48 protein-coding genes, 1 tRNA gene and 1 other RNA gene (2 of these 50 running past the window's edge) are annotated in these 57,671 nt (G+C 72.8%); 37 read left to right on the top strand and 13 right to left on the bottom strand.

Annotation, left to right across the window (positions count from 1 at the left end):
- Positions 1 to 1,694: the 3' portion of a serine/threonine-protein kinase gene (locus ACZ501_RS05000; protein WP_468792577.1), read on the top strand. Its footprint begins 85 nt before the window's first position; only the last 1,694 of its 1,779 coding nucleotides appear in the window; its start codon lies off the left edge, out of view; the stop codon is at positions 1,692 to 1,694.
- Positions 1,695 to 1,853: 159 nt separating this feature from the next.
- Positions 1,854 to 3,110, top strand: a complete 1,257-nt coding sequence (locus ACZ501_RS04995; protein ID WP_362461163.1) for a serine/threonine-protein kinase — start codon at positions 1,854 to 1,856, stop codon at positions 3,108 to 3,110.
- A 45-nt stretch (positions 3,111 to 3,155) separates the two neighbouring features.
- On the opposite strand, the gene ACZ501_RS04990 is transcribed toward ACZ501_RS04995, so the two are convergent.
- Positions 3,156 to 4,199 carry an isopenicillin N synthase family dioxygenase gene (locus tag ACZ501_RS04990; protein ID WP_468792574.1) on the bottom strand — a complete coding sequence of 348 codons (1,044 nt, stop codon included), beginning with the start codon at positions 4,197 to 4,199 and terminating at the stop codon, positions 3,156 to 3,158.
- A gap of 313 nt (positions 4,200 to 4,512) precedes the next feature.
- On the opposite strand from ACZ501_RS04990, the gene prfB reads away from it, so the two are divergent.
- Positions 4,513 to 5,622, top strand: coding sequence for a peptide chain release factor 2 (prfB, locus tag ACZ501_RS04985; protein ID WP_361611429.1), 1,110 nt, complete (start codon positions 4,513 to 4,515; stop codon positions 5,620 to 5,622).
- 131 nt (positions 5,623 to 5,753) lie between these two features.
- On the opposite strand, the gene ACZ501_RS04980 is transcribed toward prfB, so the two are convergent.
- Positions 5,754 to 5,942, bottom strand: a complete 189-nt coding sequence (locus ACZ501_RS04980) for a hypothetical protein (RefSeq protein WP_361607818.1) — start codon at positions 5,940 to 5,942, stop codon at positions 5,754 to 5,756.
- Positions 5,943 to 6,169: 227 nt separating this feature from the next.
- Between ACZ501_RS04980 and ftsE the strand changes: the two genes are divergently transcribed.
- The 5 genes from ftsE to ssrA all read left to right on the top strand — a co-directional run bounded on the left by ftsE (position 6,170) and on the right by ssrA (position 10,139).
- Complete coding sequence (gene ftsE / locus ACZ501_RS04975; protein WP_361607815.1) at positions 6,170 to 6,859, top strand: cell division ATP-binding protein FtsE; 690 nt, start codon at positions 6,170 to 6,172, stop codon at positions 6,857 to 6,859.
- Between the two features lie 17 nt (positions 6,860 to 6,876).
- A complete protein-coding gene (ftsX, locus tag ACZ501_RS04970) occupies positions 6,877 to 7,860 on the top strand; it encodes a permease-like cell division protein FtsX (RefSeq protein WP_361607812.1) in 984 nt (327 codons plus the stop codon).
- A 67-nt stretch (positions 7,861 to 7,927) separates the two neighbouring features.
- Positions 7,928 to 9,145 (top strand): S41 family peptidase, encoded by a 1,218-nt coding sequence (locus tag ACZ501_RS04965; RefSeq protein WP_468792572.1) that lies wholly within the window; start codon positions 7,928 to 7,930, stop codon positions 9,143 to 9,145.
- Positions 9,146 to 9,163: 18 nt separating this feature from the next.
- Positions 9,164 to 9,649 carry an SsrA-binding protein SmpB gene (smpB, locus tag ACZ501_RS04960; protein ID WP_361607806.1) on the top strand — a complete coding sequence of 162 codons (486 nt, stop codon included), beginning with the start codon at positions 9,164 to 9,166 and terminating at the stop codon, positions 9,647 to 9,649.
- Between the two features lie 101 nt (positions 9,650 to 9,750).
- Positions 9,751 to 10,139, top strand: a transfer-messenger RNA (tmRNA) gene (gene ssrA, locus ACZ501_RS04955).
- A gap of 72 nt (positions 10,140 to 10,211) precedes the next feature.
- On the opposite strand, the gene ACZ501_RS04950 is transcribed toward ssrA, so the two are convergent.
- Positions 10,212 to 11,573 (bottom strand): SH3 domain-containing protein, encoded by a 1,362-nt coding sequence (locus ACZ501_RS04950; RefSeq protein WP_468792569.1) that lies wholly within the window; start codon positions 11,571 to 11,573, stop codon positions 10,212 to 10,214.
- Positions 11,574 to 11,666: 93 nt separating this feature from the next.
- A complete protein-coding gene (locus ACZ501_RS04945; RefSeq protein WP_468792567.1) occupies positions 11,667 to 12,959 on the bottom strand; it encodes an MFS transporter in 1,293 nt (430 codons plus the stop codon).
- An 84-nt stretch (positions 12,960 to 13,043) separates the two neighbouring features.
- Here ACZ501_RS04945 and ACZ501_RS04940 point away from each other — a divergent pair, with 84 nt between their 5' ends.
- The 9 genes from ACZ501_RS04940 to ACZ501_RS04900 all read left to right on the top strand — a co-directional run bounded on the left by ACZ501_RS04940 (position 13,044) and on the right by ACZ501_RS04900 (position 24,169).
- The gene (locus ACZ501_RS04940; RefSeq protein WP_361607797.1) at positions 13,044 to 14,012 is read left to right on the top strand and encodes a LysR family transcriptional regulator; all 969 of its coding nucleotides are present in this window, start codon (positions 13,044 to 13,046) and stop codon (positions 14,010 to 14,012) included.
- A gap of 97 nt (positions 14,013 to 14,109) precedes the next feature.
- Positions 14,110 to 15,483, top strand: a complete 1,374-nt coding sequence (locus ACZ501_RS04935) for a nitrate/nitrite transporter (protein ID WP_361607794.1) — start codon at positions 14,110 to 14,112, stop codon at positions 15,481 to 15,483.
- A gap of 220 nt (positions 15,484 to 15,703) precedes the next feature.
- Positions 15,704 to 16,855 carry a uroporphyrinogen-III synthase gene (locus ACZ501_RS04930; RefSeq protein WP_361607791.1) on the top strand — a complete coding sequence of 384 codons (1,152 nt, stop codon included), beginning with the start codon at positions 15,704 to 15,706 and terminating at the stop codon, positions 16,853 to 16,855.
- 9 nt (positions 16,856 to 16,864) lie between these two features.
- A complete protein-coding gene (locus tag ACZ501_RS04925; RefSeq protein ID WP_361607788.1) occupies positions 16,865 to 17,413 on the top strand; it encodes a GNAT family N-acetyltransferase in 549 nt (182 codons plus the stop codon).
- 95 nt (positions 17,414 to 17,508) lie between these two features.
- Positions 17,509 to 18,105: a CGNR zinc finger domain-containing protein gene (locus ACZ501_RS04920; protein WP_361607785.1), complete on the top strand. Its 597-nt coding sequence runs from the start codon at positions 17,509 to 17,511 to the stop codon at positions 18,103 to 18,105.
- Between the two features lie 108 nt (positions 18,106 to 18,213).
- Complete coding sequence (locus ACZ501_RS04915; protein WP_468792564.1) at positions 18,214 to 18,741, top strand: GNAT family N-acetyltransferase; 528 nt, start codon at positions 18,214 to 18,216, stop codon at positions 18,739 to 18,741.
- Positions 18,742 to 19,393: 652 nt separating this feature from the next.
- Positions 19,394 to 21,700: a HelD family protein gene (locus tag ACZ501_RS04910; protein WP_468792561.1), complete on the top strand. Its 2,307-nt coding sequence runs from the start codon at positions 19,394 to 19,396 to the stop codon at positions 21,698 to 21,700.
- A 454-nt stretch (positions 21,701 to 22,154) separates the two neighbouring features.
- The gene (locus ACZ501_RS04905) at positions 22,155 to 23,579 is read left to right on the top strand and encodes an NAD-dependent malic enzyme (protein ID WP_361610744.1); all 1,425 of its coding nucleotides are present in this window, start codon (positions 22,155 to 22,157) and stop codon (positions 23,577 to 23,579) included.
- A gap of 308 nt (positions 23,580 to 23,887) precedes the next feature.
- Positions 23,888 to 24,169 (top strand): HU family DNA-binding protein, encoded by a 282-nt coding sequence (locus tag ACZ501_RS04900; protein WP_007264399.1) that lies wholly within the window; start codon positions 23,888 to 23,890, stop codon positions 24,167 to 24,169.
- A 136-nt stretch (positions 24,170 to 24,305) separates the two neighbouring features.
- On the opposite strand, the gene murA is transcribed toward ACZ501_RS04900, so the two are convergent.
- Positions 24,306 to 25,643: a UDP-N-acetylglucosamine 1-carboxyvinyltransferase gene (gene murA / locus ACZ501_RS04895; RefSeq protein WP_361611435.1), complete on the bottom strand. Its 1,338-nt coding sequence runs from the start codon at positions 25,641 to 25,643 to the stop codon at positions 24,306 to 24,308.
- A 262-nt stretch (positions 25,644 to 25,905) separates the two neighbouring features.
- Here murA and ACZ501_RS04890 point away from each other — a divergent pair, with 262 nt between their 5' ends.
- The 12 genes from ACZ501_RS04890 (at position 25,906) to ACZ501_RS04835 (ending at position 41,086) form a co-directional block, all read left to right on the top strand.
- Positions 25,906 to 26,466 (top strand): YqgE/AlgH family protein, encoded by a 561-nt coding sequence (locus tag ACZ501_RS04890; protein ID WP_361611437.1) that lies wholly within the window; start codon positions 25,906 to 25,908, stop codon positions 26,464 to 26,466.
- A gap of 29 nt (positions 26,467 to 26,495) precedes the next feature.
- On the top strand, positions 26,496 to 26,780 hold the full coding sequence (locus tag ACZ501_RS04885) for a DUF3039 domain-containing protein (protein ID WP_361611439.1): 285 nt from the start codon (positions 26,496 to 26,498) through the stop codon (positions 26,778 to 26,780).
- Between the two features lie 162 nt (positions 26,781 to 26,942).
- Entirely contained in the window at positions 26,943 to 28,619 is a 1,677-nt protein-coding gene (locus ACZ501_RS04880; protein ID WP_468792559.1) for a beta-N-acetylhexosaminidase, read from the top strand.
- A 380-nt stretch (positions 28,620 to 28,999) separates the two neighbouring features.
- On the top strand, positions 29,000 to 29,905 hold the full coding sequence (locus ACZ501_RS04875; RefSeq protein WP_361611227.1) for an FAD binding domain-containing protein: 906 nt from the start codon (positions 29,000 to 29,002) through the stop codon (positions 29,903 to 29,905).
- The gene (locus ACZ501_RS04870) at positions 29,902 to 32,091 is read left to right on the top strand and encodes a (2Fe-2S)-binding protein (protein WP_468792556.1); all 2,190 of its coding nucleotides are present in this window, start codon (positions 29,902 to 29,904) and stop codon (positions 32,089 to 32,091) included. Before ACZ501_RS04875 ends, ACZ501_RS04870 begins: the two co-directional genes overlap by 4 nt.
- Positions 32,092 to 32,141: 50 nt before the next feature.
- Positions 32,142 to 34,445 (top strand): xanthine dehydrogenase family protein molybdopterin-binding subunit, encoded by a 2,304-nt coding sequence (locus ACZ501_RS04865; protein ID WP_361599834.1) that lies wholly within the window; start codon positions 32,142 to 32,144, stop codon positions 34,443 to 34,445.
- 69 nt (positions 34,446 to 34,514) lie between these two features.
- Complete coding sequence (locus ACZ501_RS04860) at positions 34,515 to 34,982, top strand: DUF2563 family protein (RefSeq protein ID WP_468792554.1); 468 nt, start codon at positions 34,515 to 34,517, stop codon at positions 34,980 to 34,982.
- A complete protein-coding gene (locus tag ACZ501_RS04855; protein WP_468792552.1) occupies positions 34,982 to 36,394 on the top strand; it encodes a WXG100 family type VII secretion target in 1,413 nt (470 codons plus the stop codon). The genes ACZ501_RS04860 and ACZ501_RS04855 overlap by 1 nt, the downstream gene beginning before the upstream one ends.
- Positions 36,395 to 36,444: 50 nt before the next feature.
- Positions 36,445 to 37,596, top strand: coding sequence for a type VII secretion-associated serine protease mycosin (gene mycP, locus ACZ501_RS04850; RefSeq protein WP_468792549.1), 1,152 nt, complete (start codon positions 36,445 to 36,447; stop codon positions 37,594 to 37,596).
- Positions 37,597 to 37,637: 41 nt separating this feature from the next.
- Positions 37,638 to 38,057, top strand: coding sequence for a hypothetical protein (locus tag ACZ501_RS04845; protein ID WP_468792546.1), 420 nt, complete (start codon positions 37,638 to 37,640; stop codon positions 38,055 to 38,057).
- Positions 38,058 to 40,394, top strand: coding sequence for a hypothetical protein (locus ACZ501_RS04840; RefSeq protein ID WP_468792543.1), 2,337 nt, complete (start codon positions 38,058 to 38,060; stop codon positions 40,392 to 40,394).
- Positions 40,395 to 40,579: 185 nt separating this feature from the next.
- Positions 40,580 to 41,086, top strand: coding sequence for a hypothetical protein (locus ACZ501_RS04835; RefSeq protein WP_468792541.1), 507 nt, complete (start codon positions 40,580 to 40,582; stop codon positions 41,084 to 41,086).
- Positions 41,087 to 41,156: 70 nt separating this feature from the next.
- Here the strand turns inward: ACZ501_RS04835 and ACZ501_RS04830 are convergent, their stop codons facing one another.
- Both ACZ501_RS04830 and ACZ501_RS04825 read right to left on the bottom strand, forming a co-directional pair.
- Complete coding sequence (locus ACZ501_RS04830) at positions 41,157 to 41,831, bottom strand: IPT/TIG domain-containing protein (RefSeq protein ID WP_468792538.1); 675 nt, start codon at positions 41,829 to 41,831, stop codon at positions 41,157 to 41,159.
- Between the two features lie 372 nt (positions 41,832 to 42,203).
- Positions 42,204 to 42,278, bottom strand: a tRNA-Cys gene (locus ACZ501_RS04825).
- Positions 42,279 to 42,450: 172 nt separating this feature from the next.
- On the opposite strand from ACZ501_RS04825, the gene ACZ501_RS04820 reads away from it, so the two are divergent.
- The 4 genes from ACZ501_RS04820 to ACZ501_RS04805 all read left to right on the top strand — a co-directional run bounded on the left by ACZ501_RS04820 (position 42,451) and on the right by ACZ501_RS04805 (position 47,682).
- A complete protein-coding gene (locus ACZ501_RS04820) occupies positions 42,451 to 43,938 on the top strand; it encodes an MFS transporter (protein ID WP_468792536.1) in 1,488 nt (495 codons plus the stop codon).
- 1,187 nt (positions 43,939 to 45,125) lie between these two features.
- Complete coding sequence (locus ACZ501_RS04815) at positions 45,126 to 45,338, top strand: hypothetical protein (protein WP_468792533.1); 213 nt, start codon at positions 45,126 to 45,128, stop codon at positions 45,336 to 45,338.
- Complete coding sequence (locus ACZ501_RS04810) at positions 45,335 to 45,739, top strand: type II toxin-antitoxin system death-on-curing family toxin (protein WP_468792531.1); 405 nt, start codon at positions 45,335 to 45,337, stop codon at positions 45,737 to 45,739. Before ACZ501_RS04815 ends, ACZ501_RS04810 begins: the two co-directional genes overlap by 4 nt.
- A gap of 155 nt (positions 45,740 to 45,894) precedes the next feature.
- Positions 45,895 to 47,682, top strand: a complete 1,788-nt coding sequence (locus ACZ501_RS04805; RefSeq protein ID WP_361599803.1) for a DEAD/DEAH box helicase — start codon at positions 45,895 to 45,897, stop codon at positions 47,680 to 47,682.
- 70 nt (positions 47,683 to 47,752) lie between these two features.
- Here ACZ501_RS04805 and ACZ501_RS04800 read toward each other — a convergent pair whose 3' ends face one another.
- Positions 47,753 to 48,757, bottom strand: coding sequence for a hypothetical protein (locus ACZ501_RS04800; RefSeq protein ID WP_361599800.1), 1,005 nt, complete (start codon positions 48,755 to 48,757; stop codon positions 47,753 to 47,755).
- Between the two features lie 370 nt (positions 48,758 to 49,127).
- Here ACZ501_RS04800 and ACZ501_RS04795 point away from each other — a divergent pair, with 370 nt between their 5' ends.
- Together ACZ501_RS04795 and ACZ501_RS04790 are read left to right on the top strand one after the other, a co-directional pair.
- Positions 49,128 to 49,769 (top strand): IclR family transcriptional regulator, encoded by a 642-nt coding sequence (locus ACZ501_RS04795; RefSeq protein ID WP_190182650.1) that lies wholly within the window; start codon positions 49,128 to 49,130, stop codon positions 49,767 to 49,769.
- Positions 49,770 to 49,838: 69 nt separating this feature from the next.
- Complete coding sequence (locus ACZ501_RS04790) at positions 49,839 to 50,639, top strand: S16 family serine protease (RefSeq protein ID WP_468792528.1); 801 nt, start codon at positions 49,839 to 49,841, stop codon at positions 50,637 to 50,639.
- Here ACZ501_RS04790 and ACZ501_RS04785 read toward each other — a convergent pair.
- The 4 genes from ACZ501_RS04785 to ACZ501_RS04770 form a co-directional block, all read right to left on the bottom strand.
- Complete coding sequence (locus tag ACZ501_RS04785) at positions 50,566 to 51,864, bottom strand: MFS transporter (RefSeq protein ID WP_468792525.1); 1,299 nt, start codon at positions 51,862 to 51,864, stop codon at positions 50,566 to 50,568. The two genes, ACZ501_RS04790 and ACZ501_RS04785, sit on opposite strands and share 74 nt — an antisense overlap.
- Positions 51,861 to 52,073, bottom strand: a complete 213-nt coding sequence (locus ACZ501_RS04780) for a hypothetical protein (RefSeq protein ID WP_468792523.1) — start codon at positions 52,071 to 52,073, stop codon at positions 51,861 to 51,863. The genes ACZ501_RS04785 and ACZ501_RS04780 overlap by 4 nt, the downstream gene beginning before the upstream one ends.
- Positions 52,074 to 52,143: 70 nt before the next feature.
- Complete coding sequence (locus tag ACZ501_RS04775) at positions 52,144 to 52,758, bottom strand: ArsR/SmtB family transcription factor (RefSeq protein WP_468792520.1); 615 nt, start codon at positions 52,756 to 52,758, stop codon at positions 52,144 to 52,146.
- 80 nt (positions 52,759 to 52,838) lie between these two features.
- Complete coding sequence (locus ACZ501_RS04770; RefSeq protein ID WP_468792518.1) at positions 52,839 to 53,309, bottom strand: Lrp/AsnC family transcriptional regulator; 471 nt, start codon at positions 53,307 to 53,309, stop codon at positions 52,839 to 52,841.
- 129 nt (positions 53,310 to 53,438) lie between these two features.
- Here ACZ501_RS04770 and hppD point away from each other — a divergent pair, with 129 nt between their 5' ends.
- A complete protein-coding gene (hppD, locus tag ACZ501_RS04765; protein WP_468792516.1) occupies positions 53,439 to 54,584 on the top strand; it encodes a 4-hydroxyphenylpyruvate dioxygenase in 1,146 nt (381 codons plus the stop codon).
- A gap of 258 nt (positions 54,585 to 54,842) precedes the next feature.
- Here hppD and ACZ501_RS04760 read toward each other — a convergent pair whose 3' ends face one another.
- Positions 54,843 to 56,354, bottom strand: a complete 1,512-nt coding sequence (locus tag ACZ501_RS04760) for a tetratricopeptide repeat protein (RefSeq protein WP_361603562.1) — start codon at positions 56,352 to 56,354, stop codon at positions 54,843 to 54,845.
- A 96-nt stretch (positions 56,355 to 56,450) separates the two neighbouring features.
- On the opposite strand from ACZ501_RS04760, the gene ACZ501_RS04755 reads away from it, so the two are divergent.
- Positions 56,451 to 57,671, top strand: the 5' portion of a protein-coding gene (locus ACZ501_RS04755) for an FAD-binding oxidoreductase (RefSeq protein ID WP_468792513.1). Its footprint extends 150 nt past the window's final position; 1,221 of the gene's 1,371 nt are visible here — the first part of the coding sequence; it begins with the start codon at positions 56,451 to 56,453; its stop codon lies off the right edge, out of view.

The raw sequence follows: 57,671 nt of genomic DNA, 5'->3' as shown, positions 1-57,671 counted from the left end.
AGACCGCCGGCGCGGAGGCCGCCGTCGCCGGCCAGCCCGGCGAGACCGTGGCCATCAAGGTCCTCAAGGAGGAACTGGCCCAGGACGCGGACATCGTCATGCGCTTCCTGCGCGAGCGCTCGGTCCTGCTGCGCCTGACGCACCCCAACATCGTGCGCACCCGCGACCTCGTCGTCGAGGGCGACCTGCTGGCCCTGGTCATGGACCTCGTCGACGGCCCGGACCTGCACAAGTACATCCGCCAGAACGGCCCCTTCAGCGCCGTCGCCGCGAGCCTGCTGACCGCCCAGATCGCGGACGCGCTCGCCGCCAGCCACGCCGACGGCGTGGTCCACCGCGACCTGAAGCCCGCCAACGTGCTGCTCGACGAGAGCCACGGCCAGATGAAGCCGATGCTCACCGACTTCGGCATCGCGCGCCTGGCCGACTCCCCGGGCCTGACCCGCACCCACGAGTTCGTCGGCACCCCCGCCTACGTGGCACCCGAGTCCGCCGAGGGCCGTCCGCAGACCTCCGCCGTCGACATCTACGGCGCCGGCATCCTCCTCTACGAGCTGGTCACCGGCCGGCCGCCCTTCGCCGGCGGCACCGCGCTCGAAGTGCTCCACCGCCACCTCAGCGAGGAGCCGCAGCGGCCCCCGGCCGTGCCCGAGGCGCTGTGGATCGTCATCGAGCACTGCCTGCGCAAGGAGCCGGACGAGCGGCCCAGCGCCGAGAGCCTCGCGCGCGGCCTGCGCGTGGTCGCCGCCGGCATCCGCGTGCACTCCTCGCCCGACGAGGTCGAGGCCGCCCTCGGCGTCGCCGCCCTGCTCGCGCCCGACCCCTCGCCGGCCCCGGTCCCGGCCGCCCCCGGCGCCACCGGCAACGCCGACCCGACGCAGGTGCTGCCCGGCCGCGCCGGCGCCGCGCCGGCGGACGCGTACGACCCGAACGCCATGACGAGCGTGCTCCCGCCGGTCGGCGGGGCCGACGCCACCACCGTGCTGCCGGCCACCGGCGCACCGGGTGCGCCGGACCCGACCTCCGTCATGCCCCCGGTGCAGCAGCCCGACGCCGCGCACCCGTGGCAGTCGCAGATGCGGGCCGCGCGCGACCGCAACGAGCAGACGCAGATGCACTACCTCGACCCGGCCGAGGACCCGCTGCGCCGGCGCCCGCAGCGCCAGGCGCCGCCCGTGCCGCCGCATCCCCAGCAGCCGCCCCGCCAGCACCGCCAGGGCCCGCCGCAGCAGCAGTACCAGCAGCAGCCGTACCCGCAGCAGCAGTACCAGCCGCAGCCTCCGCCGCAGCAGTACGCGCAGCAGCCGCCGCAGCACTACCAGCCGCAGCCGTACCAGCAGCCGCAGCCGCCCCAGCAGCCGCAGTACCGCCAGCCGCAGCCGCCGCCCCAGCAGCAGCCGCAGCCGCGCCGGCAGCCCCCGCCGCAGCAGCCCCCGCGCGAGCCCCGCCCGCCGCGCGAGCCGCGCCGCCGCAGCGCCAACCCGATCCGCATCCCGGGCCTCGGCTGCCTCAAGGGCTGCCTGGTCCTCGTCCTGATGCTCTTCGTCGGCGGCTGGCTCTTCTGGGAGCTCGCGCTCCAGGAGTGGGTGGGCACCGGCAGGGGCTGGTGGGACCAGGTGTGGAGCTGGGGCACCGACGTCGTCGACTTCATCGGGTCCATCGGCGATGCGACGGGCGGCAGCGGGACCTCTTGAGGGCCCGCCGGGCCGCCCCGTAGCGCCGACTTCGTGGATTTGTCGACATCCGGGACGTGATTTCGCCCGCAGAAGTGAAGGTCGCCGCGATCCGGCGGCCTCAACCCCCATTCGGCCGCGTAGCTTTGGTCCGTTACGCCAGCCGCTGAGGGAGCAGTCGTGGCACGGAAGATCGGCAGCCGGTACACCGCGCACCAGATCCTGGGGCGCGGCAGCGCGGGCACGGTGTGGCTCGGCGAAGGCCCGGACGGGCCCGTCGCCGTCAAACTGCTGCGCGAGGACCTCGCCTCCGACCAGGAACTGGTCGGCCGCTTCGTCCAGGAGCGCAGCGCGCTCCTGGGACTGGAGCACCCGCACGTGGTCTCCGTACGCGACCTGGTCGTCGACGGCAACGACCTCGCCCTCGTCATGGACCTCGTACGCGGAACGGACCTGCGCACGCGCCTCGACCGCGAGCGGCGGCTCGCCCCCGAGGCGGCCGTGGCCATCGTCGCGGACGTCGCGGACGCTCTGGCCGCCGCCCACGCGGCGGGCGTCGTCCACCGGGACGTCAAGCCGGAGAACGTCCTGCTCGACATGCAGGGACCCCTCGGCCCCGGCGGCGCCCACCCTGCGCTGCTGACCGACTTCGGCGTGGCCAAGCTCATCGACTCGCCGCGCCGGGCCACGGGGGGCCGCAGCGCCGCCCCCACCACCCGGATCATCGGGACGCCCGACTACCTGGCCCCGGAGATAGTCGAGGGCCTGCCGCCGAGGGCGGCCGTCGACATATACGCCCTGGCCACGGTGCTGTACGAGCTGCTGGCCGGCTTCACCCCCTTCGGCGGCGGCCACCCGGGCGCGGTGCTGCGCCGGCACGTGACGGAGACCGTGGTCCCGCTGCCGGGCATCCCCGACGAGCTGTGGCAGCTCATGGTCCAGTGCCTGGCCAAGGCCCCCGCCTCGCGGCTGCGCGCCTCGGAGCTGTCGGTCCGGCTGCGGGACCTGCTGCCGCTGCTCGCCGGGATGCCGCCGCTGGACGTGGACGAGCCGGACGACGCCGACCCGGAGCCCGAGCCCGCGCAAGAGCCCGACGCGGCCGCCGACCCGGTGCGCAGGCGGGGCGTCGTCCCCCTGGTGCCCGGCTCCGCCACCGACTCCAACCGGGACACCCACACCTCGATGCGGGTGCCGGGCCCCGAGGAGCTGGCCGGCGGGGCGCTGGGCACCGCCCGCGTCCCGCGCCCGGCCGGCGGGCACCGCCCCGGCTCCGCCCGGCACCGCGCCGAGGCCGCCCGCAAGCGGCGCCTGCTGCTCTCCGCGTCGGCGCTGGCGCTGGCCACCGCGGTCGGCGTGGGCAGCTGGCTGGCCGCCTCCGAGGACGACCCCGCCCCCCGCCCGCCGGGCACCGGGCACTCCGCCCCCTCCCGGCCGTAGCCCCGGCGTGGCTACGGCCCGATCCGGACCCGCCCGCGGAGGCGGCTACGCCGAGACCAGCTCCGGGTGCCAGCGCCGGGCCACGGCCGGGTGCGCCCGTACCCACCCCTTCAGCTCGTTGCGCCCGTACTCGGCGTGCAGCGGGTTCGACGCGTCGTGCGCCACCCCCGGCGCCGACCGCAGGTAGTCCCCGGGGACGGTCTCCACCACCGCGTCCAGCCGCGGGTTGTAGAAGAACGGCACGGAGAACCGCTCCACCGACCCCGGCGGGCTCACCACCCGGTGGTCGGTGGCCCGCAGATACCCCTCGGTGGCGATCTCCAGCAGCTCGCCCAGGTTGACGACGAACGCCCCCGGCCGCGGCTCGATGTCGACGTAGCCGCCGTCCCGGACGACCTGGAGCCCGCCCACCGAGTCCTGCAGGAGCAGCGTCAGGAAGCCGTAGTCCTTGTGCGCGCCTACGCCCTGGTCGGCGCCCGACGGGGCGGACCCGGGGTAGCGGATCAGCTTCGTGTGCAGGTGGGGGCGGTCCGCGAAGGCCGCGTCGAAGAAGTCCGAGGGGGCGCCGATCGAGGCCAGCAGCTCCTGGAGCAGCCGGTGCGCCACCCCCGCCAGGCGCTCCTGCCAGCCCAGGACCGCCTCCCGCAGCTCCGGCAGCGCCGCCGGCCACTGGTTGGGCCCCTCCAGCCACAGGTACGCCGGGTCCTGCGGCCCCAGCACCCGCGCCGGCCGCTCCGCGCCGACGTCCAGCTGGTCGCGCCAGTCGGAGGCCCCGCCGGTCAGCTCGTGCCCGATGCGGGTGTAGCCCCGGAAGTGCGGGGAGTTCAGATTGCTCACCGCCAGCCGGTCGGCCTCGGGGAGCGCGAAGAAGGCCCTGGTCAGCTCCAGGATCCGGGTGGTCTCCGCCTCGGTTATGCCGTGCCCGGTCAGGTACAGGAAGCCGGTGTCCCGGGCCGCGGCGTGCAGCTGCTTCAGGAAGTCGGCCCGGTCGGCGGGGTCGTCCGCCCGCGACAGGTCGATCACGGCGAGGGCGGGCGCGGACGGGGCGGCGGTGGAGGAGGCGGAAGAAGAGGGGTGCGCGGACGGCATGACGGCTCCGTTTCGGATGTCACAGGGTCCTGTGCCCCGGAGATGGCGGGGCAGGCGGGTGTGGCGCGCCGCCGGCAGGGATGGCGCCGGGGCGGTGGCCGCGTACAGGACCGAAGTCGGATCGGGGTGGATCAGGCTTGTGCGGGGTCCGGCGGCAGACAGCTCGTCGTGGTCACACGCATGTGGTCCACATGGCGTCGCTTCACGAGGGGAACGGTCATACGAGGAGCGTACGCCCGTCCCCTCGCTCCTCTGTACGGCCCGATCCGGCCTGGCCGGACAGCGCCGCCCGAGGACCGGCTAGGCTTGACCCGTGGCAGTCGTCGATGTTTCCGAAGAGCTGAAGTCCCTCTCCTCGACCATGGGGTCGATCGAGGCCGTCCTGGACCTCGACAAGCTGAGGGCAGAAATCGCCGTGCTCGAGGAGCAGGCCGCCGCGCCGTCCCTCTGGGACGACCCGGAAGCCGCCCAGAAGATCACGAGCAAGCTTTCGCACCTCCAGGCGGAGGTCCGCAAGACCGAGACCCTGCGCGGCCGTATCGACGACCTCGCGGTCCTCTTCGACCTCGCGCAGGAGATGGACGACGCGGAAACCCTGGCCGAGGCCGAGGTCGAGCTGATCGCCGTCCGCAAGGCGCTGGACGAGATGGAGGTCCGGACCCTGCTCTCCGGCGAGTACGCCGAGCGCGAGGCCCTGGTCAACATCCGCGCCGAGGCCGGCGGCGTCGACGCCTCCGACTTCGCCGAGCGCCTCCAGCGCATGTACCTGCGCTGGGCGGAGCGCCACGGCTACCCGACGGAGATCTACGAGACCTCGTACGCGGAAGAGGCCGGCATCAAGTCGACCACCTTCGTCGTCAAGGCCCCGTACGCCTACGGCACCCTCTCCGTCGAGCAGGGCACGCACCGCCTCGTGCGCATCTCCCCCTTCGACAACCAGGGCCGGCGCCAGACCTCCTTCGCGGGCGTCGAGGTGCTGCCGGTCGTCGAGTCCAGCGACCACGTCGAGATCGACGAGGGCGAGCTGCGCATCGACGTGTACCGCGCTTCCGGCCCCGGCGGCCAGGGCGTCAACACGACCGACTCGGCGGTGCGCATCACGCACCTGCCGACCGGCATCGTGGTCTCCTGCCAGAACGAGCGCTCGCAGATCCAGAACAAGGCCAGCGCGATGAACGTCCTCCAGGCCAAGCTGCTGGAGCGGCGCCGCCAGGAGGAGCAGGCCAGGATGGACGCCCTCAAGGACGGCGGCAGCTCCTGGGGCAACCAGATGCGGTCCTATGTCCTGCACCCGTACCAGATGGTCAAGGACCTGCGGACGGAGTTCGAGGTGGGCAACCCGCAGGCGGTCCTCGACGGCGAGATCGACGGCTTCCTGGAGGCCGGGATCCGCTGGCGCAAGCAGCAGGAGCAGAGCGCGTAGCACTGCCTGCCCCGACAGCACGGAAGGGCCCGGACACCAGCTGGTGTCCGGGCCCTTCCGCATGACGTGTGATCCGCTGATCCGTGATCGCCGTGATTGCCGTGATCGCCTTGATCGGGACGCGACGCGGCCTACGCGGTCCGTGCCACCAGCGCCAGCGCGGCCACCAGCACCACCAGAAGCGCGATGAGCGCTGCCGGGTTCAGCCCGGCGAAGGGGCCCTCCTGCTGGAGGCGCTCCCGGTTCGCCCGGCACACCGGACAGCGGCCCTGGCTGACGGGTGCGGCGCAGTTCGCGCACACGAGCCGGTCATATGTCATGCGCTCCTCCTCTCGTCCCCTCGTCATGCCCAACGGCCCGGGGACGGAGTCCGTTCCCCCTACCACTGTGCCAGCTCCTGCGGCATTCGGCGCGGCCCGTCCGTGCAATCACGGTCCGGCTCCCCCCGCACGCTGGATAAAACGGGCAACTCCGGTTGCCGGGTCCCCACCCACCGTCCGGTCGCGTATGGTCACGCACACCTACTCCCGGCGACCGTGGTGCACCCGTGATCCGATTCGACAACGTCTCCAAGTCCTACCCGAAGCAGAACCGGCCCGCACTCAGAGATGTCTCCCTCGACATCGCCAAGGGCGAGTTCGTCTTCCTGGTCGGCTCCTCCGGCTCCGGCAAGTCCACCTTCCTGCGGCTGGTCCTGCGTGAGGAACGGGCGACCCACGGCCAGGTGCACGTCCTGGGCAAAGACCTCGCGAAGCTCTCCAACTGGAAGGTCCCGCACATGCGGCGCCAGCTGGGGACCGTCTTCCAGGACTTCCGCCTCCTGCCCAACAAGACGGTCGCCGAGAACGTCGCCTTCGCCCAGGAGGTCATCGGCAAGCCGCGCGGCGAGATCCGCAAGGCCGTCCCGCAGGTCCTGGACCTGGTGGGACTGGGCGGCAAGGAGGGCCGGATGCCGGGCGAGCTGTCCGGCGGCGAGCAGCAGCGCGTGGCCATCGCCCGCGCCTTCGTCAACCGCCCCGCCCTGCTGATCGCCGACGAGCCGACGGGCAACCTCGACCCGCAGACCTCCGTCGGCATCATGAAGCTCCTGGACCGGATCAACCGGACCGGCACCACCGTCATCATGGCGACGCACGACCAGCAGATCGTGGACCAGATGCGCAAGCGCGTCATCGAACTAGAACAGGGCCGGCTCGTGCGCGACCAGTCGCGCGGCGTCTACGGCTACCAGCACTGAAAGGCCCCTGAGACGTCATGCGCGCCCAGTTCGTCATGTCGGAGATCGGCGTCGGCCTCCGCCGCAATCTCACCATGACCTTCGCGGTCATCATCTCCGTGGCCCTCTCCCTGGCCCTGTTCGGCGGTTCCCTCCTCATGCGCGACCAGGTGAGCGCCATGAAGGGCTACTGGTACGACAAGGTCAACGTCACCGTCTACCTCTGCACCAAGAACGACGCCCTCGACGCCGCCGGCGGCGCCGCCCCGGGCGCGGCCGCCGGGGCGCCGAACACCGCCGCCGCGGCCGGCAGCGGCCGCCCCTGCTCCAAGGGGGCGGTCACCCCCGAGCAGAAACAGGGCATCGAGACCGAGCTCAAGAAGATGGACCTCGTCCAGAACGTCATGTACGAGTCCTCGGACGAGGCCTACAAGCACTACAAGGAGCGCTTCGGCCACACCGCCCTGGCCTCCGTCGTCACCCCCGACCAGATGCCCGACTCCTTCCGGGTCAAGCTGAAGAACCCGGAGAAGTACGAGGTCATCACCTCCGCCTTCGCCGGGCGCGACGGCGTCCAGTCGGTCGCCGACCAGAGCACCGAGCTGGACAACCTCTTCGCCCTCCTCGGCACCCTGAACTGGGCGGCCCTCGGCATCATGCTCGTCATGCTGATCGTGGCGCTGCTGCTGATCGTCAACACGGTGCGCGTCTCGGCGTTCAGCCGTCGGCGGGAGACCGGCATCATGCGGCTGGTGGGCGCCTCCGGCTTCTACATCCAGGTGCCGTTCATCATGGAGGCGGCCGTGGCCGGCCTCATCGGTGCCGTCTTCGCCTGCGTGATGCTCGGCACGGGGCAGTACTTCGTGATCGACCACGGCATCGCGCTCCGCGAGAAGCTCCAGCTGATCAACTTCATCGGCTGGGACGCCGTTCTCACCAAGCTGCCGCTGGTGCTGGTCATCGGCCTGCTGATGCCCTCGCTGGCCGCCTTCGTCGCACTGCGCAAGTACCTGAAGGTATGACGAGCGCCTCCTGAGCTATGCCGCCAACGCGGCCTGCCGCAGCGGGGCTTGTCCTAGACTCGGCGGCATGCCGGGTCTGCCCGTCCCCTGTCTCCGGCCCCGCGACCGGCGTCGCGGGGCCGCCCTGACGCTGGTCTTCCTCGTGTCCGTCGCCGCCGCCGGGGCCACGGGGTGCTGGGGCCCGGGCGAGGGGGACGACACGCCCGCGGCCGCCGCCCTCGCGGCCACCGCCGGCCCGGACCCCGCTCCCGGCACGGAGTCCGGCACCGGGCCGGGCACCGGGTCCGGCACCGCCGACCGGGAGGCCGTCGCCCGCGCCGCCGCCGAGGCCGTCGCCGAGGGCAAGTCGGGCAAGAAGGCCGCCGAGGAAGTGGTCAGCCGCAGCGGCGACCGCTGGGGCACCGTCTACGACCGGGGCGAATACGCCGAGTTCGCCGAGGCCCTCGACGGCCGCTGGACCGGCGTCGGGCTGTGGGTGGGCCGCCGCCGCGACGGCCGCATCGAGGTGGACCGCGTCCAGCCCGACAGCCCCGCCGACCGGGCCGGCCTGCGCGCCGGGGACCGGCTGCTGAGCGTGGACGGGCGGAGCGTGACGGGCCTGGCCGTGCCCGACGCGGTGGCGCTGCTGCGCGGGGAGGCCGGCACTCCGGTGGTGCTCGGCCTCAGCCGGGACGGAGCCGGCCTCACCGTGACCGTCCGGCGCGCGCAGCTGCGTACGGAGCCGGTCACCGTACGCCGCCTCGCGGGCGGCATCACCGTGATCAAGGTGGCCTCCTTCACCCGGGGTTCGGGGGAGCGGGTCAGGGCGGCCGTCCGCGAGGCCCCGCCCGGCGGCGGGGTGATGCTGGACCTGCGCGGCAACCCGGGCGGGCTGGTGACCGAGGCGGTGACCGCGGCCTCCGCGTTCCTGGACGGCGGCCTCGTGGCGACGTACGACGTACGGGGCTCCGAGCACGCCCTGTACGCCGCCCCGGGCGGGGACACCGCCCGGCCCCTGGTGGCCCTGGTGGACGGCGGCACGATGAGCGCGGCCGAGCTGGTGACGGGCGCCCTCCAGGACCGCGGCCGCGCGGTGACGGTGGGCACCCGCACCTTCGGCAAGGCCTCGGTGCAGATGCCGACCGAGCTGCCGGGCGGCGCGGTGGCGGAGCTGACGGTGGGCACGTACCGCACTCCGGCGGGCCGCAGCCTCGACGGGGGCGGGATCACCCCGGACCTGGCGGCCGGTGACGGGGCGGAGGAGCGGGCGCGCAGGGTATTGGGTGGCCTCGGGGTGGGTCCGTAGTGCGAAAATGACCGCACTATGGCTAAGGAAAAAGGGCGCAAGCTGATCGCCCAGAACAAGAAGGCGCGGCACGACTACGCGATCATCGACACCTACGAGTGCGGGATCGTGCTGACCGGCACCGAGGTCAAGTCCCTGCGCCAGGGGCGGGCCTCGCTGGTGGACGGCTTCGTGTCGGTGGAGGGCCGCGAGGTCTGGATGTACAACGTGCACGTGCCGGAGTACAGCCAGGGCACCTGGACCAACCACAGCGCCCGCCGCAAGCGCAAGCTCCTCCTGCACCGGGAGGAGATCGACAAGCTGGCGCGGAAGGCGGACGAGTCGGGGCACACGGTGGTGCCGCTGTCCCTGTACTTCAAGGACGGCCGCGCGAAGGTGGAGATCGCGCTGGCGCGGGGCAAGAAGGAGTACGACAAGCGGCAGACCCTGCGGGAGAAGCAGGACACGCGCGAGACGCAGCGGGCGATCTCGGCGGTCCGCCGCAAGCAGCGGGGTACGGTCTAATCTCCTGGCACGCGGTGGTCGACTTCGCGTACCATGGCGTCAGCACCACCCCCTCGGGGGCGGCGCTGCCTGAGCAGGACCAACTCAATAGCGGTTTACATGGGGATGATCGGTTTCGACAGCGGCTGTCGATGCAGGGGAAGCGAGCCGAGGAAGCGGCAATGATCTCGCTAACCACATGTCGCAAAAAATAATCGCCAACTCCAAGAGCGATAACTCCCGCTTCACCCTCGCTGCCTAATAACAGTGAGCTGAAGCCTCTGTGAGGAGCGTCAGCCCGGAAGTGGTCCCGGTCCGGATCCTGGCGTCAACTAGGGATCTAAACCTCTAGCCCCGGTCACGGGGGTTGGAGGGAAACCAAACAGTGACTGAGCCCGTCGGAGACTCGTCCGTGTGATCTCCGGGGCCGAGAAAAGCGCAGCGGACTGCGCTCGGAGAAGCCCTGCTTCTGCACCGTTGGACGCGGGTTCGATTCCCGCCATCTCCACTCATCCCATGTGGGCGAAGGCCCCGCAGCCTCCAGGCTGCGGGGCCTTCGTCATGTCCGCGGGCGGTGGGACCGTCAGCAGTACGGGATCTTGTTGAGGTTCAGCGCGTAGCGGGCGGGAATCCAGCCGCGGCCGTCGGCGAGCTTGTACCAGACCGCGTTGTCGCCGACGGTTTCGCCGTTGACCTTGCACTGGAGCTGGACCACCGCGCCGGCCGGCAGCGTGCCGGTCTTCTGGTGGCCCGTGCCCGGGCCGGAGCGGATGCCGAGGCCCTTGACGGAGCCGACGACGCGGGCCTTCGGGCCGTGGCCGCCCTGGTCGCCCTTGCCGTGGTGGTCGTCCTTGCCGTGGTGGTCCGGCTTGCCGTGGTGGCCGCCGCACTTCTTGCAGGTGCCGGGCTTGCCGGTGTCGCCCTTGGGGCCCTGGGGACCGGCCGGTCCCTGCGGACCCTGCGGTCCCTGCGGTCCCTGGGGTCCGGGCGGGCCGCCCGCCGGGCCGGTGTCGCCCTGCGGACCCTGGGGTCCCTGCGGGCCGGGCTGGCCCTGGGGGCCGGCGGGGCCGCGGTCGCCCTGGGGACCCTGGGGGCCCCGGGGGCCCGGGCCGCCGGTGTCACCGGGGTTGCCCTGGGGGCCGCGTTCGCCGGTGTCGCCGCGGTCGCCCTTGGGGCCGCGGTCGCCCTGGGGGCCCTGCGGTCCCTGCGGTCCCGGCGGGCCGCCGGCCGGACCGGTGTCACCGCGGGGGCCCTGGGGTCCGCGTTCGCCGGTGTCGCCGCGGTCGCCCTTCGGGCCGCGCTCGCCGGTGTCGCCCTTGTCGCCCTTGTCACCCTTCTCGCCCTTCGGCCCCGGGCGGCCCGGCTTGCCGTGGTGGCCGGGCCGTCCGTCGTGGCCGTCATGGCCGTCGTAGCCGGGCCGTCCGTCGTGCCCGGGGCGGCCGTCGTCGCCCTTCGGGCCCCGCACCGCGGTGGCGACGGCGAAGAGGGCGGGCGCGTCGGTGCCGTTGCCCCACTCGCCGCCGTCCAGCGTCGTGCCCTCCGGGGCCTTCGGGTCCACCCGCAGGGTCACCGCCAGCCGCGTCTGCGTGTTCGCCGGGAAGGCGAAGCCCGCACGGGTGGCGGCGTTGCAGGTCAGCAGGCGCGCGTCGGTCGAGCGGGTGCACGAGCCGCCCGCCCGCTGGCCGTTCCAGTAGAAGCGGGCCTCCGGGAAGGTGGTCCGTTCCGGGGCGGTGATCCGGAAGGTGCTGCTGTGCGCCGGGGCCTGGCCGTTCAGGGCCGCGATGACGACGCGGCCCGTCTGGCCCGGGGCGATGGAGGGGACGTACGGCTGGGAGAACCGGATGTGTGACGAGTCGTCGGCCAGGGCCGGTACGGCCGGCACCAGAAAGGACGCGGTGGCGGCCGCGACGACGAGGGCCGAGGAAACGGAGCGTGAAGCAGGCAAGGGGAGTTCCTCCGCGAAGGGAAGGGCGCTGGGGAAAGCACCCCCAGTTATGCGCGATCACGCCCCGGGAGGGGTGCTTACCACGCGGACGCGTCACTCGCCCGCCGGAACAATACGGATAAATCGGGTCGTTGCACCGGAGAGGGCCAGGGCGAGCAGGGCGGCGGTGGCCGGGAGGGCGTAGGCCGCCGTGGAGCCCAGGCGGTCGACGGCCAGCCCCGCCGTGGCCGAGCCCGCCGCGATGCCCGCGAGGATCGCGGTGACGGCGAGGCTCATGCCCTCGTTGAGGCGCCCGCCCGGGGTGGCCCGCTGGACCAGCGCCATGGCGGTCACCATCACCGGCGCGGTGGCCATGCCGGCCAGCAGCAGGGCCAGGGCCAGCAGCGGGAGCGAGCCGGTGGCGGCCGCCGCCCAGGGCAGTGCCATCGCCGCGGCCAGCGCGACCAGGCAGGTCCCGAGGCTCCGCGGGCGGCGGGTGCCGTAGAGCAGGCCGGCGGCGCAGGAGCCCGCCGCTTGCAGGGCCAGGACCGGGCCGGAGGTGCCGCCGAGGCCCAGGGCGGCGAGGTGGGCGATGGAGGTGACCTCCATCGAGCCGAACACCGCCCCGGTGGCGAGGAACAGACCGAGCAGCGGGAGCAGCGCGCGCAGCGGCGACGGCCCGTGGGCGGCGGCCGGCGCCCCGGTGGCGGGGGGCTCGGTGGCCCGGTGCGCGGTGAACACCAGCATGCCCGCGAGCAGCAGGACCGCCCCGGTCAGGGTGCCCGCCTCCGGGAAGGCGGCGGTGCACAGGAAGGCGGCGAGGACCGGGCCGAGCATGTAGCACAGTTCGTCGGCGGCCTGTTCGAAGGACATCGCGGTGTGGTGCTCGGCCGGGGGCAGCAGGCGGGTCCAGCGGGCCCGGGACATGCCGCCGATGTTGGGGGTCGTGGCGGTGGCCGCGTACGAGGCGAAGAGGGTCCAGGCGGGGGCCTGCGTACGGACGCACAGGATCAGGGAGAGCGAGCCGAGGACGGCGATCACGGTGGCGGGCAGGGCGATCCGGGCCTGGCCGTACCGGTCGACCAGCCGGGCCGTCCAGGGCGCGACGAGGGCGGTGGCGGCCAGCCCGGTGGCGGTGACCGCGCCGGCGAGGGCGTACGAGCCGCGCTGTCCGGCGATCATCATGACCGCGCTGACCCCGAACATGCCCATGGGGAGCCGGGCCAGCAGGTTCCCGGCGGTGAAGCCGCGCGTCCCGGGGAGGGCGAAGAGGCGGGCGTACGGGCCCGGGGCGCGGGTCCGGACGCGGGCGCGGGCGGGGGCGGCGGAGGTGGAGGCGGAGGCCAGGACCAGGGTGCTGCCGGTCACGGACATCAGCGGGGTCGTCGGGCGGGTCGCTCGGAACATGCGACGAGCTTGCGGGCCGGGGCCCGCGACGGTCCAACACCTGTTCCGGGGCCATTGACGCCCTCCTGTTGTTAATCTCCGGGGATGACCGCCCGTGACGTCGACCCCCGGCTGCTGCGCGGCTTCCTCGCGGTGGCCGAGGAGCTGCACTTCTCCCGCGCCGCCGCCCGCCTCTACGTCGCCCAGCAGGCCCTCAGCCGGGACGTGCGCCGCCTCGAACAGGCCCTCGGCACGCCGCTGTTCCTGCGCACCACCCGCGCCGTCGAGCTGACCGCCGACGGGGAGCGGCTGCTGCCCCACGCCCGCGACGTCCTGCGCGCCCACGAGGAACTCGCCGCCGCCTTCGCCGGACCGCCCCGCGCGCTGCTCGTCGACACGAACACCGACGGCCCCAGCACGGGCCGGCAGGTGCTGGAACGGGCCCGCGAACTCGCCCCCGGCTGCGAGCTGATGGCCCGTTTCGAGAGCGGGCTCACCCATGCCGCCGCCGAGATCGCCGCCGGGCGCCTCGACGTCTCCTTCGGGTACGCGGCCGGCCTCGCCCCCGCGCTGCGCGCCCGGCTCGCCCACCGCCCGGTGCGCTACGAGCCCCTCGCCGTGCTGCTGCCCGAGGACCATGCGCTGGCCGCGCGGGAGACCGTACCGCTGGCCGCGCTGGCCGGGGAGCACGTGTACGCCGGCGCCGGGAACCCGCGGACCCTGGAGTGGACCGGGCTGGCCCGCGAGCTGTTCGCCGGGCGGGGCATCGCGCTCGCGCCGCCCGCCCCGGTGGCGGTGGGCAAGGAGGAGTTCCACCGGGTCATGGCCAAGACCCGCAACCCGGTCCTCGCGACCGTCGGCTTCCTGGAGATGCCCGGCTGCGTCAAGCGGCCGCTCGTGGACCCCGTACCGCTGTCCCCGCTGTCGATGGTGTGGCGCAAGGACCTGCGCCACCCCGGCCTGGACGCCCTCGACCGGGCGGCCGGCGAACTGCAGAGCGCCGGCGGCTGGCTGGACGTGCCCGCGGGCAGCTGGCTCCCGGCAGCGCTCACACCGGGTGCGGGCGGCGGGTGAGTGCAAGGTTTCGCGCCGGTCATCCGGCGGGGACCGGGGCCGAAACGCGCCGTTCCTAGCCTCCGTTCCACGGACGCGACAGCTGTGGAGGCGTGTGATGACCGGTACGAACGCACCGCGCAGGGGAGGCCGCTGGATCGAGCGGTGGGAGCCCGAGGACGAGACGTTCTGGCGGGAGACGGGGGAGCGGACCGCCCGCCGCAACCTCCTCTACTCCGTCCTCTGCGAGCACATCGGCTTCTCGATCTGGTCGCTGTGGTCCGTGATGGTGCTCTTCATGGGCCCCGAGTACGGGATCGACCCGGCCGGCAAGTTCTTCCTCATCGGCACCGCCACCTTCGTCGGAGCCCTCGTCCGCATCCCCTACACCTTCGCCGTCGCCCGCTTCGGCGGCCGCAACTGGACCGTCGTCAGCGCCCTGCTGCTGCTCGCGCCGACCGTCGCCGCGCTCGTCGTCATGGAGCCCGGCACCTCCTACGCCACCTTCGTGGCCGTGGCCGCCCTCACCGGCGTCGGCGGCGGCAACTTCGCCTCCTCCATGACGAACATCAACGCCTTCTTCCCGCTGCGCAAGAAGGGCTGGGCGCTCGGGATCAACGCGGGCGGCGGCAACATCGGCGTCCCGGTGGTCCAGCTCGTCGCCCTGCTGGTCATCTCCACCGCCGGCGCCGGACACCCCCGGCTGTTGCTCGGGACCTACCTCCCGCTGATCGTCGTCGCCGCCGCGCTGGCCCTCGTACGCATGGACAACCTGGCTCCCGTCCGGGGCGACGGCGGCGCCGTCCGCGAGGCCGCCCGCGACGCCCACACCTGGATCATGGCCTTCCTCTACGTCGGCACCTTCGGCTCCTTCATCGGCTACAGCTTCGCCTTCGGACTGGTGCTCCAGACCCAGTTCGGCCGCACCCCGCTCCAGGCGGCGTCCCTCACCTTCATGGGCCCGCTCCTCGGATCGCTCGTCAGGCCCGTGGGCGGCGCCCTCGCCGACCGGTTCGGCGGCGCCCGCATCACGCTCGCCACCTTCGTGGCGATGGCCGCCGCGACCGGAGTGGTCGTCCTGGCCTCCGTACGGGAGTCCCTGCCGGTGTTCCTCGTCGGCTTCGTGGCGCTGTTCGCGCTCAGCGGCCTCGGCAACGGCTCCACCTACAAGATGATCCCCGGCATCTTCCAGGCCAAGGCCCTCGCCCGCGGCCTCGGCGGCGAGGAGGCCGCCGCGCACGGACGGCGGCTGTCCGGCGCCTCCATGGGCCTGATCGGAGCCGTCGGCGCGCTCGGCGGGCTCGCCATCAACCTGGTGTTCCGCGAGGCCTTCACCACCTCCGGCGCCGGCACGGCCGCCTTCGTCACCTTCCTCGGCTTCTACGCCGTGTGCTGCGCGGTCACCTGGGCGGTATACCTTCGCCGGCCCGCCGCCGCGCAGGCTCCCGCCACCGCCGGGGACGAGGAGAGGGCGCAGCTCACCTCGGTGTGAGCCGTGCCCGCAGGAACGGCCGACCGGCCGGCGCCAGGCGCACCCGCCGGCCGGTCAGCCGGGCGGTGCAGGGCCGGTCGACCGGCCGGTTAACTGGCGCGAAATACGGTGGAACCGAGCCTGACACGACGCCTTGGCAGGCTCGGAGCACCGCCGGACCCTTGGCAGGGCCGGTGCATCCCCGGCGCAGTACACCCTCAGGGCAAGGCAGGACACCACGATGGACGACGCTACGCACGGCCCCCTGGCCGGATTCACCGTCGGAGTCACCGCCGCCCGGCGGGCGGACGAACTGATCGCCCTGCTGCGCCGGCGCGGAGCGGCCGTCATCCACGCCCCCGCCCTGCGGATCGTGCCGCTCGCCGACGACACGGAGCTGATGGCCGCCACCAAGGAACTCGTCGCCGACCCGCCGGACGCGGTCGTCGCCACCACCGCCATCGGCTTCCGCGGCTGGATCGAGGCCGCCGACGGCTGGGGCGTCGGGGAGGCGCTGCTGGAACGGCTGCGCGCCACCGAGCTGCTGGCGCGCGGACCCAAGGTCAAGGGCGCCGTCCGGGCCGCCGGACTGGTGGAGGCCTGGTCCCCGCAGTCCGAATCGCTCGCCGAGGTGCTGGACCGGCTGCTGTCCGGCGGGGTGCGCGGCCGACGGATCGCGCTCCAGCTGCACGGGGAGCCGCTGCCCGGATTCGTGGAGGCGCTGCGCGACGGCGGGGCCGACGTGGTGCCGGTGCCGGTGTACCGGTGGATGCCGCCCGAGGACCCCGCACCGCTGGACCGGCTGCTCGACGCGGTGGCCGTGGGGACGGTGGACGCCGTCAGCTTCACCTCGGCGCCCGCCGCCGCCTCCCTGCTGTCCCGGGCCGCGGAACGCGGGCTGCGCGAAGCCGTGCTGGAGGCGCTGCGCGGGCCCGTGCTCGCCGCGTGCGTCGGGCCCGTCACCGCGCTGCCGCTCCAGGCCGAGGGGGTGGAGACCGTACAGCCCGAGCGGTTCCGGCTCGGGCCGCTGGTGCAGCTGCTGTGCCGGGAACTCCCGGGCCGGGCGCGGGTCCTGCCCGTCGCCGGGCACCGGCTGGAGGTCCGGGGGCACGCGGTGCTCGTGGACGACCGGCTGCGCCCGGTGCCGCCCGCCGGGATGGCGCTGCTGGAGGCGCTCGCCCGGCGGCCCGGCTGGGTGGTGTCCCGGGCGGACCTGCTGCGGGCGCTGCCGGGGGCGGGGAGCGACGAGCACGCCGTGGAGACGGCGATGGCCCGGCTGCGGGCGGCCCTGGGCGTGCCGCGGCTGATCCAGACGGTGGTCAAGCGCGGGTACCGGCTGTCGGTGGACGCGGGGGCGGGCGAGGGCTGGAGCGCGGGGGGCGGCGTCCGCTAGCGTGCCCGGGTGATCGTCAACGGGGTGGAGATGAGGGGCCTGGCGGTCGGGGACGCCGCCGGGCTGGCCGACGTACTGCTGCGCAGCCGGGCTTCCATGGCCCCGTACGAGCCCCTGCGGCCCGAGGCGTACTACACCGAGGCCGGGCAGCGGGCCCGCATCGAGGGCATGCTCGACGAGCGCGACGGGGGCCGGCTGGTCCCGTACGTGCTCGTGGAGACGGCGAGCGGTGCCGTCGTCGGCGCGATGAACCTCGGCGGGATCGCGCGGGGACCCCTGTGCAGCGGCGGCGTCGGCTACTGGGTCGACCCCGCCTGGCACGGCAAGGGGCTGGCCACCGCCGCGCTGGAGGAGCTCTGCCGCACGGCGCGCGACGAGCTCGGGCTGCACCGGATCGAAGCCCAGACGCTGGTCGACAACACCGCCTCCATGCGGGTTCTGGCCAAGGCGGGCTTCACCGAGTACGGACTCGCCCCCGGCTTCCTCCACGTCAACGGCGCCTGGCGCGACCACCGCCTCTTCCAGCGGCTGCTGCACGACGACCCGCCACCTGCGTAACGCCCGCGTGCAGCCCCCCGCACGGGGGCTTCCGCTTCGAAGCCGCCGACGGCACTCTGGGGAGGCGACCCACGGCGACCGAGGTGACCGAGGCGGTGACGGGCATGTGGTTCGACTCCGGGCGGGTCTGTCTGGACCTGCTGGCCACGCATGCGTGCGGCGGGGCCGGTTCCGGATCCCGGGAGGGCATCCGTGACGGCGACGAGCTGCGGCTGTGGCTGGTCGGCGCCGGCCTGGTCCCCGACCGGACCCCGCTCGCGCGGCTCGGGCCCGACTGGGTGGAGGCCTTCCGCGCGCTGCGCCGCGACGTGGGCACCCTCGTACGGGCCGAACTGGCCGGCACTGCACTGGAGAAGGGCGCCCTGGCCCGGGTCAACGCCGCCGCCGCCGGACCGCCCCCGGGCGTATGCGCCGTACCGGACCGGGAAGGCCACCTCGTACGGGAACTGTGCGGCGGGGTGGAGTGCGCGGGGATGCTGGCCACGGTGGCCCGGGACGCGGTGGAACTCCTCACCGACCCGGGGGACCTGGCCCTGCTGCGCCCCTGCGAGGGCGACGGCTGCGCCCGCCTCTACCTGGACACCTCCCGCGGCCACCGCCGCCGGTGGTGCTCGAGCGAACAGTGCGGCAACCGCGAACGCGTGGCCCGCCACCGCAGGCGGGTACGGGTGGTGGGGGCGGTGGAGGGGTAGGGGGCGGGGGAGCGGGGTTCCGGCGGGGCGGTCTCAGGACCCGGCGCATGGCCCCCGGGCATCCGGGCACTCAGAGGACGTCCCTTGCCCGACGCCTAGGATTCGGCCGTGAACGACACGACACACGGCATACGGATCCGACCCGGCGGCCTGGCGGATGCGCCGGCCGTGCTCGACATGCTCGACGGTGCGGTGGCCTGGATGAACGCCCGGGGCAACGCCGAGCAGTGGGGCACCACGCCGTACTCGCAGAAGCCGGGCGGAGTCGAGCGGGTCGAGCGGTACCTGACCGAGAACATGCCCTACATCGCCGAGGTGGACGGAAAGCCCGTCGGGGCCATGGTGCTGGACTCCGGACCCAGCCCGCAGATGCCGATCCCCCCGGCCGGCGAACCCGAGCGGTACGTCCGCCTGCTCGTCTCCGACCGGCAGAGCGTCGGCCGGGGCATCGGAGCAGCCCTGCTGGCGCACGCCGTCGAGGAGACCCGCCGGGCCGGCCTGCACCTCCTGCGCGTCGACTGCTGGGCGGGCGGCGGGGGCGAACTGGTCGCCTTCTACGAGCGCAACGGCTTCACGCCCACCGACAGCTTCCTGTCCGACGCCTGGCCGGGCCAGGTCCTGGCCCGCCGCGTGTGAGACGAGACTCTGAGTGTGCCTATCAGCCCCAGACGGCCGCCGGACGCCAAGCCATGGTCATCACGTGACGACCTGTCGCGCCCAACGCTGCCGTGTGCGCTCCTGATCAACGCCTGGTGCAGGTATCAGCCCCAGACGGCCGCCGGACGCCAAGCAATCGGGAGCACGTAGCGATCTGACGCGCTCGGGTGCTCCGCAGGGGGCTCTGGTCACCCTTTCGTGCGGGTAGCCGGGCCCCCCGGCCCGGGATCACGGCCGCCGGATGCCCGGCAGGCCATGGCCCCCGCCCCCTCGCCTCGTCCCTGAGGGACCCGCTCCTGCCTGTCCTCCCTGGTGACCGTTCTTTTGGGGGCTTCCCGGCAGTCTTTCGGCTTTCCGGGGCGGGACGGGCTGTCAAGGGTCGCCGAAGGCGATCACGCAGTGACGCGAGCGCAGCGAGCGCCCTTGACAGGCCGGCCCGACACGGAACGACGATGGGACTGCCGGGAACCCCCCAAACCCTCCCTGATACGGCCCAAGGGCATACCGCCCCCACCCCCGTCCCACCCCCTACCCCACCCCGCCCCCGCCCGCCTCCCCGGACCGGCGTGCGGACAGGGGGCGGATTCGCGTACGGTTGACGGTCGCCCATGCACGTCAGAAGGGGGCCTTGGTGGCCGCGCAGAATGCCGCTGTCGACAGCACGGCGGATTCCGTCCGCGATCGGGAGATCGCGGTCGAGCAGACGCATCTCGATCAGGTGTACCGACGCCTTGAGGAGAAGATCCACGAGGCCGAGTTCCTCATGAACGACGCCGCCCAGCGCGGCCAGGTCGGCACGCCCGGCGCGCTCGCCGAGCGCGACGCGCAGGTGTTCCGTGCCGGGATCCACCTCAACCGGCTCAACAACGAGTTCGAGGACTTCCTCTTCGGCCGCATCGACCTCGTCCTCGGCAAGGACGGGGAGCGCGGCCCGGACGGCGCGTACACCTCCGTCGCGCCCGCCGACGACGCGATCCGCGACGATCTCACCGCCGACATCGCCGAGACCCTGCACATCGGGCGCATCGGCGTACTCGACTCCGACTACTCGCCCCTCGTCATCGACTGGCGCGCCCCCGCGGCCGCGCCGTTCTACCGCTCGACCCCCAAGGACCCCGGCCGCGTCATCCGCCGCCGCGTGATCCGCTCCAAGGGCCGCAAGGTGCTCGGCGTCGAGGACGACCTGATGCGCCCCGAGGTCACCGCCTTCCTCGACGGCCGGGAGCTGCCCGCCATCGGCGACGGCGCGCTCATGGCCTCCCTCGGCAGGGCCCGTACGCACTCCATGCGGGACATCGTCTCCTCCATCCAGGCCGAACAGGACCTGGTCATCCGCGCCCCCGCCGCCTCCGTCGCGGAGGTGGCCGGCGGGCCGGGCACCGGGAAGACGGCCGTCGCGCTCCACCGTGCCGCGTACCTCCTCTACCAGGACCGCCGCCGCTACTCCGGCGGCATCCTGATCGTCTCGCCGACCCCGCTCCTCGTCGCCTACACCGAGGGCGTGCTGCCCTCGCTCGGCGAGGAGGGCCAGGTCGCCATCCGGGCGCTCGGCTCGCTCGTCGACGGGGCCGAGGCGACGACGTACGACGAGCCGGCCGTGGCCCGGATCAAGGGTTCCTCCCGGATGCTGAAGGTGCTCCGCAAGGCCGTCCGGGGCGCCCTGGAGCTGGGCGACGCGCCCGAGCGGCTGCGCGTGGTGGCCTTCGGCCGGCGCGTCGAGCTGGAGGCCCCCGAGCTGAACCGGATCCGGCAGAACGTGCTCGGCGGCACCGCCCCCGTGAACCTGCTGCGCCCGCGCGCCCGCAAGCTGCTCCTCGACGCCCTGTACGCGAAGACGGGCGCGGCGGGCCGACACAGCGACCCGGAGCTGGCCGCCGAGCTGCGCGGCGCCTTCGACGAGGACATCTCCACCGAGGACGACTTCCTCGGCTTCCTGGACGCCTGGTGGCCGGAGCTGACCCCGCGCCGGGTGCTGGCCGCCATGGCCGACGAGCGGCGCCTGGGCCGCTGGTCGCGCCGGGACCTGAACCCGCGCGAGGCCCGCCAGCTGGCGCGGTCGCTGCGCCGGGTCGGGCCGGATGGCAAGGGGCCGCTGTCGGTGCACGACGTCGCGCTGCTGGACGAGCTCCAGCAGCTGCTGGGCGCGCCCGCGCGTCCCCGGCGCAAGCGGGAGATGGACCCGTTGGACCAGCTCAGCGGGCTGGAGGAGCTGATGCCCACCCGCGAGGAGACCACCTGGGAGCGGGCCGAGCGGCTCGCGGCCGAGCGGACCGAGTACGCGCACGTGATCGTGGACGAGGCCCAGGACCTGACGCCGATGCAGTGGCGGATGGTGGGCCGGCGGGGCCGGACGGGCACCTGGACGGTGGTCGGCGACCCCGCGCAGTCCTCGTGGACGGACCCGGAGGAGGCGGCCGCCGCCCGTGACGAGGCGCTGGGGAGGCGGCCGCGCAGGCGGTTCACGCTGACCGTGAACTACCGCAACCCGGCCGAGGTCGCCGAGGTGGCCTCCCGGGTGCTGGAGCTGGCGATGCCGGGGATGGAGCCGCCGACGGCGGTGCGTTCCACGGGCCTGGAGCCCCGGTTCACGGCGGCCGGCCAGGACCTGGGCGAGACGGTGCGGGAGGAGACCCGGCGGCTGCTCGCGCAGGTCGACGGGACCGTCGGCGTGGTCGTGGCGATGGAGCGGCGTGCGCAGGCCGCGCAGTGGCTGGCGGAGCTGGGCGACCGGGCGGTGGCGCTGGGCAGCCTGGAGGCCAAGGGGCTGGAGTACGACGCCACCGTGGTCGTCTCGCCGGCGGAGATCGCGGAGGAGTCCCCGGCGGGCCTGAGGGTGCTGTACGTGGCGCTGACGCGCGCGACGCAGCAGCTGACGGTGGTCTCGGCGGCGGGCGACAAGCCGGGCGCGGACGGGGTGCCGGAGCTGCTCCGCCCCTGAGGCGCCCCGTACGGCCCGCGGCCAGGAGCGTGATCCGGCCTGGTCCGGGGCGCCGAACTCGCGCGAGGGGGATCGCTTCCGGCGATCCTTTGTTAGCCTGGTTACGACACCGGCTCGATCCAAGCCCCCGGGCCCAACCTTCGTCGCTTAGAGCGACCACTTGCCGCGAGGCGAGCATGGCGGGTCGGTGTCTTAGCTTCTTTTCGGTCGTCACACCAGGTCCGGGCCCTCCACGCGTGGAGGGCCCGGACCTGTTTTGTATCAACCCACCATTCCGGGCACCCATAATCTCTCGTATGGTGGAAGAGTCTTTCCGAAATTTGTAGCTGGTTACCTTGTACCGGCTGGTAGGTGGGACGATCGGACAACAGGTCCTGCCGCACCCGCCCCGTCGGGCGGTGCCGCGCCGGACCCTGTGTACAGAAGAACCAGGGACAGAAGAGGAAACACGGCCATGGCAACGGCGCCCAGCGTCTCGTATTCGATGACGGTCCGCCTGGAAGTGCCCGCGAGCGGAACCGCGGTCTCCCAGCTCACCACCGCCGTGGAGTCTTCCGGAGGATCGGTCACCGGCCTCGACGTCACCGCCTCGGGGCACGAGAAGCTCCGGATCGACGTCACGATCGCCGCCACCTCCACCGCGCACGCCGACGAGATCGTCGAGAAGCTCCGCGGCATCGAGGGCGTCAGCCTCGGCAAGGTCTCCGACAGAACCTTCCTGATGCACCTCGGCGGCAAGATCGAGATGTCGTCCAAGCACCCCATCCGCAACCGTGACGACCTCTCGATGATCTACACCCCGGGCGTCGCCCGCGTGTGCATGGCCATCGCCGAGAACCCCGAGGACGCCCGCCGCCTCACCATCAAGCGCAACTCCGTCGCAGTCGTGACCGACGGCTCCGCCGTCCTGGGCCTCGGCAACATCGGCCCGATGGCCGCGCTGCCCGTCATGGAGGGCAAGGCGGCCCTCTTCAAGCGCTTCGCCGGCATCGACGCCTGGCCGATCTGCCTCGACACCCAGGACGCCGACGAGATCGTCGCCATCGTCAAGGCCATCGCCCCGGGCTTCGCCGGCATCAACCTCGAGGACATCTCCGCGCCGCGCTGCTTCGAGATCGAGGCCCGGCTGCGCGAGGCCCTCGACATCCCCGTCTTCCACGACGACCAGCACGGCACCGCCATCGTCGTCCTCGCCGCCCTGACCAACGCACTTCGCGTGGTGGGCAAGGCAGTTGGCGACGTCAAGGTCGTCATGTCGGGCGCCGGCGCGGCCGGTACGGCCATCCTCAAGCTGCTCCTCGCGGCGGGCGTCAAGAACGCCGTCAGCGCCGACATCCACGGCGTCGTGCACGCCGGCCGCCCCGACCTGGTGGACGCCGCGCCCGACTCCCCGCTGCGCTGGATCGCCGACAACACCAACCCCGAGGGCTACACCGGCACCCTCAAGGAGGCCGTGGTCGGCGCCGACGTCTTCATCGGCGTCTCCGCCCCGAACGTGCTCTCCGGCGAGGACGTGGCGGCGATGGCGGAGGGCGCCATCGTGTTCGCGCTCGCGAACCCGGACCCGGAGGTGGACCCGGCCGTCGCACGCCAGACCGCCGCCGTCGTGGCCACCGGCCGCTCGGACTTCCCGAACCAGATCAACAACGTGCTGGTCTTCCCGGGCGTCTTCCGCGGCCTGCTGGACGCCCAGTCGCGGACCGTGAACACCGAGATGATGCTGGCCGCCGCGACCGCCCTCGCCGACGTCGTCGGCCAGGACGAGCTGAACGCCAACTACATCATCCCGTCCGTCTTCAACGACAAGGTCGCCGGAGCCGTCGCGGGCGCCGTCCGCAAGGCCGCCCAGGCCGCCGCTGTGACGGGGCCCACGGCCTGATCCCGGCGCGTCGCGGGATGCGGGCCCGCCGGGGCGCCTCTAGGGTTGCGGGGGTGCCCGCGTGGCCCGCGGTCCGCATCCGCCGGCGCCCCTGGTCGCGGACGGAGCGTCACCGAGGCGTGACTGTGGCGCTTTTCGTGTGACCCTGGCGGGTGCCGGATTGGCTTTCCCGCCGCTGGTGGGGGCAGGATGCGTAACCGGGCGAGAGGGTCTGACGTTCAGACCCGGGTCCGGGGACTGTCCTAGGGCCCTGGCAGCATCGGCTTCGATCTCACGCCTCTAAGGCAAGTTGAACACGGGAGTACAACATGAACCGCAGTGAGCTGGTGGCCGCTCTGTCCGAGCGCGCCGAGGTGACCCGCAAGGACGCCGACGCCGTTCTGGCCGCGCTCGCCGAGACCGTCGGCGAGATCGTCGCCAAGGGCGACGAGAAGGTCACCATCCCCGGCTTCCTGACCTTCGAGCGCACCCACCGTGCCGCTCGCACCGCGCGCAACCCGCAGACCGGCGACCCCATCCAGATCCCGGCCGGCTACAGCGTGAAGGTCTCCGCGGGCTCCAAGCTCAAGGAAGCCGCCAAGGGCAAGTAGTACCGCCCTTGTGCCGAGGGCCGCACAGGCCCTCGGGACGGCAGTGGTACGTAGAACGGCCGAGGGCGGCCACCCCGTACGGGGTGGCCGCCCTCAGGCCTTTCCAGGGCCCCTCAGGGGCCCTGGACGGTGATCGTCAGACCAGGTCGCCGTTCGGCAGCTCGACCTTGGCGCCGAGCTCCACGAGCTTCTCCATGAAGTTCTCGTAGCCGCGGTTGATCAGGTCGATGCCGTGCACGCGCGAGGTGCCCTCGGCCGCCAGCGCCGCGATCAGGTACGAGAAGCCGCCGCGCAGGTCGGGGATGACCAGGTCGGCGCCCTGCAGCTTGGTCGGGCCGGAGACGACGGCCGAGTGCAGGAAGTTGCGCTGGCCGAAGCGGCAGGCGCTGCCGCCCAGGCACTCCCGGTACAGCTGGATGTGCGCACCCATCTGGTTGAGCGCAGAGGTGAAGCCCAGCCGGGACTCGTACACCGTCTCGTGCACGATCGACAGGCCCGTGGCCTGCGTCAGGGCGACGACCAGCGGCTGCTGCCAGTCGGTCTGGAAGCCGGGGTGCACGTCCGTCTCCAGCGCGATCGCCTTCAGCGGGCCGCCCGGGTGCCAGAAGCGGATGCCCTCGTCGTCGATCTCGAAGGCGCCGCCGACCTTCCGGTACGTGTTCAGGAAGGTCATCATCGAGCGCTGCTGCGCCCCGCGGACGTAGATGTTGCCGCCGGTCGCCAGGGCCGCGGAAGCCCACGAGGCGGCCTCGAGGCGGTCCGGGAGCGCCTGGTGGTTGTAGCCGCTCAGACGGTCGACACCGGTGATCCGGATGGTCCGGTCGGTGTCCATGGAGATGATCGCGCCCATCTTCTGCAGTACGCAGATGAGGTCCTCGATCTCCGGTTCGACGGCGGCGTTGCTCAGCTCGGTCACGCCCTCGGCCAGTACGGCCGTCAGCAGGACCTGCTCGGTCGAGCCGACCGAGGGGTAGGGCAGGCGGATCTTGCACCCGCGCAGGCGCTGGGGGGCCTCCAGGTACTGGCCGCCCTCGCGCTTCTCGATGGTCGCGCCGAACTGGCGGAGCACGTCGAAGTGGAAGTCGATCGGCCGGCCGCCGATGTCGCAGCCGCCCAGGCCCGGGATGAAGGCGTGGCCGAGGCGGTGCAGCAGCGGGCCGCAGAAGAGGATCGGGATCCGGGAGGAGCCCGCGTGCGCGTCGATGTCGGCGACGTTCGCACTCTCGACGTAGGTCGGGTCGAGGAGCAGCTCGCCCGGCTCCTCGCCGGGGCGCACGGTCACGCCGTGCAGCTGGAGCAGACCGCGAACGACCCGCACGTCACGGATGTCGGGAACATTGCGCAGCCGGCTCGGCTCGCTGCCGAGCAGGGCGGCCACCATGGCCTTCGGCACGAGGTTCTTCGCACCGCGGACACGGATCTCGCCCTCGAGCGGGGTTCCGCCGTGGACAAGCAGGACATCGTTGCCGGTCATGGATCTCGCGTTCCGGAGTGGATGGGCAGGGGACCAGACGTAAGAGTAAGGGCCACCACCCCCTTGTTTGTATGGGTGACGGGGCCGTAAAACTGTCATGAATGCGGCACAACACCCAGGGTGTCCGCCAGGTAGCGGAGTGTGGCGTTCCGGCATGTGGGACGGTGCGCGCTCCTCTCTGCCGCAGTGCGCCCTGAGCTGCGCGTGATCCGTTTCGACCGCCCGCTCCCCCCGAAGGGCGAATGTGCGAGATCATGTGCCCATGACCGAGGTGTCCTCCCTCACAGGGCGGCTGCTCGTGGCCACCCCCGCCCTCGCGGACCCGAACTTCGACCGCGCGGTGGTGCTGCTGCTCGACCACGACGAGCAGGGCTCCCTCGGCGTGGTCCTCAACCGGCCCACGCCCGTGGACGTCCGCGACATCCTGCTGCCGTGGGCCCCGCTGGCCGGCGACCCCGGGGTGGTGTTCCAGGGCGGGCCCGTCGCGCTGGACTCGGCCCTGGGCGTGGCGGTGATCCCCGGCGAGGAGGGGCCGCTCGGCTGGCGCCGGGTACACGGCGCCATCGGCCTCGTCGACCTGGAGGCCCCGCCCGAACTGCTCGCCGCGGCCCTGGGCTCCCTGCGCATCTTCGCCGGCTACTCCGGATGGGGCCCCGGCCAGCTGGAGGACGAGCTCGGCGGCGGCGCCTGGTACGTCGTCGACTCCGAACCGGGCGACGTCTTCCACCCCGACCCCGAGCGGCTGTGGCGGGCGGTGCTGCGCCGCCAGCGCAGCGACCTCGCCATGGTCGCCACCTATCTGGACGACCCGTCGCTGAACTGACCCCGGCACCGTTCAGTACCCTGGTTTTTATGAGCACTCTTGAGCCCGAGCGCGGGACTGGTACGGGGACCCTCGTAGAGCCGACGCCGCAGGTGTCCCACGGCGACGGCGACCACGAGCGCTTCGCCCACTACGTCCAGAAGGACAAGATCATGGCGAGCGCGCTCGACGGCACCCCCGTCGTCGCGCTCTGCGGCAAGGTGTGGGTCCCGGGCCGCGACCCGAAGAAGTACCCCGTCTGCCCCATGTGCAAGGAGATCTACGAGTCCATGGGCGCCGGCGGCGACAAGGACAAGGGCGGCAAGGACAGCTAGCAGGTCCCGGCTCCGCCGGACGAAGGCCCCCGGGCGCACGCGTGCGCCCGGGGGCCTTCGCCGTCCCCGGCGGGCGGGTTAGGGTCGGCGCGACGACCCGGCACCCCGCGGAACGGGCGTTGCGAGGGGTGCCCCAGGCTGGCTGCCGCGGAGGGCTGACGCATGGACCTGATCCCGCAACCCCGGAGCGCCGTTCCCGACCCGGAGGGACGCCGCTACACCTTCGGCCCCGAGCCCGTGCTCGACGCCGGGCCCGGCGCCGGGGGCGTCGCGCGCTGGCTGCGCCGGGAGGTGGGCGCCGCCACGGGGTGGGAGCTGCCGCCGCCCGGCGCGGGAGCGCGGGACGACGTACGCGGTGGTGCGCGGGGCGGCGTACGCGGCGACGTACGGCTGCGCGTCGCGCCCGGGGGAGCGGACGGGCTCGGGCCGGAGGCGTACCGCCTCCGCATCGGCGCCGACGGCGTGGACCTGGCCGGCGGCGACGCGGCCGGGCTGTTCTGGGGCGCCCAGACGCTGCGTCAGCTGCTCGGCCCCGAGGCGTACCGCAGGGCACCGCTGCGCCCCGGCCGCCCATGGAGCCTGCCGTACGCGGACATCACCGACGCCCCCCGCTTCGGATGGCGCGGCATGATGCTCGACGTCGCCCGGCACTTCATGCCCAAGGACGGGGTGCTGCGCTACATCGACCTGCTCACCGCCCACAAGCTGAACGTGCTGCACCTGCACCTGACGGACGACCAGGGCTGGCGCGTCGAGATCGAGCGCCACCCCGGGCTCACCGGGACCGGCGCCTGGCGGCCGCGCAGCCGGTGGGGCCACCGGGCCTCCCCGCGGTGGAACGAGACCCCGCACGGCGGCTACTACACCCAGGACGACATCCGCGAGATCGTCGCCTACGCGGCGGAGCGGCACGTACGGATCGTCCCGGAGATCGACCTCCCCGGGCACTCGCAGGCCGCGATCGCCGCCTATCCCGGACTCGGCAACACCGACGTCGTGGACACCGCCGCGCTCGGCGTGTGGGACGACTGGGGCATCAGCGAGAACGTCCTCGCGCCCACCGAGGACGTACTGCGCTTCTACGAAGGGGTCTTCGAGGAGGTCCTCGGCCTCTTCCCGCCGGAGGTCTCGCCGTTCGTGCACGTCGGCGGGGACGAGTGCCCCAAGGAGCAGTGGCGGGCGTCGCCGGCCGCCCAGGCGCGCATCCGTGAACTGGGCGTTGACGGCGAGGAGGGGCTCCAGGCCTGGTTCATCCGGCACTTCGACGGCTGGCTGGCGGAGCGCGGCCGCCGGCTCATCGGCTGGGACGAGATCCTGGAGGGCGGCCTCGCCGACGGCGCGGCCGTGTCCTCCTGGCGCGGGTACGCCGGCGGCATCGCCGCCGCCGAGGCCGGGCACGACGTGGTGATGTGCCCCGAGCAGCAGGTGTACCTGGACCACCGTCAGGCGGACGGCCCCGACGAGCCGATGCCCATCGGGTACGTGCGCACGCTCGAGGACGTCTACCGCTTCGAGCCGGTGCCGCCGAAGCTGTCGCCGGAGGCCGCCGCGCGCGTCCTGGGCGCCCAGGCCAACGTGTGGACCGAGGTGATGGAGAACCAGGCCCGCGTCGACTACCAGGTGTTCCCGAGGCTGGCCGCATTCGCGGAGACGGTGTGGTCGCGGCTGCCGGAACCGGAATCCCGTGACTGGGCGGGCTTCGAGGCGCGGACGGCCGCCCACCGCGCCCGCCTGGACGCCCTCGGGGTCGACTACCGGCCACCGTCCGGACCGCTGCCCTGGCAGCGGCGGCCGGGGGTGCCGGGACGCCCGATCGAGGGCGCGCCCCCGATCGTGTGACCCGGGTGCGCGGGGGGCGCTCCGGCGCCACCCGTCCTGAAGCGGAACTCTTCGGAAACCTGCGGAACTCTCCCCCGAATAAGGCCTATACGGACGAAAACGGACGTTCGGCTCATGGTGTGCGGGCGGTGCCCGGCCCCGCACGCACGCCGCGCCCCGGCTGCGTCCGGGCGGCACCGGTGCGCGGGCCGGCGCCCGGTGCGCGGGCGACCCTCGCGCCGGGCGGTCCCGAAGATGTGCCAGAGTTGCCACGTCCCGGCGGTGAGCACGTACCGTACGGCGGACAGGCGTGAGCGCCGGGACCGGGACATCGGGAAGGGGCAGCCGGGTTGACCACGCACGCACCGCACACACCGCATTCGGCTCAGGAGCCGCACGCACTGCATTCGGCTCGGGGGCCGCAGGCGGACCGGGCGGCGCAGTCCGTGACGCTGCCGGCCTCGCTCGACGAGGCCGTCGCGGCACTCGCCGCCATGCCCGCGGCCGTGCCCGTGGCGGGCGGCACCGACCTGATGGCCGCCGTCAACGCCGGACTGCTGCGCCCCGCCGCCCTGGTCGGCCTCGGCCGGATCAACGAGATCCGCGGCTGGCAGTACCAGGACGGGCACGCGCTGCTCGGCGCCGGTCTGACGCACGCCCGGATGGGTCGGCCGGATTTCGCCGCTCTGATCCCGGCGCTGGCGGCGGCCGCCCGGGCCGCGGGCCCGCCCCAGATCCGCAACGCCGGCACCCTCGGCGGCAACATCGCCTCGGCCGCGCCGACCGGTGACTCCCTGCCGGTGCTGGCCGCGCTGGAGGCGGAGCTGGTGATCGTCGGCCCCGGCGGCCTCGGCGACTCCGGTGTCGCGCAGCGCGAGATCCCCGTCTCCCATCTGCTGGCCGGGCGCGACATGCTGCGGCCGGGCGAGCTGATCGGCTTCGTGCGGGTGCCGCTGCTGCACGCGCCGCAGGTGTTCCTGAAGGCCACGGGGCGTACCGGGCCGGGGCGCGCGGTGGCGTCCGTGGGGCTCGTACTGGACCCCGCGCGCCGCGGCGTGCGGTGCGCGATCGGCGCGGTGGCCCCGATGCCGCTGCGGCCGCTGGAGGCCGAGCAGTGGGTGGCCTCGCTGATCGACTGGGACGGGGACCGCAGCCTGGCTCCCGAGGCGCTGGAGGCCTTCGGCGAGTACGTCGCGGCCGCATGTGTGCCCGACCAGGGGGAACCGGTCTCCTCCGGTGTACTGCATCTGCGGCGGACGGTGGCCGTGCTGGCGCGCAGGGCCCTGGGGAGGGCGCTGACCTCATGAGCGAGAACGAGAACATGAGCGGAACGACGGGGAACACGGGGCACGACGGCAACACGGGGCACGGCGCCGGCGCGGGGAACGGCTGGGGCTGGGAGCCGGTGCCGCAGGGCGGCGAGTACGACAACGAGGCCACGGCCTTCGTGCAGCTGCCGCAGGAGATGCTGGACGCGCTCGACAGCGGGGAGCCGCTGGCGGCGCCCGGGCACGGCTTCGTGCCGCCGCCGATGATCGTGCCGCTGGGGTCGGCGAGTACGGACCCCTCCGCCACCGGGACGTGGACGATGCCGGTGCAGTGGCCGGAGGCCGGCTCGGGGGCCGGTACGGGTGCGGGGGCGGGCCCGGGGGCCGGCACCGGGCCCGGTGCCGGGGCCGCCGCGCAGGCGGCCGGCCGGACGCCGATCCCGGCGTCGATCCCGCTCCCGGCGTCGGTGGCGGCCGCCTTCGCGGCGGCGTCGGCGGGGGCGCGGGACGCGGAGGCCGAGCCGCGCGGCGGGCTGCACGGGGACCCGCAGGGCGGGCTGGGCGGCGGGCTGCCGCAGGGCGGGGCGCACGGCGATCCGCAGGCCGGCCCCTACGCCGGGCCGCACTCCGACCGGGATTCCGGCTCGACCGCCGAGTGGCACTTCCCCGAGGCGGTGCACCACTCCGAGGACGCGATGGCCACGGGGCAGTGGACGCTGCCCGGCGGCGCGGGCGACCCCGCCCTGGACGGCGGGTGGGGCCAGGCCGCCCCGGCGACGCTGCCGGGCGGGGCCGCCGCGCCCTGGGCCGCCCCGTCGGACGCTCCTTCGGCGGCTCCTTCGGCCGCTCCCGAACAGCCGGAAGCGGGTGAGGCGCGGGACGCCGGCGCCGGGGTGCTGCTGAGCTCCGGCGTGCTCCCGGGCGAGGTCGCCGGCGCTCCTGGGGGCCCGGGTGCCGCCGGACGCGGTCCGAGGGTGCTGGGCGGGCCCGGGGTCGGCACCCCGCTGCCCGAGACCTACCTCCAGGCCGGGCCGGAGCCGGAGGCCGTGCCTCCCGCCGCCCCCGACATCGACGCCGCCCACGGCCCGGCCGGGATGCCGGACGAGGGCCAGCGGCCGCGTCCGGTGGAGGGCGCCGGCGCGGAGGGTGCCGAGGGCACCGGACGCGGCTTCGAGCAGACCCCGGCAGCCGCCCCGGCCGAAGCGGAGGCCGCGCCCGTGCCGGGTGACGGCGGTGCCGACATCGGTGTGACACCTCCGGGCGAGGGCGACACCGGGAGTTTCCCGGCCCAGGGGGCGGCGTACGAAGAAGAGGGCACCCCCGCCGTCGCCCAGCACGAGCATCCGGCGGCTTCCTACGTCCTGCGCGTCAACGGCGCCGACCGGCCCGTCACCGGCGCCTGGATCGGTGAGTCCCTGCTGTACGTGCTGCGCGAGCGCCTCGGCCTGGCCGGCGCCAAGGACGGCTGCTCCCAGGGCGAGTGCGGGGCCTGCGCGGTGCAGGTCGACGGGCGGCTCGTCGCCTCCTGCCTCGTCCCGGCGGCGACGGCGGCCGGCAGCGAGGTCCGGACCGTGGAGGGCCTCGCGAGCGGCGGGGAACTCTCGGACGTGCAGCAGGCGTTGTGCAGGTCGGGCGGGGTGCAGTGCGGCTTCTGCGTGCCCGGCATGGCCATGACCATCCACGACCTGCTGGAGGGCAACCACGCCCCCAGCGACCTGGAGACCCGCCAGGCGCTGTGCGGCAACCTCTGCCGCTGCTCGGGCTACAAGGGCGTCATCGAGGCGGTTCGCGAGGTCGTCGCGGAGCGCGAGGCGAGCGCGGCGCAGGCGGCGGGCGCCGAGGCGCTCATCCCGCACCAGGCACAGCCGGGCGAGGGCGGCATCCACGGGACGGCCCACGGGACGGACGCCTTCCAGGCCTTCGGCGCGGACCCGGGCCCGGGCGGGTTCGAGGGACTGAACGGACTGAACGGACACGGCGGATCGACCGGACCGGACGGACACGGCGGATCGGCCGGACCGGACGGATACGGCGGACTGACCGGCCCCGGCGAACACGGCGGATACGGCGAACACGGCGGAACCGACGGGCACGGCGTACCGAACGGACTCGGCGAACACGGCGGATACGGCGAACACGGCGGACCCGACGGGCACGGCGGACTGACCGGACCCGGCGGACCGGACGGACACGGCGCGGACCAGCACAACGGAGGCATGGCGTGAGCGGGCAGGACGCGGCCACGGCGACGGCCGGCACCACCACGACCACCACCATGGCGACGGTCGGCCTCGGCACCGACGGCGACCCCGAACAGCCGCGCCCCGTGCGCGGAATCGGCGTCTCCGTCCCCTCGGCGGACACCCGCGCCAAGGCCGAGGGCACCTTCCCCTACGCCGCGGACCTGTGGGCCGAGGGCCTGCTGTGGGCCGCCGTGCTGCGCTCCCCGCACGCCCACGCCCGCATCCGCTCCATCGACACCTCGGCCGCCGCCGAAATGCCCGGCGTGCGCGCCGTCATCACCCACGCCGACGTACCCGGCGCCACCACGCACGGCCGCCGCATCGCCGACCGGCCGGTGTTCGCCCACGACGTCGTACGCCACCACGGCGAGCCCATCGCCGCCGTCGCCGCCGACCACCCGGACACCGCACGCCTCGCGGCCGCCGCCATCACCGTCGAGTACGAGCTCCTCGACGCCGTCACCGACCCCGAGCAGTCCTTCGGCGCCCCCCCGCTGCACCCGGACGGCAACCTGATCCGCCACATCCCGCTGCGCTACGGCGACCCCGAGGCGACGGGCGAGGTGGTCGTCGAGGGCCTCTACCGGATCGGCCGCCAGGACCCCGCCCCCATCGGCGCGGAGGCCGGCCTCGCCGTGCCCCGCCCCGACGGCGGCGTCGAGATCTACACCGCCTCCACCGACCCGCACACCGACCGCGACCTCGCCGCCGCCTGCTTCGGCCTGGAGCCGGACCGGGTCCGGGTCGTCGTCACCGGCGTCCCCGGCGCCACCGCCGACCGCGAGGACGCCGCGTTCCAGCTGCCGCTCGGCCTGCTCGCCCTGCGTACGGGCTGCCCGGTGAAGCTGGCCGCCACCCGCGAGGAGTCCTTCCTCGGCCACGCCCACCGCCACCCGACCCTGCTGCGCTACCGCCACCACGCGGACGCCGAGGGCCGCCTCGTCAAGGTCGAGGCGCAGATCCTGATGGACGCCGGCGCCTACGCCGACGCCTCCGCCGAGTCCCTCGCGGCGGCGGTCGCGTTCGCGTGCGGCCCGTACGTCGTCCCGCACGCCTTCGTCGAAGGCTGGGCGGTCCGTACGAACAACCCGCCCTCCGGCCACGTGCGGGGCGAGGGCGCCATGCAGGTCTGCGCCGCCTACGAGGGCCAGATGGACAAACTCGCGGCCGCCCTCGGCATCGACGGCGCGGAGCTGCGCCTGCGCAACGTGCTGGCCACCGGCGACCTCCTGCCCACCGGCCAGACCGTCACCTGCCCGGCACCGGTCGCCGAACTCCTGCGCGCCGTCCGCGACTTCCCCCTCCCGTCGCTTCCGAAGGACACCCCGGAGGACGAGTGGCTGCTGCCCGGCGGCCCCGAGGGCGCGGGCGAGCCGGGCGCGGTGCGGCGCGGGGTCGGCTACGGGGTGGGCATGGTCCACATGCTCGGCGCCGAGGGCGCGGACGAGGTCTCGACCGCCACCGTGAAGGTGGTCGGCGGCGCCGCCACCGTCATCTGCGCGGCGGTCGACACGGGCCAGGGCTTCGCCACCCTCGCCCGCCAGATCGTCCAGGAGGTCCTCGGCATCGACGAGGTGTCGACGGCCCCCGTCGACACCGACCAGCCGCCGGCGGGCCCCTCGGCCCACGGCCGCCACACCTGGGTCTCCGGCGGGGCCGTCGAACGGGCCGCGAAGATGGTCCGTACGCAGCTCCTCCAGCCCATGGCGCACAAACTCGGCATGTCCACGGAACTCCTGCACATCGCGGACGGCCGGATCACGTCGTACGACGGCGCCTTCTCCATGACGGTCGCGGAGGCGATAGAGGGCAAGGAGCTCTGGGCGACCGCCCAGTGCCGCCCCCATCCCACCGAACCGCTGGACGCGGACGGGCAGGGCGACGCCTTCGTCGGCCTCGCCTTCTGCGCGATCCGCGCGGTGGTCGACGTGGACATCGAGCTCGGCTCGGTACGGGTCGTGGAACTGGCCGTGGCCCAGGACGTCGGCCGCATCCTCAACCCCCGCCAGCTGGAGGCCCGTATCGAAGCGGGCGTCACCCAGGGCGTGGGCGCGGCCCTGACCGAGAACCTCCGCTCGGTCGCGGGCCTCGTCCGCCACCCCGACCTGACGGGCTACGCCCTGCCGACGTCCCTGGACGCCCCGGCGGTGCGCATCGTCCGGCTGGTCGAGGAACGCGACGTGGTGGCCCCGTTCGGGGCGAAGGCGGCGAGCGCGGTCCCGGTGGTGACGACCCCGGCGGCGGTGGCCTCGGCGGTCCGCGCGGCGACGGGACGCCCCGTCAACAGGATCCCGATCCGGCCATCGGCGGCGGTGGCCGCGGCGCCCAACTCGTAACGTCTTGGGGCCTGTCGGCGCCGATCGTTAGAGTGGGGCGGACGGGGTCGGGGAGTCGGGGGAGGCATCATGGCGGTGGACAACGGTCCGGGGCTGCTGGGGGTGAACGTCGCCGGCGGCCTGGCGGCGGCGGTGGCGGCCCAGGCGAAGGCGCTCGAGGTCGAGTACGAGTCGCTGACCGACTACAAGAACCGGGTCGACGCCCTGCTGAAGACCCTGGACGGATCCGAGGCCGACGCCGGGAAACTGGCCCACGGCACCCTCCCGGCCGGCACCCTCGGCCAGGGCTTCGCGGAGGCGGACGCGCTGTTCAAGGCGTACGGCACGGTCCACAGCGAGCTCCAGAAGCTCTCCGAGGGCCTCGCGGTCCAGATCGAGGCACTGGGCATCGCCATCCTGACGGCGGGCAAGGGCTACGGCGGCGTGGACGAGGAGACGCAGGCCCGGATGCGGGCGCTGATCAAGCGCTCGAAGGACGACTACGTCAGGGACCGCGACCCGCTGGAGAAGGCCGGCGCGGCGAAGGGCACGATCTGATGGCGACGACGAACTTCGAGGGCTACTCGCACGAACAGCTGCTCGCGATGATCGCGTCCCTCGACCCGGAGACGGTCAAGGCGCGCGGCACGCAGCTGACGCAGGCGGCGGCCGCCATCAAGGACATCGGCGAGAGCCTCAAGAAACACCAGGTCAAGGGCTGGGAGGGCGAGGCCGCCCGCGCCTTCCAGGAGTGGGTGAGCCGCGCGGGCAGCGCGACGCTGCTGCTGAGCCAGTACAGCGAGGCGGGCGGCAAGTGGATGACGGAGGCCGCCCAGACGATGGTGGAGGTGAAGGCCAACACCCCGAAGTACGACACGGCGGCGGCGCAGAACCTGGAATCGGCCCGCAAGTACCACAACGACCCGGACGCACAGCAACTGGGCCAGACGGCCCACACAAAACTGACGACGGACCACGCCCACGCGGTACAACAACTGACGAAGCTGGCCCAGTCGTACGAACAGTCGACGACCCAAATGACCACAACCCCGGCCCCGACGTTTCCCCCACCGCCGGGATATTTTGCTCCGCCGGCAGCGATCCGGCACGGTAGCTACCTTGCTCGATCTGGCGGCGGTGCCACAGGTGCTGGCTCGAGCGGCTCTTCCTTCGAGGCTGCTGCGCCCACATACAGTGGCCACCCGAGCGAGGGCAGCCATGTGACAGCCCGTCCGCTGCTGCCGGACAACACCACTGCCCTCACACCAGGGACGACGGTGACGCCGGTCAATCTGGACCGCGGTGTGAACGTGGACCTTGACCACGTTTCTGCCTATCCGGACAAGACGCTGCCGTCGGCCAATGGTCTCCCTGGCGGTCCCGGACCGAGCGGACCTGGCGGCAACCCTCCCATCGGGCCGGTCCCGCCTGTGGCCTTTCCGCCGCATGTCGGTCCGCCGGGCCTGGGTGGCGGCCCATTGCCGGGCACGCGTCCGCCCGTTGCCATCGGAGGCAAGATCGGCGGTGTTCCTGTCGTACCCCCGCGCGACTCCGGAATCGTAGGCGGCCGACCAATTTCTAGCGGTGTACCGAACGCTGGGATCCCACGAGGCACCGTCATCGGCGCTGACGGTCCCCATGCCGGAGGTCGCCCCGGGCCCGGAATGATGGGTGGGGGTTTCGGCGGCCCGCACGGCACTGCGGGTGGCCCGGCTGTTGGTCGGCGAATGGCGATGGAGCCTGGCGGTGTTGTCGGTGGTCGCCAGGCTGCGTCTGGTGGTCAGCCGTTCACGCAGGGCGGTTCCGGCCTCGTCCGTGGAGCGGGCGTTGGAGCAGTAGGACATGGCGGTGCTTCCCAAGCCCCGAGCACGCGGCGCACAGACCATGGCGGCGGCCGCCCCGACTACTTGGCCGAGGACGAAGAGACCTGGCAGGGCAACCGTCGTGTTGTGCCGCCGGTGATCGACTGAGCGGAACGGACGTTGCACGAATGCGTATGCGGAAAGCCACTTCGGCCCTAGTGGGTCTGCTGCTGGTTGGGGTTGCCACCACCCCAGCCCACGCCGAAACGGTGCGCTCCAAGCAATGGCACCTCGACGCCATGAAGGCCGACGATATGTGGAAGATCAGCACGGGGAAGGGTGTCACCGTGGCAGTGATCGACACAGGCGTCGCTCGCATCCCCGAACTCGAAGGGCAGGTCCTGCCCGGCGTGGACTTCGCTCCGGACACGATCGAGGGTGATGAGCGGACTGACTACGAGGGCCATGGCACAACCATGGCTGCGGTCATCGCCGGCAATGGCACAGGGCCTGGGGGGGTGGACAGCGCCTTCGGCCTCGCTCCGCACGCAAAGATCCTGCCGCTGCGTGTCGATCTCCACGGCAATGGCATCTCCCGGGACACGACTTTGAGGGACGCCATCCGCTACGCGGCAGATTCGAATGCCAAGATCTTGAATATCTCAATGATCGGCTGGCCTGATTCTGAGGAGCTGGCCAGTGCCGTCAAGTACGCGCTGGAAAAGGGAAAGCTGATCTTTGCGGGTGTCGGCAACGAAGGTCATGACGAGATCTACTTTCCCGCCGGGACTCCGGGAGTGGTAGGCGTCGCGGCCGTTGATGCCAGTGGCGCGGCGACCAAGGAGTCGCAGCACAACACCGCGGTGGACATCTCCGCGCCCGGGAGCGAGATCGTCTCCGCATGCAGCGGCGGTACGGGCCTCTGCACAGGCCACGGCACCAGTGACGCCACCGCCCTGACATCGGCCTCCGCCGCGCTGCTCTGGTCCGCTCATCCCACCTGGACCAACAACCAGATCCTCCGCGTCCTCCTCAACACCGCCGGCAAGCCCGTCGACGGGGTCGAGCGCAACGACTACATCGGCTACGGCGTCGTCCGCCCCCGCATCGCCCTCCCCACCCCCGGTGACCCCGGTCCGGCGGACGTGTTCCCCTTGCCCGACCTCGCCGCCGCCCCGGCGACCACGGGGGCCGGTCCCTCGACCGGGGGAAAGATCACGCCGTCCCCTGCGCCGCAGGCCGACGCTGCGGTAGACAAGGGCAACGGCAACGGCAGCGCGCTGCCCTGGATCGCCCTGGGTCTGGGGGCCTGCGTGCTGATCGGCGGGGCCGTAGCCGCAGTCGTCGTACGCCGGAAGAACAGCCGCTGACCTGATCAGACCGACACCGTCACGGGAGTGGAGCGCACCGGATGTCCTTCGAAGAGGAATGGTCCGCGGCTCGCGCCACCGCCGCGGCCAACATCTCCATGCGCCTCGACCAGGCCGCCCCGGCGGCCCCCGGCGGCGGGGCCGACCTCGCGCTCAACCAGGACCACATCGGCGCCGTCGGCACCGAGGCCCACACGCTGCACTCCCGCCTCCAGGCCGACGGGCGGCACGCCGCCACCGCCTCCGCCGACGCCGCCGGCGCACTGGCGAAGGAGGGCTTCGCCAGCGGGGGCGCCCTCGCCAGGGCCAACACCCGGTGGGAAAGCCAGGTCAAAACCCTCGTCGCCGCCTGCGCCCAGATCTCCAACGGGCTGAACTACTCGCTCTCCTCCCACGCCAAGGAAGAGCAACGGCTCTACGCCGAGTTCACGACCTCCAAGATCGACGAATACCTCAAGTAGGTGCCCGTGCTGACGTACGAGAACGTCATGAACGCCCCGGTCGACAAGCTCGCCACCGCGATCCGCGACTGGCAGGCAATGGTCACCAAGCTGGAAGAGCTGGCCGAGGCGGCCCGGGGCGGCCTGAAGGCCAAGTCCGACAAGGCCGAGTGGAGCGGGGTCACCGCAGGGGTGGCGCGGCCGTTCGTGGACAAGACGGCCAAGGAGTTCGAGGACGCCGCCAAGGCGGCCAAGGGCATCCACCGGGCGCTGGCCCAGGGGCACGACACCTTCAGGTCCTCCCGCGACCGGCTGAGGAAGATCACCGAGGAGGAGGCGCCCGCAGCGGGCTTCCGGGTGGACGCGAAGGGGAAGGTCGAGCCGTTACCCCTGGCCACGGAAGCCGACCGCCACGCGGCCCGGCACGACCCGGACTACCAGGAGTCCCTCCGCGTCAACCGCCCCCTCTGGCAGGCGAAGATCGACGCCGCCGTCGACGCCTGCGACGACGTGGACCAGTCCCTCGCCCGTCTGCTCAACGCCAACGTCGCCGATGACCACGACTTCAGCGCCCCGAAGTACGCCGGCCTCACGGCGGAACAGGCAGGCCGCGCGACCGCCCTCGCGAGGAAGGGCCGGGACCTCTCCCACACCGAGCTGGCGGAACTGAACGAGCTGCTGGCCGACAACGCGAAGAAGCCGGAGTTCTCCACCACCTTCTACGGCAACCTCGGCCCCAAGGGCGCGCTCCAGTTCTTCGGCTCCATGGCGACCGACACCGGCGCTCGCGGCTTCGACGAGCAGCGCCTCAAGGACATCCAGGACCTCCAGAAGAACCTGGGCCTCAACCTCGCCACCGCCACCGACCCGGACAACCCGCAGCACCTGCCGGACCGGTTCGCGCAGGACCTGCGGCGCCTGGGAACGGAGCGGATCCCGCTCTCCACGCACGACGGCAACCCGCCCTTCGGGTACCAGCTGCTCGGCGGAATCATGCGCTACGGGAATTACGACCGGCGCTTCCTGGTGCCCATCGCGGACCATGCGGTCCAGGTCCAGGAGAAGGACAAGAACTTCTTCTTCCAGAACAAGCCGATCAACGGCTGGACCCAGACCCAGTTCAATCCCTCCGGCGGGAGCGGCGCGGGCTTCGACCCCGTGAACAGCTTCCTGGAGGCGCTCGGACACAGCCCGGAGGCCGCGACGGAGTTCTTCAAGCGCGACAGTTCGGATCTGGTCGCCTACAACCAGGACGGCACGGTCAAGGCGGGCGCGCCGAACCTCGGCAAGGACGTCACGAACTACCTGGACTACTTCGCCCGCGAGAAGTACGCGAGCCCGACCGACTCCAACGACCTGGACGCGAAGGGCGTGGCCGCCGCGAAGCAGTACATGCCCGACGCTCTGGGGCACGCGCTGGAAGCGGCGACGCTCGGCCACGCCTGGGACGACGCGGCACCGGGGCTGAAACGGAGCGGGGACACGGCGGAGGTCATGGAGGCGGTCGTCGCGAAGTACGGCGGCGACGCAGGGCTGCTCAAGCATCACGAGGCTCTCGCGGACAGCCTGGGCCGGATGACGGCCGGCTACATCGACGACGTCAACTGGGCCCTCAGCGGGGACGGCAAGGACGGGGTGTTCGCCCCTCCCGAGCACGCAAGGGACGGCCACATGGAGCTGGACCGCGAGAGCGCGCGCGACCTGATCAGCGCTCTCGGGCAGCACGCGGATCCGTACGCCACGCTGACCACCGCGGAACGCGTCTACGGCGCCACCGTCCTGGAATCACAGGGCTTCCACGACGGTCAGGTCGACCAAGGGCGCGCCTTGGCCACGCTCTCAGTCACGGCGGAGTTCCAGGGGGTGCTCGACGACTCCCGTGCCAGGCAGCTCGGTGCGGAGGCGGAGAAGCAGAACGAGGCGTTCGAAAAGGCCGTCGAGCAACGCAGCGCGTGGATCGAGTTCGGCACTTCGGCGGCGATCGGCGGCGCTGTCGCGCTGCTGCCGGCGACGATCGCCGGGGCCGGAGTGGCGGCGGTGGTAGTGCCGATCGCCATCGACACGGGGAGCGGTGCGGTGGAACAGGCTGCCTCGTCGGCGATCACCGAGTGGTCGGACAAGGCAGTGGAGAAGAAGAAGGACGAAGTAGACGATGCCACGCACGCCGCCACGAAGGCGATGTACCAAAGCGGGGAACGCAGCGCCGAGACGCCGCTCAAGCAGTTCCAGGAGCGGCACGGAATCAGTGATACGAGTGTGCTGGGCAACGACCTTAGGGAAACGGTGAGTAACGGGTACTCGACCGGCACGTCCCGGTCCGCTCAACAGGGACACGCAGCGCAAACTGAGGCTCCGTGAGGTCCGTACGGGTGCTCGTGGGACTGACGGCGTTCGTGCTGGGTGCAGCGGGGTGCGTCGCGCTGCCCAGAACGAGCGAACCTGAACGGAAACCGGAGCGGGCGGAGCCGAGGGCCGTGCCCAGCGCCCAGATCTGCGGCGGGACTCTTTTCTCTGCCGATGCAGGGAGGGCGCTGGAGAGGATCATGAACGCGACGACGTTCCTGATCCCCGGGCCGGCACACGAACGGGGAGCGGCGGACATCGCGAGGACCCTAGAGGACGTCTACCGGCCGGGGGCCGCGACCGACGACATGCCCGTCGGGCTGTGCCTCATCGACGCCGGCGCGGCGGGAGGCGCGAAGGGTCGCGAGGCCACCATGTCCTTCCTCGCCCGCCACAAGCAGGGGGGTCCGGCGGATTCCGAGGGCGCGAGTAAGTCCGGAGTGACCGTCTCCCGCTGGGGCACGGACCATTCGCTCAAGTTCGACTGCGTCAATCCCCGGCGCGGGTCCCCGCTGCGGATCACGGCCATGTTCCACGGGGGGCGGTCCCGTGACCGTGACCTGCGGGAGGATCAGAGCCGGGCCGACGACTACCTGGCCCTCGTCCACTCCGCAGCCCGCTCGGTCGCCGGCGCGCTCGGCTGCGAGGGCGGTGGCGGACTGCCCGAGCATTTCACGGAGCTGCAGCCGTACGTGCAGGACCGATAAGGCCGAAGGCTTGTCTCAGCAGGTCAGAGCGGAATGCGTGGAGGTTTACGGCCGTTCATTCGCATACGCGTCATCCCGTGGTAACTGCGAAGACAACAGTCTTTGTGATCGTTCCACAGCGAGAGGTGCTTTCGATAGCGGTGAATTGGTAGCTTCCTCGAGGTGTGGCGCTACCCACTTTGACTACGGTCTGCCATCCACCGTGCGTGCCCACGCTCGGGCTGGCTGACGTGGTGTTGAAGATGCCCTTCGATCCGTAGGGAAGAGAGATGCGTACGGTTCCTCCGGGTGCCCAACGACTTCCCTGAATGACGAAGCTCTTGCCGGGAGGCCCTACGTCAGGCTTTATTCCGATAGACGGGCTAACTGGGCACCCGTCCTGCCGTCCTGTAGTCCCATCAGTCACAGTGAACTGTGCGGATGCGGCTCCCCCGTTTCCGATGATCGCGGAAACTTCGACTGATCCAGAAGCGGACGCCGGAATCTTGATGGTGAGCCGGAATGTGCCTGCCGCGTTGGGGTGTGCAACAGCGACTGGGGAGCCCGCTACCGTGATGGGGACGTCGATGCCGCTGGATCCGTGCTCCTCCCATCCGGTGCCGATCACGCGAACTGCGGATCCGGCGGGCCCAGATGACGGGCGCAAGCTGATATTGCCTCCTGCGGCTGCTGCCGTTGGAGGATAGAGCGAAAGGGCAAGTCCCAGGGTCGTCGCGACGAGAATTGCGAGTAGACACCTTCTCATAACGTCCCTCCGCAGCCTCGTTTTTTCGTTGGCGGCGCGTGGAATGAACGGCTTTTGAAAGGCGCTTTGGGTGCGCCCGGCTGAATATCTGCTGAGAAGGGAACTTTGCGGCGCGTTCTGGCCCCCAGGCGTAGCCTGATCCCGTCAATCAGGCTACGACCAGGCCCCGAGGTGTGCCACTAGAGGGTTTCATCTTTCACCTCTCGCGCGGGTGCTCGCTTTCGGCGACGATTGCCTGGGGGCGGTATGGCCGCTGTGCGACGGGGAGATGAGCCCCGGGAAGCTGCAACTGAGACGGGAACTGAGAGGGCAAACTGTAGGGCGGCACCCCCTGTGCGGGGTACCGCCCTACGTTTTGCCTGGTCAGGCACGTGGAAGCCGTGACCGGAATCGAACCGGCGTAACTCGCTTTGCAGGCGAGTCCCTCAACCACTCGGGCACACGGCTGGGTGTGCGGTGACGAGTACGAACGTACGGGGGCCGGTCGTGGCGGGGAAGGGGGGAGGTCCGGCTGCAATGTGACTGCCATGCGGCGTTCACAGACCTAGGTCCCCGGGAGGAGGGCGGATCGGTCCAAAAGACAGGGGCGATACGGGTCTGTGGACCTTACTCTGGGGCGATGAGCGCCCTTGAACCCGGGATGACCGAGACCGCTGCCGCCCCGCCACCGCAGGGCGGCATTCTGGGTCCGGCGTACCGGACGCTCAGCGTCGGGGTCATCTCCGTGATCTTCCTCATCGCCTTCGAGGCCACCGCCGTCGGCACGGCCATGCCCGTCGCCGCGCGGGAGCTGCACGGCATCGGGCTCTACGCCTTCGCGTTCTCCGCCTACTTCACGACCAGCCTGTTCGGGATGGTGCTCTCCGGCCAGTGGGCCGACCGGCAGGGGCCGTTGCGGCCGCTGACCGTGGGGATCGGGGCCTTCGCCGCCGGGTTGGTGTGTTCCGGGACCGCCCAGCTGATGGAGGTGTTCGTCCTCGGGCGGGCCGTGCAGGGGTTCGGGGGCGGGCTGGTGATCGTCGCCCTGTACGTGGTGGTCAGCCGGGCCTACGAGGAGCGGCTGCGGCCCGCCATCATGGCCGCCTTCGCCGCGAGCTGGGTGGTGCCGTCGATCGTCGGGCCGCTGGCCGCCGGGACGGTCACCGAGCAGCTGGGCTGGCGGTGGGTGTTCCTCGGGATCCCGGCGCTGGTCGTCGTACCGCTGATGCTGGCCCTGCCCGCGATCCGGCGCACCGCCTCCGGCCCGGTGGATCCCGCGTCGCCCGCCGCCTTCGACCGGCGGCGCATCCGGCTGGCCCTCGGGATCTCCCTGGGCGCCGGGCTGCTCCAGTACGCCGCCCAGGACCTGCGGTGGCTGTCGCTGCTGCCGGGCGCCCTGGGGGCGGGCCTGCTGGTGCCGGCGGTGCGGGGTCTGCTGCCGCGCGGGACCTACCGGGCCCGGCGCGGGCTGCCGTCCGTGGTGCTGCTGCGCGGGGTGGCGGCGGGGGCGTTCATCGGGGCCGAGAGCTTCGTGCCGCTGATGCTGGTCACCCAGCGCGGCCTGAGCCCGACCCTGGCCGGCTTCTCGCTCGCGCTCGGCGGCGTGACGTGGGCGGGCGGCTCGTGGGTGCAGTCCAAGGGGCGGATGGCGCCCTACCGGGAGCGGCTGATGGTCGCCGGGATGGTGATGGTGGCCGTGGCCATCGTCGCGGCCCCGGCGGTGCTCATCGAGGCGGTGCCGGTGTGGACGCTGGCCCTCGCCTGGGCCCTGGGCTCCCTCGGGATGGGCCTGGTGATCGGCTCGACCAGTGTGCTGCTGCTGAAGCTGTCCGCGCCGGAGGAGGTGGGCGCGAACTCCGCCGCGCTGCAGATCTCGGACGCGCTCGCGAACGTGGTGCTGCTCGCGGCCGGGGGAGCGGCGTTCGCCGCGCTGGGCGGGGGAGCGGTGGGTGCGGGGCACGAGGTGGCCGCGTCGGGCGGGGTCTCCCACCCGGCGGCGTTCCTGGTGGTGTTCCTGCCGATGGCGTGCGTGGCCCTGGTGGGGGCCTGGGTCGCCACCCGGCTGGACCCGCCGGTGGCGGCGGGGGTGGGAGCGGGGTCCGGTCCGGAGACCGGGGGCGCAGCCTGAGGGTGGGGGCGGGGTTCCGGTGGGACCGGATCAGAGCCGGTTCGGGGTTTCCCGTCAGTCCCATCGTCCTTCCGGTTCGTGCCGGCCCGTCAAGGGCGCTCACTGCGTTCGCGTCACTGCGTGATCGCCTTCGGCGACCCTTGACAGGCCGCCCCGCCCCGGAAAGACAAGGACTGCCGGGAAGCCCCGAAGGAACGGCACGGTCGGAGGGGGAGGGCGTCGGCCGTCTCAGGGATGCGACGGGGACGGGGGAGGGACGCCGACCCCGCCGGGGGCCGAGCCGTGGAGCGGGGCGGGGCCAGTCGGCGGGGACGGGCCGGCCGCTACCTGCACCAAACGTTGATCAGGACCCCATACGGCAGCGGCAGGCGCGGCAGATCGCTACGCGCTCCTCGTTTCTCAGCGACTGGCGGCCGTCTGGGGCCGCTACCTGCACCAGACGTTGGTCAGGAGCCCTTCCCGGACCGTCAGACGCATCAGATCGCCCCACGCTCGTCACATTGGGGCCTCAGACGGCCGTCAGTCGCCGAGAGATGGGCAGCGCGTAGCGATCTGGTGCGCTTGATGGTCCCGGATGGGAGGGCCGGGCCCCGGCGCCGGGCATGGGACGTGGGACCGGGTCTGGGAGGGGGTCGTGGCCCCTGGCCCCTCGTCTCATCGCTGAGGGAGCCGCTCCTGATGGTTGTCCCTGGTGACCGTTCTTTTGGGGGCTTCCCGGCAGTCTTTCGGCTTTCCGGGGCGGGTCGGTCTGTCAAGGGTGGCCGAAGGCCATCGTGAAGCGACGCGACGAAGGAGCGCCCTTGACAGGCCGGCACGACACGGAACGACGATGGGACTGACGGGAACCCCCCAAACCAGCTGTGAGACCGCCCAAGGAGGCGATTGAGGGGCCGGGCGGCGGGCATCGGGCTTTGCCGTGGGCGTGCCCGTGGGTTGTGCTGTGGGCCGGACGGGAGCCTTGCCGCCGCCGGGCCGGGCCGTGGTGCCGTGTCGGGGTGTCAGGTAGTCGGCCGGGCGGGCGTCCCGCCGGTGGGCTGGGCCGTGGAGCCGGGCGGTGGTACGGCCAGTGGCCCTGCCGTGGAGCCCGGCATCGGCTGAGGGCGAGGGTCCGAGCCGTGGAGCCGGGCAGTCGGCCCGGGGGCGAAATGGGGGTGTGGGTGCGGGGTGGCGGGGGTTAGCCTCCCCGCGTGACCTCCGACGTGAACGCCCTCGTCCTCCCGATGCCCGACGCCGAGCGGGCCGAGCTGGCCGACCTCGCCGACGCCACCGGCTCCACCCCCGAGGCGCTCGCGCTGGAAGCCGTACGGGCGCACCTGCGGCGGGAGCGGGAGCGGGTCGGGGCGGAGGCCGCGCGGCTCGCGGGGCGGCATGCCGGGCTGCTGAAGCGGCTCGGGCAGTGAGCGCCGCCGTTCCGGTCCGCCACCTGACCCTCGCCGAGGTCCTCGATCTCGCCCGCCACGCCTGCCTGGCCCACGACCAGCCCGTGGAGCTGCGGGCGCCCGGGCTGCTGGAGTCGGCCGTGCACCGGCCGCGCGCCCGCATGTTCGGGACGCCGGCCTACGAGGACCCGTACGAGCAGGCCGCCGCACTGCTGCACGGCATCGCCACGAACCACCCCCTGGTCGACGGGAACAAGCGGACCGCCTGGCTCGCGGCCGCGACCTTCCTCGCCGTGAACGGGGTCGACCTCGCCGGAGCCGACCAGGACGCCGCGTACCGGCTGGTCATCGCCGTGGCCTCCGGGGCCGAGACCGACGTGGCGGTGATCGCCGCCGGGCTGCGGGAGTTGCCCGCGGTGTGACGCTCGCCGCACCCGCCGAGGTCACGGGCCTGTCCCTCCGCGAGGGGCGGGCCCGCGCCGGTAAGGTGGCCCGGTTGTCCTACGTACGACGACAGTGACGCGTACGCACACGACAGCCAGCCACGACTGCCGCCGAGAGCAACGAACCGGAGACCGTGACTACTACCGCCTCCCACCACCTCTCACCCGCCTTCCCCGGCCGTGCCCCGTGGGGCACCGCCAGCAAGCTGCGAGCCTGGCAGCAGGGGGCGCTCGACAAGTACATCCAGACCCAGCCGCGGGACTTCCTCGCGGTCGCCACCCCCGGCGCCGGCAAGACCACCTTCGCCCTCACCCTGGCCTCCTGGCTGCTGCACCACCACGTGGTCCAGCAGGTGACCGTGGTCGCGCCGACCGAGCACCTGAAGAAGCAGTGGGCCGAAGCCGCCGCCCGGATAGGCATCCGGCTCGACCCGGACTACTCGGCCGGACCGCTGAGCAAGGACTACCACGGGGTCGCCGTCACCTACGCGGGCGTCGGCGTGCGGCCGATGCTGCACCGCAACCGCTGCGAGCAGCGCAAGACCCTGGTGATCCTGGACGAGATCCACCACGCCGGCGACTCCAAGTCCTGGGGCGAGGCCTGCCTGGAGGCCTTCGACCCGGCGACCCGGCGGCTCGCGCTGACCGGCACGCCCTTCCGGTCCGACACCAACCCCATCCCCTTCGTCACGTACGAGGAGGGGAACGACGGGATCCGGCGGTCCTCCGCCGACTACACCTACGGCTACGGCAACGCCCTCGGCGACGGCGTCGTCCGGCCGGTGATCTTCCTGTCCTACAGCGGCAACATGCGCTGGCGCACCAAGGCCGGTGACGAGATCGAAGCCCGCCTCGGCGAGCCGATGACCAAGGACGCCATCTCGCAGGCCTGGCGCACGGCGCTGGACCCGCGCGGCGACTGGATGCCGAACGTGCTGCGCGCCGCCGACCAGCGGCTGACGGAGGTCAGGAAGGGCATCCCGGACGCCGGCGGCCTCGTCATCGCCGCCGACCAGGACGCGGCGCGCGCGTACGCCAAGCTGCTCCGGGAGATCACCGGGACCAAGCCGACCGTCGTGCTCTCCGACGACACCGGCGCCTCGAAGAACATCGACACGTTCAGCGCGAACGACGACCGCTGGATGGTCGCGGTCCGGATGGTGTCCGAGGGCGTCGACGTACCGCGCCTCGCGGTGGGCGTGTACGCGACGACGATCTCGACCCCGCTGTTCTTCGCGCAGGCGGTCGGGCGCTTCGTACGATCGCGCAGGCGCGGCGAGACGGCCTCCGTGTTCCTTCCGACCATTCCCTACCTGCTGGGCTTCGCGAGCGAGATGGAGGTCGAGCGCGACCACGTGCTCGACCGGCCGAAGAAGGCGGGCGAGGACGAGGACCCGTACGCGCAGTCCGAGAAGGAGATGGAGGAGGCGAACCGGCAGGAGGACGAGGACACCGGCGAGGACGAGCAGATGTCCTTCGAGGCGCTGGAGTCCGACGCCGTCTTCGACCGGGTGCTGTACGACGGCGCCGAGTTCGGCATGCAGGCGCACCCGGGGAGCGAGGAGGAGCAGGACTACCTCGGCATCCCGGGCCTGCTGGAGCCGGACCAGGTGCAGCTGCTGCTGCAGAAGCGGCAGTCGCGGCAGATCGCGCACAGCCGGCGCAGGCCCGACTCCGAGGCGGACCTGCTGGAGCTCCCGGCGGAGCGCCGGCCGGTGGTTTCGCACAAGGAGCTGCTGGAGCTGCGCAAGTCGCTGAACACGATGGTCGGCGCGTACGTCCACCAGAGCGGGAAGCCGCACGGGGTGATCCACACCGAGCTGCGCCGGGTGTGCGGCGGGCCGCCGAGCGCGGAGGCGACGGCGGGGCAGCTGAAGGAGCGGATCAAGAAGGTGCAGGAGTGGGCGACCCGGATGCGGTGAGGCACTGCTGAGAACGCGGAACGGGGTCCGTGCGCTGCTGCGCACGGACCCCGTTCCGGTGGAGCGTGGATCAGTTGGTGACGCGGCGACGACGGCCGGTGCCGGCGACCAGGGCCGCACCCATGGCGAGGGCCACACCGCCGGCGCCGAGCGCCCAGCTGGTGGCGGCGTCGGTGCCGGTCTCGGCGAGCTCGCCGCCGGTGTTCGTGCCGCCGGTGTTGCCACCGCCGTGGTTGTCGACGATCGGCGTGGTGGTGCCGCCGCCGTTCGGCTTGGTGTCGTTGCCGCCGGTGTTGCCACCGTTGTTGTGGCCGCTGTTGCCGCCGGTGTTGCCACCGTTGGAGGAGCCCTTGACGATCTTCGACTCGACCACGGCCGTGTCGGAGAAGACGTCCTCGTCCACGTTGCTGCCGCCGGCGGCGGCAACGGCGATCTCGCCGGTCGGGGCGCCCGCACCGAACTTGACGCGGACCTGGAGGCTGAGCTTCTTCGCCGGGATCTCGATGTCGTCGGTCAGCAGGGCGACGGCGGAGCCGCCCTCGCCCATGACCTCGACGTCGTGCCAGGCGCCCTGGTAGAAGACCTGGACGCGGACGTCCGAGGCCTCGAGCTCGGCGGCCTCGTCGGCGACGGCCAGGACGAGCACGTAGCTCTCCTGCGCCTTGCCCTTCGAGTTGTCGACGGAGACGGTCAGGTTGGTCCAGTCGCCGCCCGCCTTGAAGGCGCTCGGGACACCGCCGAGGCCGAGGACCGGGCCGGTGGCGGCCAGGTCGTCCTCGTCCTCCACGACGGGGGCCGGGGCCGGAGCCGGCTTCTCGGCGGCGGGCTTGGCCGGGGCCGGAGCCGGGGTCTCCTTGGCCGGGGTCTCCGCGGCGGGCTTGGCGGCCGGGGTCTCGACGGCCGGCTTCGCGTCGGCGGCCGGGGCGACCGGAGCGGCGGCGTCGTCCTTCGGGGCCGCGTCCGGAGTCGTGACGGCCGGGGTCTGTGCCTCGTCAGCCATCGCGGGCGTGGCCATGAGGACCGTCGGGCCCACCACGGCGGCAGCGGCGACGACGGCCATGCGCTTCAGGTTCACTTGTTGCTTCTCTCCCCTAGTTGCGTTCGAGGCATGCGTCAGCCCCGCCCACCCCCAACATCATTTTTGAACACGATCAGAGTAATGGCCGTGTAAACGGATTTCGGTCCCCGAACATTACGAATCGATACAGTCCGGAGAAGAAAAGGGCCGAAACCGGCAGTAGGCGCCCGGATTCTGGACGAGGCCTTTCGCTCAGCGGACTCGCTCGCTACTGTCCCCGCATCGAACGCCCCGTGGCAGCGCCGCCGCGGGAGCGCAGCCGGTGCCATGGCCGCTACCGGCGGCCTCTCCGTGCGTCGCCGAGGGACCGGCAGCGCTCCACCCCGCGAGAGTCACCGCCGCCCACCGAAACAGAGGGAGAGGCGTCGTGACCGCGGAAACCTCCCAGACTCTCGACCGAGGGCTCAGGGTCCTCAAGCTGCTCGCCGACACCGACCACGGTCTGACCGTCACCGAGCTGTCCAACCGACTCGGTGTCAACCGCACCGTGGTCTACCGCCTCCTGGCCACCCTCGAGCAGCACGCCCTGGTCCGACGCGACCTCGGCGGCCGGGCCCGGGTCGGCCTCGGCGTGCTCCGCCTGGGCCGGCAGGTCCACCCGCTGGTGCGCGAGGCGGCCCTGCCCGCGCTGCGCTCGCTCGCCGAGGACATCGGAGCCACCGCGCACCTGACCCTCGTCGACGGCACGGAGGCGCTCGCCGTGGCCGTCGTGGAGCCCACCTGGACCGACTACCACGTCGCCTACCGGGCCGGCTTCCGCCACCCGCTGGACCGCGGCGCGGCCGGGCGGGCCATCCTGGCCGCCCGTCAGGGCTCGCTCACCGAGCCCGGCTACACCCTGACCCACGGCGAACTGGAGGCGGGCGCCAGCGGCGCCGCCGCGCCGCTGGTCGGCATCACCGGACTGGAGGGCAGCGTCGGCGTCGTGATGCTGGCCGACGCCGTGCCGGAGCGGGTCGGACCCCGCGTGGTCGACGCCGCCCGCGAGGTCGCCGACGCCCTGCGCTGACGGACGCGGCCGCGTGGAGTGAGGGCCGGGCGGTCCGGGCCGGGCGGCCCGGGTCGGTAGATTGGCCGGGTGCTCTCTCGCCTCACACGTCTGCCGCGCCCCGCCGCCCTGGCCGTATGCGCCGCGCCCGTCCTCGCGCTGTTCGCCGTGGCGGCCCTCGCACCGCTGCCGTTCGTGGTGGCCGTGCCTGGCCCCACGGCCGACGTGCTGGGCTCCGACCAGGGCAAGCCGGTGATCACGGTGACCGGCGCCCCGGTCCGTGACACCAAGGGCCAGCTCCGGATGACCACCATCCGCGCCACCGGCCCCTCCTCGACGATGACGCTGCACGAGCTCGTCGACCACTGGTTCAGGAGCGACCAGGCGGTCATGCCCAGGGAGTCCGTCTATCCCTCGGGCGGAAGCGACCAGCAGATCGAGGAGCACAACCTGGAGGAAATGGTCCAGTCGCAGTCGGCCGCCGCGGCCGCCGCCCTCGGCTATCTCAAGAAGGACCCCAAGGACGTCAAGGTCCAGCTCAACCTCGCCGACGTGGGCGGCCCGAGCGCCGGACTCCTCTTCTCCCTCGGCATCGTCGACAAGCTCGACGGCGACGGCAGCGGCGGCGACCTCACCGGCGGCCGCAGCATCGCCGGTACGGGAACCATCAGCGCCGACGGCACGGTCGGCGCGGTCGGCGGCGTGGGCCTGAAGACCCAGGCCGCGCGCCGTGACGGCGCGGAGGTGTTCCTCGTACCGAAGGCCGAGTGCTCGGACGCGAAGTCCGAACTGCCCCGGGGGCTGCGGCTGATCCCCGTCACTTCGCTGACGGACGCGGTGGGCTCCCTGCGGGCACTGGGCCGGGACGAGGCCGCGGTGCCGTCCTGCTGACCGGCGGTGTGCGGTCCAGGCCGCGCCAGGCGGGGAACAGCAGCGGGGTGAGGGTGGTCAGGAAGTAGACGGCGGCGAACAGCAGGAGGGCCGCGGTCACTCCGAAGCCGTCGACCAGCAGGCCGGCCGCGAGGCCGCCCATCGGCATGGCCAACTCGCTGCCCGCGGTGCTCACACTGGAGACCCGGCTGCGGAGTTCCTCCGGTACGAGCTCGTAGACGACGGTGGTCAGGATGGGGTTGAGCACGCCCGCGCCCAGGCCGGCCAGGGCCATGGTCACCGCGAGGGGCAGCGGGGTGTCCGTGACGGCGGCGACGGCGTAGCGGGTGGGCCCGGAGAGCAGGAAGGCCCCCGCGAACACCGCCCGGCGGGGGAAGCGCTCGCCCCACGCCCCGTAGAGCAGGGCCCCCAGCAGGGCGAAGCCGCCGAAGAGGGAGATCATCAGGCCCAGGGTGGCGGCGCCGCCGAGGTCCTCGCGGCCGTGGACCGGGAGGAGGACGGAGGACCAGCCCTGGTCCAGGCCGTTGGTCGTCATCACCATGAGGGTGATGCCCATGAGGAGCCGTGAGCGGGTCAGGAACCGCCGGCCCTCGGCGAGTTCGGCACGGTACGCGGCGAACGACGGCTTGCCGGTGCCGCGCTGCGGTTCGGCGGCGGGGACGCCGCGCAGGAAGGCGGAGACCAGGAGCGCCGACGCCGCGAAGGTGGCCGCGTCCAGCAGCAGCACGGTCTCGGCGCCGAAGACGGTGACCAGTACGCCGGCCACGGCGGCCCCGATCATCCGGGCTCCGCGCGAGACGGCGTCGTAGAGGCTCGCCGCCCGCGCGACGGTGGTGCCGGCGTGCTCGGCGAGGCTGGGCAGCAGGACGTAGCGGGCGGTCAGGCCCGGGGTGTGCACCAGGCCGCCGGCGGCCATCAGCGCGCACAGCATCCAGAAGTCCAGTACGCCCGCGTAGTGGAGGAGGGGGATCGCGCCGACCGCCAGCCCGCAGATCAGGTCCGAGGCGGCGGAGACCCGGCGGCGGCCGATCCGGTCGATGACCGGGCCGCCGACGAGGGCCGCGACGACGACGGGCACAGTGGCGCAGAAGGCGACGACGCCGGCCCGGCCGGCGCTTCCCGTGGTCTGGAGCACGAACCACGGGACGCCGATCAGGGTGAGGGAACTCCCCGCTATGGAGACGGTGTTGGCGGCCAGGACGGCGGTGAAGGGGCGCCTGCTCATGCGGCGGGCTGCCGGATGCGGGCCTGGAGGTGGGCCGGCTGCATCAGGCGGATTCCGGCGGCTATCAGCACCTCGCCGACCTGGTTGCGCAGGGCGGGCAGGGCGGCGGTGGCGGGTGCCGCCTCCCGGGCGAGGCGCCAGGCAGCGGCCTCGGCGGCCAGTTCGGCGGTGCGGGCGGCGTGGATCCGGGCATGGCTGAAGGCGTGCATGGCGGAACTCCTTCGGGGAGAAGCCGGGACGAGGGAGGCGAGAGGAGGGAGGCGGGAGGAGGGAGGAGGCTCACGCCCCGCTGCGGCGCGGGAAGGCGTGGGTGTGGATGCGGACCGTCTCCACGTCGTCAGGGTTCTCCGCGGGCGGCAGGTCGCGGTAGCTGTTGATCAACTCGTGGAGCCGGTGGACCAGTTCATGGGTCTGTTCGGCGGTCAGGCGGAGGCTGAAGTCACTGAGGTCGCTGGAACGGCGCCAGGCGGGCGACCAGTCGACCGACTCGCCGAGCCACGAGGTCAGCTCCTGGGCGTGGATCTTCATGATCTCCGCCAGGAACACCTCGGCCGCCCCGCGCGTCTCCGGGTTGTCGTCGAGGGTCAGCGAGTCGTCGAGCCGCGTGCCGTCGTGGGCGGCCTTCCACCAGCGCTCGCGGCCCTTGCCGCGCTCGGGTGCTTCCTCGATGAACCCGTGCGCGGCGAGTTGCCGCAGGTGGTAGCTGGTGGCCCCGCTGGACTCGCCGAGCCGCTCCGCCAGCTGCGAGGCGGTGGCCGGGCCGCTCATGCGCAGGGCGCGGAGCAGTTGTATGCGCAAGGGGTGGGCGAGGCCCCGCAGGGAGCGAGAGTCCAGCGTCCGGACCTTGGGTTCCGGGGTTTCGGCGGCTTCGTGGTCGGCGTTCTTCTCGGGCATGGCTCAAGCGTAGGCATGCAAAGGTTTCTCTGCAAGCATTTCTTTGCAAGCAGTTCTTTGGAACTCCGGGCCGGGGCGGATCAGCCGTCCGCGGCCGCCTGTTCCACCAGCGGGATGAACCGCAGCGGCACCGGGTTCTCCATCACGATCGCCGTCGACGCCCGCACGATCCCCTCGAAGCCCACCACCCGGTCGATCACCCGCTGGAGGTCGGCGTTCGACCGGGCCACCAGCCGGCACAGCATGTCCCCGTGCCCGGTCGTCGTGTGCAGCTCCAGCACCTCCGGCACCCCCGACAGGTGGGCCCGTACGTCCGCCCCCTGCCCCTGCTTGATCTCCAGCGTCGCGAAGGCCGTCACCGGATACCCGAGGGCCGTCGGGTCGACCTGGGGGCCGAAGCCCCGGATGACCCCGCTCGACTGGAGCCGGTCCAGGCGCGCCTGCACCGTGCCGCGCGCCACCCCGAGCCGGCGCGAGGCCTCCAGGACCCCGATCCGCGGCTCGCGCGCCAGCAGGACGATGAGGCGGCCGTCGAGTTCGTCGATGCCCATGGAAGCCTTCCCCTGATCGGCTGGTCATACTGCACAGATCTTTCAGTCATCCTCAGGCTCCGCTGGTCATTCTGTACAGCAGAAAGGGAAACTATTGCGCAGCTTGTGGAAGAGCGGGACTCTGCGCTCATGACTGAGACCCTGGACACCACCCCGCAGACCGCGCGTGAGGCAGACCCCTTCCCGGTGAAGGGCATGGACGCGGTCGTCTTCGCCGTCGGCAACGCCAAGCAGTCCGCGCACTACTACTCGACCGCCTTCGGCATGAAGCTCGTGGCCTACTCCGGACCGGAGAACGGCAGCCGCGAGACCGCCAGCTACGTCCTGACGAACGGCTCCGCGCGCTTCGTCCTGACCTCCGTCATCAAGGCGACCACCGACCACGGCCGTTTCATCGCAGAGCACGTCGCCGAGCACGGCGACGGCGTCATCGACCTCGCCATCGAGGTCCCGGACGTCCGCGCCGCGTACGAGTACGCCGTGGGCCAGGGCGCCCGCGGCCTGGACGAGCCGCACGAGGTCAAGGACGAGCACGGCACCGTCGTGCTCGCCTCGATCGCCACCTACGGCCAGACCCGCCACACGCTCGTCGAGCGCGTCGACTACACCGGCCCCTACCTGCCGGGCTACGTGGCCGCCGAGCCGATCGTCGCCCCGCCGGCGAAGCGGACCTTCCAGGCCATCGACCACTGCGTCGGCAACGTCGAGCTGGGCCGCATGAACGAGTGGGTCTCGTTCTACAACAAGGTCATGGGCTTCACGAACATGAAGGAGTTCGTGGGCGACGACATCGCCACCGAGTACTCGGCGCTGATGTCGAAGGTCGTCGCGGACGGCACCAAGAAGGTGAAGTTCCCGATCAACGAGCCGGCGATCGCGAAGAAGAAGTCGCAGATCGACGAGTACCTGGAGTTCTACGGCGGCCCCGGCGTCCAGCACATCGCGCTCGCCTCGAACGACATCGTGGCGACCGTACGCACCATGCGGGCGGCCGGCGTCCAGTTCCTGTCCGTCCCGGACACCTACTACGACACCCTCGGCGAGTGGGTCGGCGACACCCGCGTGCCGATCGACGAGCTGCGCGAGCTGAAGATCCTGGCCGACCGCGACGAGGACGGCTACCTGCTGCAGATCTTCACCAAGCCGGTCCAGGACAAGCCGACCGTCTTCTTCGAGATCATCGAGCGCCACGGGTCGATGGGCTTCGGCAAGGGCAACTTCAAGGCGCTGTTCGAGGCGATCGAGCGGGAGCAGGACAAGCGGGGCAACCTGTAGTCCTCGCGGTCCTGTTGGGGTGCGGCCCCGCCGGTGGCCTGGCCGGCCGTGGGGCGGGGCCGGGGGTGCCGCTGCGCGGGGCGAGGTCCCCTACCCGCCCTTCGCCCGTTCCCCGGGGCTGCGCCCCGGACCCCGTCCCCGGGGGCTCCGCCCCCGGACCCCCGCGCCTCAAACGCCGGCGGGGCTGGATGGTGCCTCAAGCGCCGGCGGGGCTGGATGGTGCCTCAAGCGCCGGCGGGGCTGGGAGGGCGTGCAGGGTCAGGTGCCCGCCTGGGTGGGTTTCGGGTGGGGCTTCGGGGACGGTTTCGGCTTCGGGGGGTTGGGCTTCGGGAGTTCCGGGGCCACCCACGGAGTGGCCGGCTGCATGTTCTCCGGGCCGCCCGCCGGGGGCTGGCCGACGGCGGCCAGGGCCTCCTTCGCCAGCGGGCCCCGCAGCGGGGAGAAGACCGGGTTCGTGCGCAGCGCCTCCTGGAGGTGCCTGCGGGCCGCCGCCTCGTCGCCCAGGCCGCGCTCGATCACCGCCCGGTGGTAGGCGAACTCCGCGCTGCGCAGCCCCAGGTCCGTCGCCTTCTTCGCGTACTCCAGCGCCTGCGCGTCCTCACCGCTCCTGTGCAGGGCCCAGCCCAGGGCGTCGGCGACCTGCACGCTCCTGTGCCGGGACCACTCCGCCGACAGGCGGCGTACCGCCTGCGCCGGATCGCCGTGGTCCGCCTCGTACAGGCCGAGCACGACCTCCTCGTTCACCCCGTTCGCCCCGCCCGCCGCCGCCAGGGCCGCCAGCGACCGGTACTGCGCCCGCGCCTCCTCCGGCCGCTCCAGCGACTCCAGCAGCTCGCCCAGCTCCAGCGCCAGCCGCGGCACCGGGGTGCGCCCCAGCGCCAGCCGGTAGTCGCGTACGGCCTCCCCGCCCCGCCCCAGCGCGGCCAGCGCCCTCGCCCGGCCGCCCAGCGCCTCCCCCTGCGCGGGGTCCGTGCGCAGCGCGGCCTCGTACTGGCGCAGCGCCTCGCCCGGATCGCCGCGTTCCCACGCCAGCTCCCCGAGCCGGAAGAGGACGTACCCCTTCTCCGCCGGGGACTTCGCCGCCCCGCCCGCGTGCTCCAGGGCCACCACCGCGTCCTCGCGCCAGCCCCGGTCCCGGTACACCTGCGCGGCCCTCAGGTGGGCCGCCAGGCCCGGCCGCAGCTCCATCAGCCGGTCCATCGCCCGCTGCGCGGCCTTGTAGTCGCCCAGGCCCGCGTACGCGTCCACCAGGACCGGGTACGCCGTCCAGCGGCGCGGCGCCTGCGCCCGGACCAGTTCGCCCCATTTCTTAGCCGTCCCGAAGTCCCGCCGGGCGCCGGCCAGCGCGCCCATGCCCGTCATCGCGTCGAAGTTGCCCTTCTCGGCGGGGCGGACCTCCAGGGACCGCTTGAGCGCCTTCTCCGCCTTCGGGAACCAGGCGGAATCGGCCGTCCGCCGGGCCTGTTCCAGGTACGCCGAACCGAGCACCGCCCACGAAGCGTCGTCGTCCGCGTGCGCGGCGACCCATTTCTCCCGGTCCGCCACCAGCGCCGTCAGGTCCACCGCCGAGGCCGGGGAGCCCATGGTCACCGCCGACGCGGCCCGTTCGCTCGGCCCGGGCGGGCGGGCGTCGTCACCGGTACGGGCCGGGCGGATCAGCAGGGCCCCGGCGATCAGGACCACCGCGACCGCGGCCGCCACGACCGTCTTGCGGCCGGTGAAGGTCACGGGCGGCGCGGGCTGCTGCGAGTGCTCGTCGAAACCGTGCATGCGCTCACTGTGCGTCAATATGAAGAGCTCGCCGAGATGTCCGAAGCCGGTCGCGGCCGTGTTCACACCGATGGCCCCGGCTGCCACTGTGGCCCCATGGACGACGATCTCATCGCGCGGCTCCGCGCAGGACTCCCGCCCGAGGCACTGCTCACCGACCCCCAGGTGACCGCCTCCTACGCCACCGACATGGCCGGCTTCTGCGCCGCCGGCACCCCGGCCGCCGTCGTCCTGCCGCGGACGGTGGACCAGGTCCGGCACGTCATGCGCACCGCCACCGCCCTACGCGTCCCCGTGGTCCCGCAGGGCGCCCGCACGGGCCTGTCCGGCGCCGCCAACGCCTGCGACGGCTGCATCGTGCTGTCCCTGGTGAAGATGGACCGGATCCTGGAGATCTCCGCCGTCGACCGGGTGGCCGTCGTCGAGCCGGGCGTGGTCAACGCCGTCCTGTCCCGGGCCGTCGCCGAACAGGGCCTGTACTACCCGCCCGACCCCTCCAGCTGGGAGCAGTGCACCATCGGCGGCAACATCGGCACCGCCTCCGGCGGGCTGTGCTGCGTCAAGTACGGGGTCACCGCCGAGTACGTGCTCGGGCTCGACGTGGTCCTGGCCCACGGGCGGCTGCTGCGCACGGGGCGGCGTACCGCCAAGGGCGTCGCCGGGTACGACCTGACCCGGCTCTTCGTCGGCTCCGAGGGCACGCTCGGCGTGGTGGTCGGGGCCGTCCTCGCGCTGCGGCCGGCGCCGCCGCGGCAGCTGGCGCTCGCCGCCGAGTTCCCCTCCGTCGCGGCCGCCTGCGAGGCCGTCTGCGCCGTCATGGAGGCGGGCCTGACGCCGTCGCTGCTGGAGCTGATGGACCGGACGACCGTCCGCGCCGTCAACGCCCTCGGCAGGATGGGCCTGCCCGAGAGCACGGAGGCGCTGCTGCTCGCCGCCTTCGACACCCCGGACGCGCCGGCCGGCCTGGAGGCCGTCGGCAGGCTGTGCGCCGCCGCCGGGGCGAGCGCCGTCGTACCCGCCGAGGACGCGGCGGAGTCCGAACTGCTGCTCCAGGCCCGCCGGATGTCCCTCACCGCCCTGGAGGCGCTGCGGCCGGCCACGATGATCGACGACGTGTGCGTGCCGCGGTCGCGGCTCGCCGAGATGCTGGACGGGACGGCCGCCATCGCCGCGGCGCACGACCTGCTCATCGGGGTCTGCGCGCACGCGGGAGACGGCAACACGCACCCGGTGGTCTGCTTCGACCCCGCCGACGAGGACGAGACGCGGCGGGCCCGGGAGTCCTTCGACGCCATCATGGCCCTGGGGCTGTCCCTG

The organism is Streptomyces sp. NPDC034085 (assembly GCF_055575555.1).
This window is presented reverse-complemented; position numbering and strand designations above follow the sequence as displayed.

Bases quoted from the DNA above. Each gene is read 5' to 3' on its own strand.
- smpB (WP_361607806.1), top strand. From the start codon at position 9,164: ATGGCTAAGGAAAAAGGGCGCAAGCTGATCGCCCAGAACAAGAAGGCG.
- ACZ501_RS04885 (WP_361611439.1), top strand. From the start codon at position 26,496: ATGAGCACTCTTGAGCCCGAGCGCGGGACTGGTACGGGGACCCTCGTA.
- ACZ501_RS04945 (WP_468792567.1), bottom strand. From the start codon at position 12,959: ATGTTCCGAGCGACCCGCCCGACGACCCCGCTGATGTCCGTGACCGGC.
- ACZ501_RS04865 (WP_361599834.1), top strand. From the start codon at position 32,142: ATGGCGACGGTCGGCCTCGGCACCGACGGCGACCCCGAACAGCCGCGC.
- ACZ501_RS04780 (WP_468792523.1), bottom strand. From the start codon at position 52,073: ATGCACGCCTTCAGCCATGCCCGGATCCACGCCGCCCGCACCGCCGAA.
- ACZ501_RS04965 (WP_468792572.1), top strand. From the start codon at position 7,928: ATGCCGGGTCTGCCCGTCCCCTGTCTCCGGCCCCGCGACCGGCGTCGC.
- ACZ501_RS04835 (WP_468792541.1), top strand. From the start codon at position 40,580: ATGAACGCGACGACGTTCCTGATCCCCGGGCCGGCACACGAACGGGGA.
- ACZ501_RS04935 (WP_361607794.1), top strand. From the start codon at position 14,110: ATGACCGGTACGAACGCACCGCGCAGGGGAGGCCGCTGGATCGAGCGG.
- ACZ501_RS04990 (WP_468792574.1), bottom strand. From the start codon at position 4,199: ATGCCGTCCGCGCACCCCTCTTCTTCCGCCTCCTCCACCGCCGCCCCG.
- ACZ501_RS04855 (WP_468792552.1), top strand. From the start codon at position 34,982: ATGGCGACGACGAACTTCGAGGGCTACTCGCACGAACAGCTGCTCGCG.
- ACZ501_RS04770 (WP_468792518.1), bottom strand. From the start codon at position 53,309: ATGGGCATCGACGAACTCGACGGCCGCCTCATCGTCCTGCTGGCGCGC.
- ftsX (WP_361607812.1), top strand. From the start codon at position 6,877: ATGCGCGCCCAGTTCGTCATGTCGGAGATCGGCGTCGGCCTCCGCCGC.
- ACZ501_RS04845 (WP_468792546.1), top strand. From the start codon at position 37,638: ATGTCCTTCGAAGAGGAATGGTCCGCGGCTCGCGCCACCGCCGCGGCC.
- ACZ501_RS04785 (WP_468792525.1), bottom strand. From the start codon at position 51,864: ATGAGCAGGCGCCCCTTCACCGCCGTCCTGGCCGCCAACACCGTCTCC.
- ACZ501_RS04870 (WP_468792556.1), top strand. From the start codon at position 29,902: ATGAGCGAGAACGAGAACATGAGCGGAACGACGGGGAACACGGGGCAC.
- ACZ501_RS04880 (WP_468792559.1), top strand. From the start codon at position 26,943: ATGGACCTGATCCCGCAACCCCGGAGCGCCGTTCCCGACCCGGAGGGA.
- ACZ501_RS04900 (WP_007264399.1), top strand. From the start codon at position 23,888: ATGAACCGCAGTGAGCTGGTGGCCGCTCTGTCCGAGCGCGCCGAGGTG.
- ACZ501_RS04930 (WP_361607791.1), top strand. From the start codon at position 15,704: ATGGACGACGCTACGCACGGCCCCCTGGCCGGATTCACCGTCGGAGTC.
- ACZ501_RS04830 (WP_468792538.1), bottom strand. From the start codon at position 41,831: ATGAGAAGGTGTCTACTCGCAATTCTCGTCGCGACGACCCTGGGACTT.
- ACZ501_RS04820 (WP_468792536.1), top strand. From the start codon at position 42,451: ATGAGCGCCCTTGAACCCGGGATGACCGAGACCGCTGCCGCCCCGCCA.
- ACZ501_RS04905 (WP_361610744.1), top strand. From the start codon at position 22,155: ATGGCAACGGCGCCCAGCGTCTCGTATTCGATGACGGTCCGCCTGGAA.
- ACZ501_RS04860 (WP_468792554.1), top strand. From the start codon at position 34,515: ATGGCGGTGGACAACGGTCCGGGGCTGCTGGGGGTGAACGTCGCCGGC.
- ACZ501_RS04980 (WP_361607818.1), bottom strand. From the start codon at position 5,942: ATGACATATGACCGGCTCGTGTGCGCGAACTGCGCCGCACCCGTCAGC.
- hppD (WP_468792516.1), top strand. From the start codon at position 53,439: ATGACTGAGACCCTGGACACCACCCCGCAGACCGCGCGTGAGGCAGAC.
- murA (WP_361611435.1), bottom strand. From the start codon at position 25,643: ATGACCGGCAACGATGTCCTGCTTGTCCACGGCGGAACCCCGCTCGAG.
- ACZ501_RS04760 (WP_361603562.1), bottom strand. From the start codon at position 56,354: ATGCACGGTTTCGACGAGCACTCGCAGCAGCCCGCGCCGCCCGTGACC.
- ACZ501_RS04940 (WP_361607797.1), top strand. From the start codon at position 13,044: ATGACCGCCCGTGACGTCGACCCCCGGCTGCTGCGCGGCTTCCTCGCG.
- ACZ501_RS04890 (WP_361611437.1), top strand. From the start codon at position 25,906: ATGACCGAGGTGTCCTCCCTCACAGGGCGGCTGCTCGTGGCCACCCCC.
- ACZ501_RS04775 (WP_468792520.1), bottom strand. From the start codon at position 52,758: ATGCCCGAGAAGAACGCCGACCACGAAGCCGCCGAAACCCCGGAACCC.